The sequence below is a fragment of the Geobacillus thermopakistaniensis genome (assembly GCF_000498995.1).
In the GTDB taxonomy this organism is placed as follows: domain Bacteria; phylum Bacillota; class Bacilli; order Bacillales; family Anoxybacillaceae; genus Geobacillus; species Geobacillus thermoleovorans.
Window position 1 is genome coordinate 18,090 of record NZ_AYSF01000052.1, and the last position, 56,201, is coordinate 74,290.

A 56,201-nucleotide genomic window follows, 5' to 3' on the forward strand; every position below is an offset into this window, starting at 1 on the left:
GCTTGACAAGCGAAAAGCGCGCCGAAAACTTCGGCCCTTCCTCGCGGATGCTTTGTCCGAATTTCAACCGCCGCAAAAACGGGATGAACAGCGGCGACAAAACGACAGTGATGAGAAAGGAAACCGCCATGGCAATCACGATCGCTTGTTCTGGCATGCATCGTCACATCCTTTAAACGGCCGAGCGTCCAGCCATCGCTTCTCCAATTCCGCCAGTCGGCGGCGCACAGCCTCGCCAGCAAGGGGGCTGTCTTCAGGAAGAGCGAAGAAAAACTGCACACCCTCTGCACGGTCTTGCTCCAAGTATCGCTCGAACAATGCCGCTGCCGCCTCGAGCGGCGACGGAACGAAAAAGATCGGAAATTGATTTGGAATGTAGCGCGGCAACGGCTCTCCCAGACGCCAAAATGAAGCGATCGCTCCGTGTTCAATCGCCGTTTTCAATGTTTCCGCCCCGTTTTCGAGCGGAACGAACAACCCTTTTTTCACTTGTTTGGCTGGGTTGACGAACACGGCGTGAAAGCGGATCGTTTCATCAACAATGCCGCGCGCCTCCACCGCCATCGATTGCACCGTCCTGTATGCGATCATGGTCATCCTCTCTCCTTCACTGCCGCTCGGGCAACAGCGCGATCGTCAAACTCAATCACATCGTTGCCAATGATTTGATACGTTTCATGCCCTTTGCCGGCAATCAACACAACATCGCCTTCCTGCGCCTGGCCAATGGCGTAGCGGATCGCCTCTTCACGGTCAGGAATCGTCACATGCTTTCCGATCTCAGCGCTTACTCCCGCTTCCATGTCGCGCAAAATTTGCTTCGGGTCTTCCGAACGCGGATTGTCGGAGGTAAAAATAGCGACATCCGCATACCGCACCGCCACCTGCGCCATGAGCGGCCGTTTCGACGGGTCGCGGTCGCCGCCGCAGCCGATGACGACATACACGTTTCGCTTCGCCAATTGGCGCACCGTTTTTAAGGCATTTTCTAAACTGTCCGGCGTGTGGGCGTAATCGACGATGATCGTAAAGTTTTGCCCTTCATCAACCGTTTCAAACCGCCCCGGCACCGGCTCGACATCCGCAAGCGCCGCGGCGATCGTTTCAAGCGAAAAGCCAGAGGCAAGGCAGGCAGCGGCAGCGGCGAGAATGTTATAGACATTGAACGAGCCGACAAGTTTCGTTTCGACCGCCGCCGATCCGTGCGGCGTGCAAAGCCGAAACGCCATGCCGCCTGCGGTCATGCGGATCTGTTCCGCCATCACATCGCTTTTTTCCCTCATCCCGTATGTGACGATCGGCGCGGCCGTCATATGTTTATAATACTGCGAAACCGGATCGTCATGATTGAGAACGGCAAATTTCGGCCGCCGTTCGTCGTAGCGGTTGCCGAGCTGGGCAAACAAAAGCCCTTTGGCGTTCCGATATTCTTCCATTGTCCCGTGATAATCCAAATGGTCTTGCGTTAAGTTCGTAAAGACGGCCACATCGTAATCGCAGCCATGCACCCGCCCTTGGTGCAGCGCGTGCGACGACACTTCCATGGCGACAAACTCCACTCCTTCATCGACCATCTGTTTAAACATGCGCTGCAAAATGAGCGACTCCGGCGTCGTATTGGCCGCCGGATAGGAGCGGTCGCCGACCTTGATGTGAACCGTGCCAATGAGCCCTGTTTTCTTGCCGGTTTTTCTCGCGATTTGTTCGATGATCGACGTTGTCGTCGTCTTGCCGTTTGTGCCTGTCACTCCGATTAAATGAAGGCGGTGGGTCGGCCGCCCGTAAAACGCGTCCGCTAAAATCGCCATCGCCCGCCGGCTGTCCGACACAAGAACGACGGGAACATCAACGGAAAGCGGCCGCTCGGCCACGATCGCCGCCGCTCCGCGCGCCACCGCTTCCTCGGCAAAGTCGTGTCCGTCTACTGTAAACCCTTTAAGGCAAAAAAAGAGAGAACCGGAGGCAACGCGGCGCGAGTCCATTTCGAGCGCCACGATATCGGGATTGCCTCCATGGTGCACCCAAAAACCGGGCAAGTGTGACAGCAGCGTCAGCAGTTTCATATTTCGTTCATCCCTTTCGCTTCGAAATCGTCCGCTCCGTTAGGCAGACAGCGGAAAAAGGGGCACAACCAACCCGATGTGTCATCGCATCGGTCGCCCCTTGCGCGTTCGTCTTACCGTTCTTCTACCGCTTCGCGTTTCGCCAAATAAATGCGGACCGTTGAACCTTCTTTCACTTTCGCCCCTGGCTTCGGGGATTGTTCAACAACGACATCTCCCTCGCCACTAACATCTAATTTTAAGTCAAAAAGCTGCTCTTGCAAATCATTTTTTGTCATTCCGATCAAGTTTGGCACTTCAATGACTTTCGGCTCGTTCCAGTCGCGCTCCTTCTCGAGCTGGTCTTTGCGGGGCTTCACGCCCAACGTGCGCAAACTATCTTCCATAATTTTTCCTACAATCGGGGCAGCGACCGTGCCGCCGAACTGAACCGTTCCTTTCGGGTTGTCGACGGCGACGTACACGACAAGCTTCGGGTCATCCGCCGGAGCGAAGCCGATGAACGAAACGATATGGTTGTTTTGCAAATAGCGGCCGCCTTGCGCCTTTTGCGCCGTTCCCGTTTTGCCGCCGACGCGGTACCCTTCGACATACGCCTTTTTCCCTGTTCCTTGAGCGACGACGCTCTCAAGTGCGTAACGGACTTGTTTCGATGTTTCCTCGGAAATGACGCGCCGTTTCGCTTTTGGCGTGTTGCGGCGGACGATCTCTCCTGTTTCCGGGTCGACCCACTGCTTGGCAATGTACGGAGTGTACAAAATACCGCCATTGATTGCCGCCGACACGGCAGCGACTTGCTGGATCGGCGTCACCGACACCCCTTGGCCAAACGCCGTCGTTGCCAGTTCCACCGGCCCGACCCGTTTCAAATCAAACAAAATGCCTGTTCCTTCGCCTTGCAAGTCGATGCCCGTTTTCTCACCAAAACCGAATTGCTTAATGTAACGAAACAACGTCTCCTTTCCAAGCCGCTCGCCAAGCTCGACAAACCCCGGGTTGCACGAGTTTTGCACGACTTCCAAAAACGTCTGATCTCCGTGGCCGCCTTTTTTCCAGCAGCGAAGCGTAGCGCCGGCTACTTTGGCGTAGCCCGGGTCAAAGAAATGGTCTTTCAGCAAATTCACCTTATGTTCCTCAAGCGCTGCGGCCAGCGTAATGATTTTAAACGTCGATCCCGGTTCGTACGTGCTCCAAATCGGCAAGTTGCGGTTGTAAATTTCCGGAGGAACGCTCCGGTAATCCGCTGGATTGAACGTCGGCCGGCTCGCCATCGCCAAAATTTCACCGGTGTTCGGGTCCATGGCGATCGCGATGATGCCGTCCGGATTGTATTTCGCCTCCGCGATGTCAAGTTCGCGCTCAATGATCGTCTGAATGCGCGAATCGATCGTCAACACCAAATTCAAGCCGTCAGTCGGCGGCGTATAGTCATCAGCGATATCGGGCATGCGCCGCCCTTTCGCATCGGAATAAAACTGCACGGAGCCGCGCTCGCCCCTCAGTTCCTTGTCATAATACAGCTCCAACCCGGTGAGCCCTTGGTTGTCAATGCCGGTGAAGCCGAGCACGTGCGACAAATAGCTGCCAAACGGATAGTAGCGCTTCGTATCTTCCGCGATATACACCCCATCCAAGTCGAGGGAGCGCACATTCGCCGCTTTTTCATCGGAAATTTTCCGCCCTTCTTTCAGGCGGACGATCGACGTTTTTTGCGTGATTTGTTTATAGATGGATTCGATCGAACCGCCCAGCACCCCGGCCAGCTTTTTCGCCGCCTCTGCCGGGTTTTTGACTTGCCGCGGAATGACATACACCGTCGGCGCGCTCATGTTCGTCGCCAGCGGGACGCCGTTGCGGTCCAAAATTTCGCCTCGCTTCGGCTCAAACGGAATGTTCCGGCCCCATAGCCCTTTCGCCCGTTCCGCTAATAGATCGCCGAGCCAAAATTGGACGTAGCCGAGACGGAGATCGATAATGGCAAAGATCAAAATCCCGATCAAAAACACGATCGTCAACCGCTTGCGCACGGTAACGTACGATACGCGCATATGGCGGAACCTCCTTCATGGTGGGCTCGTTCCACTATATGCTTGTACGCCCCGTTATAGAACGGCAAAAATCATTCATGCGGCTCGGCTTCTTTCCGTAAAGCCGCCTCTTTCTCCTTCTCCGCCGCCTCTTTCTCCCATTGGCGCGGCGGAGCCAATTCAACAATTAAATAATCGCCTTTGCGCACCTCCGCTCCCGGACGAATGTTTTGGCTGACGACATAGCCGGTCCCTTTCGTGCTCGGCCGCAAGCCGAGTATATGAGCCACTTTCATAGCGTCGCGCAGCGAGAAGCCGCGCAAATCCGGCATCGTTGCCGCCCCGTCCGTTTTCAACACGACCCGTTCGCCCAAAAGAACGTGATCGCCGCCTTGCGGAAGCTGCTGCTCAACATATTTGCCGCGGCCGATCACGACCGGCACATATCCCTTTTCCTTCAGCTGCTCTGCTGCCGAAGCCGCCGGCTGGCCGATCCATGAATCAAGCGCCTGCGGTTGGGCAGTCTTTGCTTTCATTCGTTTTTCCCCGTTCGGTTCAATATGCAAATATTGCAAACTGCTTTTCATCACCGTCGTAAAAATTTGCGACACCGGCGCCGCTCCGGTTTCAGTCACATCGAGGTGCGGCTGTTGGACCGCGACATACATGAGAAGCTTCGGATCATCCGTCGGCGCCATGCCTAAAAACGAAAAAATGTAGTTTTCCCGTCCGGTCAAATAGCCCCCGGAAGCCGACGGAATTTGCGCCGTCCCCGTTTTGCCGGCGACGCGGTAGCCGTTGATTTGGTACGGACGGCCGGTGCCGTGCTCGGACGTGACGACCGTCTCTAAAATGGCGCGCACTTTGCGCGCGGTTTCCGCCGTAATCGGCTCGCCGACCACGGTCGGCCCATGATCGAGCACGACTTTGCCGCTGTCTGGGTCGACGACTTTCTCGATGACATACGGCTTCATCATTTTCCCATCGTTGGCGATCGCCGTCGCCGCTTGGATTTGCTGGATTGGCGTCACCGATGTCCCTTGGCCGAATCCGGTCGTAATTCGTTCAATCGGGTAGCGATAGCGGATTTGTCCGACCGCTTCGTTCGGCAAATCGATGCCCGTTTTCCGGTCAAAATGGAAACGGTGCAAATATTGCAAAAACCGATCTTCACCAAGCTTTTCTTTCACTAAAATCGAAAAGGCGACGTTTGAAGAGCGCTGCACCCCTTCATTAAACGTGATCGTCCCCCAGCCGACATCGTTATGGTCGCGGATCGTGTTCGGCCCCACTTTGTAGGAACCGGAGCGATACGTTTCGTTGCCGTTATACACTCCTTCGTTGATGGCCGCCGCGAGCGTGAACACTTTCATCGTCGATCCCGGCTCATACGGATAGGAAATGGCGTCATTTAAAAAGTTCGTAATATCACGCTTGTTTGGGTCAAAGCTCGGACGCGTCGCCATCGCCAAAATTTTCCCTGTTTTTGGATCAGCGACGATGGCGATCATTTTTTTCGGCTTGTATTGCTTCTCGACGCTGTTCATCGCATCTTCCAAAAACGATTGAATCTTTCCGTCAATCGTCAAATAGACGTTTGCCCCATTGTCCGGCTTGACAATGCGCTCTTTCCCCCCGGGGAGGCGGAAGCCGTTTATGTCGCCGGCAAACGACACATAGCCGTCTTCTTCACGCAAATACCGGTCAAGCTCTTTTTCCACTCCCATTTTGCCGACCGTTTCGTTGGCTGCATTTTTTTGCGCATAGCCGATGACGTGCGACGCAAACATGCCGTTCGGATAAAACCGGCTCGTGTCGCGGATGAAAGCGATGCCTGGCAAATGGAGCGCTTCGATTTTTCGCTTCAGCTCAAAACTGATGTTGCGGCCGTAGGCCCCAAACTCGACTTGCTTCGCTTTTTTGGTCAAAATGCGTTCCATCGCCTCGACGTCCATGCCAAGCAACGGGGCGAGTTGTTCCGCTGTTTTTTTCGGATCGACCACATGGTGCGGATGATCTGGATCGGTTGTCATCTTCGGATCCAAAACGGCCACAACCGTATACGACGGTACATCTTCAGCCAAAATGGCGCCGTTGCGGTCGAAAATCGTTCCGCGCTTCGCCTTGATCGTCCGCGTTTGTTGATGCTGCCGCTCCGCGATCACAGCCAGCGTTTGGCCGTCCGCTTTGCCGGTCCATTCAAGCTGCACAAAGCGGGCGAACAACAGAGAAAAGAGAAAGCCGAACAGGCAAAACAGGATGAACGCTCCCTGATGGGTGTTGCGATGCTTTCTTGCCTCCATCACCGATCATTCCTGCACAACTTTCACATGGTTTTCGTTGAGCGACAAACCGAGCTCTTTTGCCTTTTGCAAAATGCGTTCGTACGCGCTCAGCCGTTGCACCTCGACATATAGGTCATTGTTCTCCTTTTTCTGCTCGTCAATCGACGCCTCGAGCTTTTGCACCCCTTTGTTCAATTCGTAAATGCGCACTTGGTTCGAGACGATATGAACCGCCGCATAGAAGACAAACAAGAAAAACAACACAAATAGCATCTTTTCAGCCAGCGACAGGCGAAAGCGCTGCTTCCGCCGCGTCTTCGGGCTTGGCGGTGCCGCCGGATGTCGTTGTTCACGCGCGACTTTGACTGCTGCATCGTTCACATTTTTCCCCTCCTGTTTCTCCATGCATTCGTTTTTCGCCGCAATGGGCGGCGCCCACATTGAAATTGGTTGTGTTTCCCCGCTATTTTCGTCATCTACAGCTTTTCGGCAATGCGGAGTTTGGCCGAACGGGCGCGGTGGTTTCGTTCGAGCTCTTCCTCGGAAGGAACGATCGGTTTTTTTGTAATGATTTTCAGCACGGGGCGGTAGTCGTCGGGGAGAACCGGAAGCCCCGGAGGCAATGGCGGACTTTCGCTCGCCTTTTTAAACGTTTCTTTGCAAATGCGATCTTCAAGCGAATGAAACGTAATGACGCTCACCCGTCCACCGGGTGCAAGCAGTTCGATCGCCTGCTCGAGCGCCTCGCGAAACGCCTCAAGTTCGTCGTTGACCGCGATGCGGAGCGCCTGAAAAATGCGTTTGGCCGGGTGTCCGCCGCTGCGGCGAGCCGGGGCGGGAATCGCCGCCTTGATCACATCAACGAGCTCCCCCGTCGTTTTAATCGGCCTCGTGCGGCGCACTTCCTCGATTTTGCGCGCCACTTGCTTCGAAAACCTCTCTTCGCCGTAACGGAAAAAGATGCGGACGAGCTCCTCGTATGGCCAGCAGTTGACAATCTCCGCCGCCGTCAGCCGCTGCTTGCGGTTCATCCGCATATCAAGCGGCGCATCGTGCTGATAACTGAAGCCGCGCTCGGGTTCGTCAAGCTGCGGTGAAGAAACACCCAAATCAAACAAGACGCCGTCGACGGACTTGACGCCAAGCGCCGAAAGCTCCTCTTGCAAAAACCGGAAGTTCCGGTGCACAAACTGCACTTGCCGGCCGTAGCGGGCGAGCCGTTCGCGCGCATGCATGATGGCGGCTTCGTCTTGGTCAAAGGCAAACAGCTTCCCATGTTCCGACAAACGGGAGAGCAAATATTCGCTATGGCCGCCGCTGCCCAGCGTACAATCGACGTAAATGCCGTCAGGGCGGATGTTCAGCCCATCGACTGCCTCTTTCAGCAACACTGTTGTATGTTGAAACACATGTCCACCACCTTCGTTGCGTAAAGCCACACTCACATCGGCCAGTGGCCGCCTCCTTATTATATCGCAAAGATGGACAAAATTTTAGCTTTTTTTGTAAAAAAACGTCCTTTTTTGTTTCTTTTTGTCGGACGGGCCAATCACAGCCATCCTGGCGGCTTCACCCCTTTACTTTTATTTCCATTTAATGAATGTTGTTTTTTTACAATTCATTTCACAAAAAAGAAAATCCTGCTCAAAGCAGGATGTTTCTTTTCGACTTTTTCTTTGAAAAAGCCTCACATATATACAATTTTATGCATTCCATTGCCAGGACTGCGAATGGCCAAAAGTTTTTCTACAAAATCAAATCCGTAGCGGTTGATGTAATAAAACACGTTCCAAACCCGCTCCTGGAGCGCGCCGTTCGGCCGAAGCGACGTCTCGATGCGCCAAAATTTCCGCCACTCCGTCTCATGTTTGCGCAACAGCGCCCGCTCGAGCGCGTGCTGAAGAAACTCGATTTGCGCCTGAAGGATGGCGGCATTTTTCGCCACCAATCCCTCCAATCCGCGGTCAATCGCCACCCCAAGCTCACGAAGCGGCCGGTGCGCCGCGTCAATGTCCGCCTTCGCTTTGGCAAACGCCGAAGCAAGCGGCGCTTGAGCGGTCGCCTCCCGCCACTCCCGCTTTGCTTCATCGAGCCGCCCAGTCAATACATCAGCCACCTCAAGACCGATATCGGACAGGTCGGTTTGCAGCGAACGGCTGACAATCGTCGCCTGCAGACGCGGCACGACTGGAGGCATTTCTAGGTCGAAAAGCGGGAACGCCTCTTTCAATTCCGCCCAATAAGCGATCTCCCCCGGTCCGGCAACGAAAGCGAGCGTCGGCAGCAAATGCTCTTGCATGAGCGGACGGGTGACGACATTGTTGCTTAAACGGGCCGGATTCGTTTCGGCAAGCTCAAGCAGCTCTTCTCTTGTCCAAACGAGAGTTCCCGCTTTATTGTGAAACAGGCCGCGTTCCTCATCATACTGCAAAAGCGAACGTTCACGGCCGTCGTAATAAAACAAGTTGGCCGCGTCACGACCGATTTCAATCAGCGGCGCATATCCGAGCGTGCGCAACGCCTCTTGCTGAGCGAGCACCGCGGCCGTCACATCGCGATGGCGTTCAATGAGCGCAGCGAAAAAGCGGCGCTCAAGCGGCCGCACCGCCGCATCGCCAGCGTTCAAAACAACTAAACCGTGATCAGCGAACAACCGGAGCACAATGGCGGCAAAAAAGTCGACAAACGTGCGCGCCTCATCAAGACACGATGACAAAAAGAAGAGCAGCTCATTCGTCACGTCCGTTTCCCCATATGTTTTGACGACGCGCTCGATCCACTCTTTCGCAGCCATCCGGTCCAGCAGCACATCGGCGGCCATCCGTTTTTCGTTCGTTTTGTGTGGGTACGCTGCTTTTTTTACTTCTCCTTCCTCAACGACATAGACATGATCGATTTCCGCGATGTCATGATCTTCGCCGGCGATCCAAAACAGCGGCACGACCGGCACGCCCAATTTTCGTTCCTGCTCTTTGGCAAGCTGGATGATGGTGATGATCTTATAAATCGTATACAGCGGCCCAGTCAACAGCCCGGCTTGCTGCCCGCCGACAATGACGACGCTTCGCTCATTGCGCAGTTTCTCAATGTTTGCCATCGTAGCCACACTCGCCGAGAAGCGCCGGTGATAAGCACGCAAATAGTCGGCAAGCCCTTCTCGGTCATAGGTTCTTCCTTGCAAATAGGCCAACCGCCGACAAAACGCTTCATCGTCCGCCTGGGCATAAGCGAAGCCGCTCTCTGCTGGAAACGCGCCGGTTATGTAATCAGCCGCCAATTTCGTCGCTGCTGGCAACGGAATTTCGCGAACTTCCATGGCTAAAAACTCCCTTTCTTATGTATTCTTTCATGAGTATAGCACGTTTATTGCCAAGAGAAAAAAGGCTTGCTCGGCCACACTAAAGGCTCATCGCAACGCGAATGGCCATTCCGTATACAAGCAGCCCGGCGTAAAGGGAGGCAAAAATGAGAAAACTCGCCCGCCAAAAGACGCGGAACACCGTCCGCAACCGAAAGTCCGCCTTTTTCCGCCAATAGCCAAGCGCGATCGCCGCGTGCAGACCAAACAAAAAGAGAAGAAGAGGAACGAAGTACGATTTCCCAAACAGCACTGTCAGCAAAAAATAGACAGCGGCGATGAAAAAAACAGTCGCAGCGTTGACCGCGGCGTAAAACGCTGCCCGCCTCCGCCTGCCGACCAAGCGTGCTCCGAAGTAGACGAGCAAAAACAGCAGAAGCGGCGCGGTCACAAACGTCGCCAGCGTTGAAGCGAGCCAATCACCCATCCGTCTCTCTCCCTTCCTTCCCTTTCACCGCGCAAAAGACAAAGCGGACGACCGGCAGCATAGCGCCGCGCGCCTCCCCTTGTTTCAACACATAGCCCAAAATGGCGTCAATCTCCGTCCGGCGCCCGTTCGCCAAGTCCATATACATCGACGAATAGTTGTCCGCTGTTTTTTGGCATATGCGGACGACGCGCTCCCACGCCCGATTGGCGTCTTCAAGCGGCAGCACGTTCCGCACCTCATCAAACAGCTGCCTCATCATATCGCGGTACGGAGCCGTTTCTAGCAGCGCCCCGTTTTTCACTTGCAATAGAGCGGTGAGCGGATTGATGACGGCGTTGACGACAAGCTTGTCCACAAGAATGCGCTCCCAATCATCGGCCCATTCGATCGGAAAGCCGCGCTCCCCTTCCCGAAGCTCCCGGGCGTCGCCAAGTGAACCGTAGCGGGAAGCAAGTGTCAGCTTTCCGGCGCCCGTATGCGCCACCGTCCGGTCATCTAGCTTCATTGCGCCATGCTCCACGACGCCGACGAGGACATTTTTGTCGGCAAACATCGTCAACTGCTCGAGATGTCCCATGCCGTTTTGCAAAAAAACGAGCGTGCGAACGCGGCGAAACGCGTCGATTTGCGCACAGACGGAAGCGAGATCGTACTGTTTGACGGTCACAAACACGAGCGGCTCGTCCAGCTCCGCTCCAGCAAACGGCTGCGCGCGCACCGCCACGACCGATGTCTCGCCATCTTTTTTTAGCGCCACACCATGCTCGGCAAGCTGCCTTGCTTGGGACGGACGCCTCGTATAGACCGTCACCCCATGGCGCCGCCCAAGATAAGCGGCGAGCAGCAATCCGACTGCTCCGCCGCCGACAATCCCAATGTTCAATCCTTCTCCCCCGCTTTCTTGCAACATGGNGGAGTCAGACTAAAAGTGAGCCGAAAAACCCCATGGCGCCGCCCAAGATAAGCGGCGAGCAGCAATCCGACTGCTCCGCCGCCGACAATCCCAATGTTCAATCCTTCTCCCCCGCTTTCTTGCAACATGGCGTTAGCCTTATTTTAGCAGAGATCTTCTTCTTCCGTTAAGAAAAAAAGCCGGCGAAAAGCCAGCCTTTACCCTTCGTCGACGCCTTCAGCCACTGCATTCGGCGCCGGTTTCCCGCTGTCTGTCACCATTTTGCGCGCCCGCTCCATAATGGAAAGCAGCGTTTTATACTCCTCCTGGATCGCAGCTAGTTGTTTTTGCAGCGATTCTTTTTCCATTTGCAACTTCGTTACCATTTGCTGCAGCTGCTCCATATCGTTTTTGAGCGCCCGGTTTTCATCGGCCGTCCGTCGAGCGTCGCGCGCCTTTTGCTCCTCAGCTTGCAAAAAGGCCAGCACTTCCGCCCATGACAAATGGCTTTTGACTGCCGCTTCCACCTTCTCCTGCCCCTCGCTTTCCTTTGTTGATGGGGTTTCTTTTTTTCGCATCTTCCGTTCTTGCTTGGCTTGCTCGATCTCCTCCTTGTACTGCTTGCGAACGCACGAATTCCAGCGAAATCCGCACGCTGCCGCCGTCCGCGACAAGCGCCGCCCGACTTCGGCAAACGCCTCCAGCTGGGTGCCGCCTTCGCGAATATACTGAAGCACAACATTCGCCAACAACTCATCCTCTTCTTTCGTCCATGCATCTTGACGTACTCCCGTCATCCCCTTCCCCCCTTATCGCCGCTTTGTCATTATATGTATGCGGCTAGTAGAAACGGTAGAAGGAAAAAATTACTTCTTACACAAAAAAGGACGCAATGCCTGTTCATGTTCAGCCGACCCCCACAGCTCGGCGCAACGGGCGATCTCGGCGAAAAACCGCTCTCGAAACCAAGCTGTTCGCCATTTTTCGCCGGCTGCGGCCTTATATGCCTGCAAGACGGAAAGCGACCGCTCCGCATAAGGCGCCAGCCGTTCACGCCATTGTTCGCGCCAATGTTCGGCTGGCAGGATGGCGTCAACCCAACCGCACGCTTCCATCGCCTCCGCCGTCATCGGCTCGGCGCGCAGCAATAAGTCAAGCGCCCGCCCGTACGGAAGTTTGGCAAACAGCATCGACGCTCCTCCCCAGCCGGTTGTAATGCCAAGCCGGCCTTGCACAAATCCGATCCGGCTTCCTTCTTTGGCAAAGCGAAAATCGCAAGCGGTCGCCAGCTCGCAGCCGCCCCCCATCGCTGTTCCGTTGACAAGGGCGGCCGTCGGCTTCGGAAACGTCAGCAGCCTGTACAGCAGCTCTCCCATGCGCATGAGCATCTGTCTTGCCTCCGTGCCGCGCAAATGCCCAAACTCGCTCAAATCGCCGCCGGAGCAAAACGCCTCGCTGCCGGCGCCGGTAATGGCGAACACTTTCACCTGTGGATCAGCCGCCGCCTGTTCCATCGCCTCCTCAAGCGCCCCCATCACGGCAAAATTGATCGCATTCCGTTTCTCTGGACGGCAAATCGTAAACAGTGCAATGCCGTCATGATGCTCCAACATTGCTTCCATCAGCACGTCTCTCCTTTCTTCATCACATCAATGAATTGGGCGCGTTCTCTTCAATTTCCTGCCTCACGACGAAAAAAACTGCCGCCTAGACGAACAGCGTTGATTTTTTGCAGACAATCAAAAAGGCTGTCCTCTTTTCGGACAGCCTGTCGTTCGATGTCGGCCATTATTTGTTGACGACATCTCTTCCTTTGTATGTTCCGCATGCTTTGCAGACGCGGTGCGCCAATTTCCATTCGCCGCAGTTCGGGCATTGCACCATGCCTGGCACTTGCAGTTTAAAGTGTGTGCGGCGCAGCCGTTTTCTCGTTTTCGATGTTCTTCTAAAAGGTACTGCCATCATTCCCACCTCCTTGTCGGGCGCATTTTGGCATATCCATGCCGGCGAATCAGTCAACCTCGAGGCCGCCATCCGCCGGCACACAAGGCGGCTGCCGGACGGTGCGCAATATTCGGCGCCATCGGCCGGCAACGCCGACTCACGATCATTCCTCTCGTTTTTCCTCGAAAAACTTGGCCAGCCCTGCAAGGCGAGGATCTACTTTCTTTTCCCGCTCTTGCATCGCTTTCTCCCATTCTTCTTCCGACAGAACGTCCCATCCTTCCCCATGTTGCGGCGCTCCGCCGGCAACCGGTCCTTCGGCGATAAGCTGCAACGGGATTTCAAGCAAAATCAACTCGCGGATGATGGGATTCAAATCAATCGTGTCCCCCGCCACCATATGGGTGTCCTCATCGGTCTTCACGATGCCGCTGCCATCCGCAAAAAACGTCTCCGTCGTCTGAATGGAAAACGGATACGTCACATCGACAAGCGTCCGCGAACAAGGCAACACCATCGTTCCGGACAACGTCAAATGAAACGTGAATTTTGTCGACCCGACATCCGCTTTTCCTCGGACGTGCACCGGCGAAATATCGCGGATCAACGTGTCAATTTGTTTTAAATCGGACACATCGACCGTCTCATCAATCGCCATTTCCTTATGTTGAAAACGGCGAAGCTGTTGGACCGTCCATTTCATATCATCACCTCAAGGCAACGAATAAAATTATACGTTTCGTTTCTAGTTTTGTCAATGTTTTTTCTTTACAACCACTCATTCCTTGGGAAAAGAACGGCATACTCCCATCATTTCCAAATGCCATTTTGAACATGCACGGTCGGCGCGCGGACATCGGAAAACGGTCGACCGCTTCGTTTCTTTTGCTGTCCTCACCGCATGTTGCCGTTGATCTTCGCCGCTTTCTATTCCATACTAAGTTCAGATAGAATAGACAGCCATTTCGTTGCGGCCAAGCCGCGCGAATCGCCATGAAAGGAGCGAAAAAAGGTGAAAGCCGTCGGCGTGATCGTGGAATACAACCCGTTTCACAACGGTCATTTCCACCATTTGAACGAAACGAGACAAAAGACAGATGCGGACTGTTTGATCGCCGTCATGAGCGGAAACTTCTTGCAGCGCGGTGAGCCGGCCATCGTCTCCAAATGGGCGCGGGCAAAAATGGCGCTCGCCGCCGGCGTAGATGTGGTCATCGAGCTGCCGTACGCCTTCGCTGTGCAAGCGGCTGAACAGTTCGCACATGGGGCGGTGCAGCTGCTTGCGGCGATCGGCTGCCAAGAGCTTTGCTTTGGCAGCGAATCGGGGGAAATTTCCGCTTTTTTATCCGCGGCCAAAACATGGCTTGAACAGAAGGAAACGTTCGATTCCCTCATCCGCACCGGGCTGGCGCGCGGACAAAGCTTTCCGAAAGCCGCCGCTGAAGCGTGGCAAAAGTTCGGCGCCGCTCCGCTTGATTTGTCCAAGCCAAACAACGTGCTTGGTTTTGCGTATGTGAAAGCCATTTGGCAAAACAAGCTGGCGATGATGCCACGCACGATTCCGCGGCTGGCCGCCGGCTATCATGACGAATCATTTTCCCACCCGTCGATTGCGAGCGCCACCAGCCTGCGGAAAACATTGCGACAAACCGGTCGTCTCGAGTCGATCGCGGCGTACGTTCCGCCCGCTACGCTCGAACAACTCCGCCAATACCGGGAGACATACGGGCGCTTTCACGATTGGGAAGTGTATTTTCCGCTCCTAAAATATCGGCTGTTGACCGCCACAGAGGCCGACTTGCGCCGCATCGCCGGCGTGGAGGAAGGGATCGAACACCGGCTGAAGCAACACATCGCCCACGCCGAAACGTTTGCCGCCTTCATTGCCGCCGTCAAAACGAAGCGATACACCTGGACAAGGCTGCAACGCCTATGTGCGCATGTGTTGACGAATTTCACAAAGGAGGAGCAAGCCAAAGCGGCCAACCCGACCTATATCCGGCTGCTCGGCATGAGTGAAGCCGGCCGCCGCTACTTAAAGCAGGTGAAAAAAAGCGCTGCGCTCCCGCTCGTCGCCAGAGCATCCAAACTCAACGGCGACTCTCTTTATGAGCAAGAAAAAAGAGCGGCAGCTGTGTACGCCGCCGCTTTTCCGGAGCCGCTCTACAGCGCCGCGCTGAAAGAAGAATACGCCACGGCGCCGATTTACGTTTCCGGCATCGAACGCAAATAACGAACTGCCTCGTCGAACGTATCGACCGGGACGATTTTCATATGCGTCCCGATTTTTTTCGCCGTCCGCACCGCCTCGCGATAGTTCGACGTCGGCGCACCATGTTCGTTCGGAGCGAAAAACACCTCGGCTCCTTCGCGGTCAGCGGCCACGACTTTTTGCGAAACACCGCCGATCGGCCCGACGTTTCCGTCAAGATCAATCGTTCCGGTGCCAGCGATTTTATGACCTTTTGTAATATCTTCATCGACAAGTTGGTTGTAAATTTCAAGTGAAAACATGAGCCCAGCCGACGGTCCGCCGATTTGTTCCGACTCCACGTCAACCGGCGGGTCGGTGCGGACGTCATAATCGGTCATGAGTGTCACCCCAAGGCCGACTTGGTTCGGGTGCTGTCGAAACGGCTTCAGCTCGAGCTCTGTTTCCTGCCGCTTCCGGCCGCGAATGAATGCGACGCGGACGCGATCACCCGCTTGTTTTCCGCGAATGTAGTTGACCATCTGCTCCGATGTGCCGAGCGGCTTTCCGTCGATCGCGACGATGCGATCGCCGGTCTCTAGACGGCCGGCGGCCGGCATATCAGGGAGGACGCTCATGACATAAACGCCATGAGGTTCATACGACACCGGCTTTCCGGCGTGGCGATAAGCGACGATGATCGCCGCTTCCTTCGACTGTTCCATGAGCTCAAGCTGGCGCATCGTATATTCCTTGTCGCTCTCCCCTTCCTGCTTGATTTCCTCGACCGGATGAAGCTCATAAAAAGGGCGGATATGGGCAAACAAATACGCTATCACATTCGCCCGCCCCATCCGCACCGTCGTAAGCATAAACGTTCCCTTATCGCGGTCGCCGTTTTCCACGTGAACGAGCGGCTTTAAACTTTGCGCGCTTCCCGGCATCGTCACATAATACGGCAGCTTCATAAAAATAAGCAGAAAGGTGAGGGCGGCGCCAAAGAAAAACAGGGCAATATACGTCCGTTTTTTCATTCGTGTGATGGCTCCTTCCACTGTTCGATCGCTTGACGGATCGCTCCCACTTGCTTCCGCGCCTCCTCTTCCCCGCGAGCGATGATTTCCTCAATATCCTTGAACGCCCGCGAGCTATACTGTTCGACTCGCGGCCGGATCATAACGTCTGAGGCGAGCTGACGGTGAGCTACCAGTTCCGCTTGCAAAATATCGAGACTCTGCCAAATGACATCGGCGATCGACGCAATTTCCGCCTTTGTGTTGAGCGGAGAGACATCGACGGCGATGACAATATCCGCTCCCATCGCTCGGACGACCGACACTGGCACCCGGTCAACGACGCCGCCGTCGACAAGCAGTCTGCCATTCACCTCCGCCGGCACAAAAATGCCAGGAATCGAGATGCTCGCCCGCACCGCCTGGGCTGCTTCCCCTTGCCGAAACACGACTTTCTCCCCTGTCTGCAAATCAGCGGCGACAACAGCCACAGGCGGGGACATCTCCTCGATTCGTTTCCCTTTCGTCAACAAGCGAATAAACTGCGTGATGCGCTCGCCAGCGATCAGTCCCATTTTCGGCACCGTCCAGTCAAGAAAATCGTTGCGTCGAAACGATTGAGCCAACCGATAGAGACGATGGAGGCCATGGCCGCTTGCGTAAAGGACGGCGACGAGCGCGCCGATGCTGCTGCCGGCCAAATAGGAAATCGGAATATGCTCCTCCTCGAGCACTTTCAATACCCCAAGATGGGCGAACCCGCGCGCTCCTCCCGACCCGAGCGCCAATCCGACTTTTGGCGGCACGCCTCCTCCCCCCTTTGTCGCAGCGCTATCCGCTTTCATCTTATGGTCTAAAACGCCCCCCTATGCTCGTATATTAGGTTATATGAGGTTGTACTACAAGAAACCGCACGGCAAAAAAAGGGGGGGGAAAAGTGAAACAAAATTGGGGGGCGAAATGGAAAACCGTATTGCTCGCTTCCGCCGCCACCTTGTTTGCGTTTTCGCTCATTTGCTATCCAAAACAGTCGCTTGAAGCGTCCATTCGCGGTTTAAATATGTGGTGGGAGGTCGTCTTTCCATCGCTTTTGCCGTTTTTTATCGTCTCGGAGCTGCTCATCAGCTTCGGCGTCGTCAGCTTCCTTGGCGTCTTGCTCGAGCCGCTCATGCGCCCGTTGTTTCGCGTCCCGGGCGTCGGCGGATTCGCCTGGGCCATGGGAATGGCGTCCGGCTACCCGTCTGGAGCCAAGCTGACCGCCCGCCTGTACCAGGAAAAACAGCTGACGACGATTGAAGCCGAACGGCTCTCGTCGTTCACCAATTCATCCAACCCACTTTTTATTTTTGGAGCTGTATCAGCGGGATTTTTCAACAACCCGCAACTCGGCCTTGTGCTGGCCGTTTCCCACTATTTAGGAAACATTAGCGTTGGGCTGATCATGCGCTTTCACGGCATCCGAAAAGAACGGAGGCAATCGAAGCGGCAGCCACGCTCATTTTCGCTCCCGTATGCGCTGCGCACACTGCACCGCACGCGACTGAAAAACGAACAGCCGCTTGGCAAACTTCTTGGCGACGCCGTGCGCTCTTCTGTCCAAACACTGTTAATGATCGGCGGTTTTATTATTCTCTTTTCGGTTATGAATAAACTTCTGTATATGATGCATTTGACCGAACAGCTTGCCCCATTGCTGCGCCATCTGCTCCGCCTTGCCCAGCTGCCGGAGCAGCTTGACATCCCAGTGTTTTCCGGCTTGTTTGAAATTACACTCGGCAGCCAAATGATCAGTCAGACCGATGAGGCGATGCTGATGGAAAAAGCAGTGGCAACAAGCTTCGTCCTCGCTTTTGGCGGTTTTTCCGTCCAAGCGCAAGTCGCCAGCATTCTCGCCGAAGCGAACATCCGCTTTCAGCCGTTTTTCATCGCGCGCTTGCTGCACGGAGTGTTTGCCGCTTCCTTTACATACTTGCTTTGGAAACCGTTGTACATCAAAACAGCCGGCGGGATGCCGACCCACATCCCAGCGTTTCTTCACGCCGCAAAAGACAGCGCTTGGAATGAAGGCTGGCGGTTGCTGCAGCAATACGGGCCGCTCCTGACACTGTTGTTCCTTTGCCTTTATATATGGCTCGTCATCAAGGCGGTCAGTAAATCGCGCGGGCGCTCATAAGACGCTTGAGCGCCCAGCTTTTTGGCAGCAAAAAGCCATCGGGGCGGTTCGCGTCGTCTCAGCCGTGAGCCGCCCTTGACGGCAAAACCGGGCCGGCGCCGACTGCAATGTTCGCTTAAGCGGCTTTCATAAGGAAGCGTCAATCAGCGGCCGTGGACGCAAATTTCCGCTTCAGCGCCTGCTCAACAACCGGGGGCACGAGCTCGGAAATATCGCCGTTGTATTTCGCCACTTCTTTGACGATGCTCGAGCTTAAAAACGCATACTGGCTGTTCGTCATCATAAAAAACGTTTCAATGTTTTCATCAAGAACGCGGTTCATCGACGTAATTTGCATTTCGTATTCGAAATCGGACACAGCGCGCAAGCCGCGCAAAATGGCATTCGCTTTTTTGCTGCGGGCGTAATCAACAAGCAGGCCGTGAAACGCTTCGACATGGACGTTCGGAAGCGTCCGCGTCACCTCACGAAGCAGCTCGATCCGCTCCTCGACAGTAAACAGCGGCTTTTTCGACGAGTTGTTCAACACCGCCACATACACTTGATCAAACACTTTCGCCCCTCGTTTAATAATATCCAAATGCCCGTACGTCACAGGGTCAAAGCTCCCGGGGCAAACCGCAATGCTCGCCATCGCTTCCATCCCCTTCCCATCTATAAATCGTCACACCGGTGATACCGTATGTTTCCCGCTTCCATCGTGTCAGGCCGCCGACCTCCTCCGGCAGCTCCGCCTCCGCCGAGTGTTCAGCGACGACGACGCCGTGCGGTTCCAGCAACTGACGCCCGGCGATCGACGACAGCAACGTCGGCCACTGTTTCTCTTTGTACGGCGGATCAAGGAAAATAACCGCAAAGCGGAGGCCGCGCTTCGCTACCGCCTTCAGCGCCCGCTCGGCGTCGTTGCAGTAAATTTCCGCCCGCTTCTCAAGCCCGCAGGCCGCCACGTTTTTTCGGACCGTCTGCACCGCTTTCCTGTCTTGATCGACGAAAATGACGCGCTCGATTCCTCGGCTGAGCGCCTCGATGCCCAAGCCGCCGCTGCCAGCAAACAAATCAAGACCGTTGCCGCCTGAGAAATATGGCCCGATCATATTAAATATCGCTTCTTTGACTTTATCGGTCGTCGGCCGCGTCGACATCCCTGGAACCGCTTGCAGACGCCGTCCTTTGCATGTCCCGGAAATGACTCTCATCGCCTTCACCCAATTCACCGTTTCAAGGTGGCCTTGTCATCCATTTGATTCGTTGTTTTCATGGTAATCTTACCATAAAGTTGATGATCGTCAAACTACGGAATTTTTTCGCCATTCATGTATAGAAATCGGCAAACGGTCCATAATGAGTAATGGCAACACGCTTGACGCGTTGTTGCCAGTGACGGAGAAGACTTACGTTTCCTCATAAGTTCTTCCTCCGGTTTCTCCTCTCCCTTTTCTTTATTCTTTCCGATCCTTGTTCCGCCCTGCGCGGAGGCAAGGAACTGGAAAGGGCCTTGCGGGTTCATTTCCGCAAGGTTTTTTTTGATTGCAATTCGCGAGGATGGCCGGTAAAGTTAAGGGTGGACGATGCTTGCAAGGGGGAACGATTCATGATCCAACGATTTATCGAACTTGGCGAAGGATATTCCGATATATATGAGCTGATTGCATTGGCGAAGGCCAACCGCCATCGTTTGTCCGGATTCTTTGTCTTTCATACGGTGAAAAAAGGCCAGGCGGTCGTCTCCTTGGCCGTTGTCCTTCATCCGACGGATCCCGGCGATTTCCAACCACTTTACATTTGCCGTGAAGGCATTCCCGATCCGTCCGTCAAGCCAAACAAACGGTACGAACTATTTATGGAAACCGCAAAGGAGCTGGGCATGGACGTCATTCACCTTGATGTTAAGCCATCGACGATGTTCGCTGAACCCGATTTATATTACCAACATTTGATCGGCATTATGCGGATGAATCGCTTCATCCCGCCGCTGCAGTAAACAAAGAAACAGCGGGTCGAAAAGCCGGTGCCGGCTTTTTTTCGACCCGCTGTTTTCCTTCATCCAAGCGGATACGGGGAGTCTTTTTCCTTCTCCCCTTTCGATTCAAATTCCAGTTTTAAAAATGGGCGGTACGACGGCTCGACCCGCTTGACGAACGGAAGCGAGGCGAGCTTTTTCATTACATGGTCGACTTGCTCCATATCACAATACAGAACAGCATACTTCAGCCGTTTGGAAATGTAATGAATGTTGCCGAACTTGCGCAACTGTTTCCCATATTTCAGCGAATGAAGCCAAACGATAATCCCTTGCCGTTTTGGAAACATAGTCCCTTCCCCTTTTTTATGTGCGGCAGCCGCAGCTTCCGCCCGCCCCGCAGCCACCGGAACAGCCCGCCGACAAAAAGTACGGATTTCCGGTCGGCACTTTCACATGTTCGGACACCGCTTTGCCGATCAGCACGCTGATCTCATCAAGCAACTCTTGCATCGCCTTCTCCGCCTCCTTAAAGGCGGCGACCGTCTCATGCAAATCGAGCTCCCGCTTCGCTTCGCGCACTTCTTTCATCACGTCGCGGTAATCAGGATGGTATTTTCCGAAGCGCTGCACTTCTTCGTAGCGCTCCTTCAGCTTGACAAAGCGAGCGATCAGCTGCTGGGCGCGGCGGTCTTGCTTCAGCCGCCAAAAGGCGCGGCGGTATTCGTCCGCCACGTCCGACTCGACAATCATTTTGGCCAACGCTTCTGCTTTATCTAAAATCTCGATGCGCTCGAGAGTCGCAATCTTCACCAAATGGCACCTCCATTATCCATCATACCATGAACGAAAAGAAAATGAAAAGGAAAGAGATAGCAAAGAAGCAAACAAAAAAGGCGATCCAGACTGTGCCGAATCGCCTCTGTTCGCCTTTTAAACGATCGTCGTCATCTCTATCGGATGGCGACGTCAAATTCGTGCGTCATGCCGGTTGCTTTCCCATCATTGTAGACGAGCTCAAGACGGATGGTATGTTTCCCGCTCGGCAAACCGCGCACGATAAAGGCGGCCGTGTATACTTCCGTCATTTTTTGCCCGTTGACATAGACATTAATGTGTCCGCCGCCGCTCCCTTTGCGGAACGGAAAGTGGACGGCAACACATTCAATGAATACGTCGCTTCCTTTCACTTCATGCTTCACCTGAAGCGGACCGCCCACTGCTTCGGCGTGAGCGGAGGACGACGGCGCCGGCTCAAAGAAGGCATACGCCGCAAGCAATATGACAGCCGCAAACCATGCAAACCACTTTGGCAAAGACATCACTCCCTTTCGAAACTAGTCTTTGCCATTGGCCGCCCGATTAGTCGCGCATGGCTTTAAACATTTGCCACATAAGCGACGCCATTTGCAACGATTGGGAGATTCTTTCCACTTTGTCAGGGATCGTCAGCTCATAGTGGCGCAAGGCGGCCAATTGGAACGTCGACAGTTCATGCGGACGGCGGGCAAGGAGCCGGTACCAGCGCGGCTGTTCGCGCAAAAACGCGCGCAACATCGGTGTTCCTTGTACATATTGCCATACATCTTTCCTCATCGCCACCACCCTTTAATCTTTGCGGAACGAAAACGGATGCGCTTCTTTGTTTCTTTGTTCTTGACCGGCCCCTTGAAATTCGGAAAGAATGCTTTGGATCGCCGCGATCGCCTGCTGGACGTTCGCCAAATGTTTTTGCACATCGGCTGCATCGATCTGTCCAAACATAGACGCGAGCTTATCGAGCCATTTGTTCGTTCCTTTTTCCTCCTCTTTTGCCGCACCGTTTGTTTCCCGATACGGCTCCCATATGTCATCGTCTTCCCCGAACAAATACCAATCCTCATACACTTGTTTCCACGTCTTTTTGCCACTGCGCACCTCTTGGATGATTTTTGGATGTTTTTTCACAAACTGTTTAAACTGTTCAACGGAAGGATGCAGAGGCTTGACCATGGCGGTTCTCATCCCTTTCGTCCACTCATGCCTATCTGCCATATCATATCGCATCCAACAAAGAGAGGTGCGCCCAATTTTTAGAGCGGCGTAAAGAAGTTTTGCGTATAGTAATCGGCGTAGACGCCAACGCCCAAGCGGGTGAACTCTTCGTTCAACATAATTTTCCGATGGTTTTGGCTGTTCAGCCATCCGATGGTCGCCTCAACGCCATCGACTTGATGGGCGGCGATATTTTCCCCGGCAAGCTGGAACGGAATGTGAAGCGCGCCAAGCCGCCTCGATAAATCGCCATACTGCGGCGACTCGTGGGAGAAAAACTGGTGATCATGCATATCTCGGCTATGTTTTTCCGCAGCGGCAGCGGCCTTGTCATCCCACATGAGAGAGGAAAGCCCATGGCGACGGCGGATCAAATTCGTCCAGTCAAAAATTTGCTTCGCGTTGGCCGCATCAACAGCCTGTCGCTTTTCTTCCGACAGCGGCGCGGCCGCCGGCAGGCTGCCGCGGTAAACGAGCTCGTACGGCCGCAACTTGACGAACGTTTCTGCATCCATCAGGCGGATCGCCGCCACCTCGCCGGTAAAGCGGTCAACATACAGCTGAGCGTAGACGCTGCCAACTTTGACAACCGGCCTTGATGAGTAATCTTGTTCAGACAGCTCAAACCGGTATGTCCCGTTGCCTAGCTTAATCTCAATGTTCGATAGCACCGGCATCGTTTGAAAAATCGTCTGCAACCGCTGGCCGACCGCAAACGGTTCAACGTTCACCTTCTCTCCGCCGACAAGGGCGGTGACGACGCGACCGCGCAAGATGCCAATCTGCACGTACGACTCGGGTCGACGGCTGTACACCCACCAGTCATATCCGTAAGCTGACGGGTCGATTCGGTCTGGGGCGCCAAACAGTTTTTTCGCCTCTTGCGCCGATTGCCCGATCAACGCAACGATGCCGGCCGTCGCCTTCGGCTCTTTCAACATGTATCGATTCGTCTCTGGCTGCTCCGGGGGGCTCGGGGGCGGCGGACTCGGCACAAAATAATACAATCCAATCAAGAAAAACAAAAAAAGGAAAAACCATNCCGGCGCTTCCGAAAACTTTGCCGAAAAATCAACGCAACGATGCCGGCCGTCGCCTTCGGCTCTTTCAACATGTATCGATTCGTCTCTGGCTGCTCCGGGGGGCTCGGGGGCGGCGGACTCGGCACAAAATAATACAATCCAATCAAGAAAAACAAAAAAAGGAAAAACCATTTCACACGGCAACTCCCGCTTTCTGCGCAATCTCCTTATTGCCATTATAGCCGTTTTTTAGAGGCAAAAAAAAGAGGACACCCAAAAAGAGCGCTCCTCCTCGAAAGAAGCCGTGTCCGTTGCATTTGTCAATGGATGGCGTCTTGTTCGGAAATCTCGCTTAACGCACGACCCGCGCGTTCATCAGAATAGCGGTTCGTCGCCAAATCGCCGAGCGAGATGATGCCGACCAAACGCCCGTTTTCTACGACCGGGAGGCGGCGAATTTGGTGACGTGCCATCATATCTGCTGCCTTTTGCACCGAATCGTCCGGAGAAAGCGTGACGAGATCGCGGCTCATCACTTCCGTCACCGCAGTCGAACCAGGACGTTTTTCAGCCATGCCGCGCACGACAATATCGCGGTCGGTAATCATTCCGACAAGGCGGCCGTCATCGACAATCGGAATCGCCCCGACGTTGAAATCGCGCATTTTTACCGCCGCTTCGTAGAGATTGTCAAGGGGGGTGCAATATTGCACATCCGTTGACATGACGTCCCGTACCGTTTGCATTCTTCGTCTCTCCTTTCTACCCGTATTGTGCGCCGGATCACACAAAAAAATGCGAGCGAAACGGAAACAACGGCAAACAATTCGTTGAAAAGCAAACCGTTTTCGTACTATTATAAATGAGGGGATGATTTCCTGTTTGGCGCTTTTACATACTGTGTTGTTAGGAGGAAGAAGGATGAAGTTTGAAAATACCGGACTGGAAAATCAGACGGTCGAACTATCCCGCCTTGATGACATTATGGAGCGCCTCGGCTTTGTACGCGCGGCGCAATGGGATTATGAACGGGTCACATACGACCGGAAATACGTCGTGAAAGAAGGCACCTACTATTTGCGCGTTCAAGGATACGCCATTGAGGGAAACGTCGATTCGCGCTATGCACTCATTAAGCTGCTCACGCCGATTTTAGGGAAACATTACTATCCACACGGCGTCGAATACGGCGATGATGAGCATTTTCCGTCCTCTCTTGTCAGCCAATGCCAAAACGTGTTGGCGCAGGTCAAAAGCGAGCTTGAAAAAATCAAAGAATAATCAAAAAACGCATGAGAGCGCGGTTCTCATGCGTTTTTTTCCGGCATGACAAGCCGTTTGACAACAATGTCGACCGCCTCGGCGACATATGGCGTCATCGCGGCGATCTCCTCGGCAATATGCTGTTGCAGCTGGCGGCAAACTTCCATCACCGGCGCCCCATATCGAATGGACATCTTTACCGTGACGCGGCACCGCCCGCCTTGAGCAACGGTGATGAACACCTCACAATCGTCAAGGGCGACCTCCGTCTGGCCGCGCACACACATCATGACAATTGTCAATAGCGTCGCCTCTACGGCGCTCCGTTTCCGATAGCGAAACGTGTTCACCGCCTTCCCCCCCCGCTGCACAAAATCACGTCTATATAGGCGTGTTGTATTCTATGCTATGCAACCGCCGCTGCCCTTGCTCCTTGCCCGCCGGTTAAAAACCGAGCACCGCCTTGATGAGCGACGTCGTTTGGCCCCCTGGATAGAGGACATAAAGCAGCCAATAGACGACGACCCCGGTTGAGGCGCTGCCAAACCAAATGATGCTGGTGATCGGCCCAAGCCGACGATGGCGGGCCCTCTTGTCTTTCAATCCCGTCCAAATCGTGACAAGGCCAAATACGGCGCCAACTGTCGCCAGCACAATATGGAAAATAAGAAACAGCGTATAGTACACTTTGACGTTCTCCGGCCCGCCAAAGCTCGTATTGCCGATAAACAACGTCCGCGACATGTAAATGGTGAAAAACAGCAAAGCAAACACCGCTGCCGTCAGCATCACCTTTTTATGCGCTTCGATCCGCCTGCGGCTGATCAAATACCACCCATAAGCAACAAGCAAAGCGCTGATCACGATGCAGCTCGTGCTGATTGTCGGTAAAACGGCCATCGCTTCTCTCCCTTTCTTCTTTGTTCATCGTTGGCGGCCAACCGCGCTTTACAGTTTGGTCGGCCGCGGCTCCATATCCATGCTTGGCTCTTTCTCCCGCTCCTTCCGATACCATTCGGTGAAGATGAAGAACAGCATCGTCCCGTACACGATTTCCTGGATGATTTTCATCAACACTCCGCCGAGCTGCTGATCATGGAGCGGCGACATCGATAAAAACATTTGCGGCCCGGTCAAATCAAGCGAAGCCAGCGTCCCTTGAGGAACGCATAGAGCCAGCGCGGCCATCCATGCTTTCGGGTCAGTATACGTCGCATAAAGCGGCGTATCGGTAAAAATGATGAGCGCGCAAGCCGGGGTCAACAGCATGCCGTCAGCGAAAATGTAACCCATTTTTTTTAGGCCGGACAACGTTTGCCAATCGGGCAGCTTGTTGACAAGCGGCCACCACATGCAAAACGCGGCAACGAAAATGACCGAGGTAACAAACGCATGCAGCCACATATTCATTTTCACAGCGTCAAAAATGAATGGAACGTGATAAAGCGAAAACAAGCCGTTAAACAGCAGCAACGCCACAATTGGCTTTGTCAACAGCCGAAACACGCGGCGCACTGCTGTGATGCGGAATGCGCGCTCATAAAGCGGCGCCGGAATGCCTAAAATAAAACATTGCGGCACGATCAAATACAGCACTGCCATTTGCACCATATGGGCGGTGAACGTCAAATGGCCCATCAAATCCAACGGAGACCCTTTGCATATATAAAGAAGCGCAATCCCGGTCAAAAAATACGCTTTCTGCTTCTCCGAAACGGCATCACCGAGGCCGAAACGCTGCCGCCATGGCCCGGTGATCCCAATGTACANTTTGCATATATAAAGAAGCGCAATCCCGGTCAAAAAATACGCTTTCTGCTTCTCCGAAACGGCATCACCGAGGCCGAAACGCTGCCGCCATGGCCCGGTGATCCCAATGTACAGCAACGCAACCGCCGCTAACATAAGCAAAAAAAACGGACTCCAAAGGGCAACGGGGCCAAACATTTGCAGCGATTGAAACATACGAATCCCCTCCTGATTTGTCCTTTCCCATTATACTATACGACGCCGCGCCAAGGCTATTGAAAAAGGGGAAACCGGTGCAAAAACCGATTCCCCCTTTTCTTACCACCAAACGACTGTTGTAAACGCCCAAACAAGTAGAAGCATAACCGCCACACCGCCGTAAATAAACATCGCCGGGAATTCGTGGCCTTTATGGCTCATGTGCATGAAATAATACAGCTGAAATGCGACCTGCACGGCGGCTAAAAGCAAAATAAACGGAACGACAAACCAATGGGAAAACTCTTCGTAACCAACGGCGGCGAAGGCAATGAGCGTCAACAAAATCATCAAAACGAATGCAATCATTTGATGGCGCATTTCTTCCGCATTTTTCCGGCGGCGATACGCTAAGTCGATGCGCTCATTTCCTGAATTCGTTTGGTTCGCCATACGTTCACCCCACCATTCCCATCAAGTATACAACGGTAAAAATGAACACCCAGACAACATCGATGAAGTGCCAATAAAGGCTCGCGACGTAAAACTTCGGGGCGTTGTATAAATTCAACCCACGCTTAGCGTTGCGAATCATGAGCGTCAAAATCCAAAGCAACCCGAACGCGACGTGGCTTCCGTGCGTGCCAACGAGCGTGTAGAACGCTGAAGCGAAAGCGCTGGTCGTAAACTTATGGCCTTCATGCACATATTCATTGAACTCGTAAATTTCCAAGCCCAAAAAGCCGGCGCCAAGCAAAACGGTAATGCCAAACCAGAGCTGCATCTTTTTAAAGTCAAAGTTTTTCATATGATAAATGGCATACACGCTCGTCAAGCTGCTGGTTAGCAGCAGCATCGTCGCCATGAACACGACCGGCATTTGGAACAGTTCTTCCGCCGAAGGGCCGCCGTTCGTTTTATCTTTGAGCGCCAAATAGGTGGCGAAGAGAGAGGCGAACAGCACCGTCTCTCCGCCTAAAAAGAGCCAGAAGCCAAGAAACTTATTTTTCCCCTCAAGGGTGGCGCGTTCCGGCGCGGCCGGAAACGTCTCGGCCGTCAATTTTTCCTCTGCATGCATCAGGCGTTCGCCCCCTTCTTCTCAAGTTCAAGCACTTCTTCTTTATGGATGTGGAAGCCGTGATCATCGATCACCGAGCGCAAGAACATCGAACCGAGCGTAATGAGCAGGCCAAGAATGCCGACCGGCAAGCCCCATCCAGCATCGTTATGATACGTAAAGCCGAAGGCGGCGACAAACAGACCGAACGCAATGACAAACGGCAGGAACGACGAATTCGGCATATGGATGTCGCCAAGCGGTTCGGCTGGCGTCAATTCGTTTTTGCCTTCCATTTTTTCGAGCCAGAAAGCGTCCAGCCCGCGGACGAGCGGCAGTTGGGCAAAATTGTACACCGGCGGCGGCGAAGCGATCGCCCATTCGAGCGTGCGGCCGTCGCCCCACGCATCGCCCGCCACTTTTTCTCCTTTTGCGGTTGTAATCACGATGTTAATGAGCAAAATGACCGTGGCGGCCGCCATAAAGAACGCGCCGATCGTACTGATCAAGTTGCCAGTCTCCCATCCTTGATGCGGCAAATACGTAAACACGCGCCGCGGCATCCCTGTCAAACCAAGGAAGTGCTGAATAAAGAACGTTAAATGGAACCCGATAAAGAACAGCCAGAACGTAATTTTGCCGAGCGTTTCATTCAGCATGCGGCCAAACATTTTCGGCCACCAATAATGCGTGCCCGCGAGCAAAGCGAACACAACCCCGCCGACGATGACGTAATGGAAGTGCGCAACGACGAAATAGCTGTCATGGTATTGATAGTCCGCCGCCGCCGACGCCAACATGACCCCGGTCACCCCGCCCATGACGAACGACGGGATGAAGGCGACGGCATAATGCATCGGCGTTGTGAATTTGATGCTTCCGCCCCACATCGTAAACAGCCAGTTGAAAATTTTGACTCCTGTCGGAACGGCGATCGTCATCGTCGCGACGGCAAAGATGGCGTTCGCAATCGGCCCCATCCCGACCGTGAACATATGGTGCGCCCATACCATGAACCCTAAGAAAGCAATAAGCACCGTCGCAAACACCATTGACGAATAACCGAATAGGCGTTTGCGCGAGAACGTCGCGAAAATTTCCGAGAAAATGCCGAACGCCGGCAAGACAAGGATGTATACTTCCGGATGGCCGAACACCCAGAACAAGTGCTCCCAGATGATCGTATTGCCGCCGGCAGCGGGGTTAAAGAAGTTGCCGCCAAACAATCGATCCATCATCATGAAAATCAAGCCGACCGTAAGCGGCGGAAACGCAAACAAGATGAGCGCCGACGTCACAAACGTCGCCCATGTGAACATCGGCATGCGCATAAACGTCATGCCCGGAGCGCGCATGTTGATGATCGTCACAAGAAAGTTAATGGCACCCATGATCGTTCCGAAGCCGGAAATTTGCAGCCCGAGCGTATAAAAGTCGATGCCATGATGCGCTTTTGAGTCAAGCGACAGCGACGCATACGACGTCCAACCAGCGTCCGGTGCGCCGCCTAAAAACCATGAACAGTTCAAAAACAAACCACCGAAGAAAAACATCCAGAATCCAAGAGCGTTCAAAAACGGGAACGCGACGTCGCGCGCGCCGATCTGCAGCGGCACGACTGCGTTCATAAAGGCGAAAACAAGCGGCATCGCAGCCAAGAAAATCATCGTCGTCCCATGCATCGTCAACACTTCGTTATACAACCCGCCGACAAGGAAATCGTTGTTCGGCTTGGCGAGCTGAATGCGGATGAACAACGCCTCGAGACCGCCGAGCAGGAAGAAAAACCCGCCGGCAATCAAGTACAGATGGGCGATTTTTTTATGGTCGACCGTTGTCAAATAATCCCACAAAACGGCGCCAACACCCTTTTTGCGCGCGATTGTACTCACGGTGAAACCTCCTTCTCATGCTTTATTCCACTTTTAAGCTCATCAAATATTTCGTCAATGCATCAATTTGCTCTTCCGTCAAGTGGCCATATGTACCCGCCATTTTATTTCCAGGCTTCACGCTGTTCGGGTCTCTCAGCCATTTTTTCAGATTTTCTTCATTATGCTCCAAAATACCGGCGATTCGTTCGCGATCGCCAAAGTTCGCCAAGTTCGGCGCCGTGCGCGCTTGCACCGGACGCTTGTCCACAGGCGTCACCGCATGGCAGCCAATACAGCTTTTATTGAAAATCGCTTCCCCTTCTTTGGCGACCGGNCATCAATTTGCTCTTCCGTCAAGTGGCCATATGTACCCGCCATTTTATTTCCAGGCTTCACGCTGTTCGGGTCTCTCAGCCATTTTTTCAGATTTTCTTCATTATGCTCCAAAATACCGGCGATTCGTTCGCGATCGCCAAAGTTCGCCAAGTTCGGCGCCGTGCGCGCTTGCACCGGACGCTTGTCCACAGGCGTCACCGCATGGCAGCCAATACAGCTTTTATTGAAAATCGCTTCCCCTTCTTTGGCGACCGGATCGGTGACAACCGGTTTTTTCGCATTTTGCATCTTTTTCACCCAGGCGTCAAATTGGTCGCGCGGCAACGGCCGAACTTTAAAATCCATCAGCGCATGGGACGGACCGCAAAGCTCCGCACATTTGCCGTAAAAGACGCCGCCGGCTTTATCGGTCGCCTTTTGGTCAAAAACAAGCCAAAATTGGTTTTTGTTGTCGGTGTTCGTATCCATTTTGCCGCCGACCGCCGGAATCCAGAACGAATGTTTGACATCCGACGCAATCAAGTTGAAATACACTTTTTCATTCGTCGGCACGACCAAATCTTGGCTCGTGATAATGCCGTAATCCGGATATTCAAACTCCCACCAGTATTGGTTGGCGCGAACATTGACGACAACTGTATCCTTATCTCGTTTTTTGTCGTTCATCGCCTTGACATCGGCCAGTTTAAACGTGGTTGATACCGTCGGCACGGCCAAAATGAGCAAGAGGATGATCGGAATGACAGTCCAGATAATTTCCAGTTTATGGTTCCCTTCCACTTGCTTCGGGATTTTATTTTCTTCCCCCTTGCGCCGCCGGAAGCGGATGACAACGTAAACGAAGATGATCGCCACGACGACAATGACGAGCACCATGATCGATGTGCTCAACAGCATGAGCGAATACTGCATGTCCGCTACTTCACCGGCGGGCTGGAGCGTCGATAAAAACGGTTTGCCGCAACCGGCGAGCAACAGCGCCATCATCCCGAACAGGGAAAATAAGCGCCAGTTACAGAGCCCCTTGTTCATAGCCTAATCAAACCCCTCTTTCTTTGATGGATAAATGTATATAAATTCTTTCACTAAAGAAAGAATTTTATCTTAATTCACCAAAGCGTCGCGATGACCATCGCCACGAACAAAATCGTCAAGTAATTGAGCGAATAGACGAACATCCACTTCGCCCATTTGATGTCATCTTTCATTTTCAAACCTGCCAATCCCAGCAGCAGCCAGCCGACATTGAGCAGCGTGGCCACGATTAAAAATGGAACGCCAAGCGAGAACAAGTAAAACGGCAACGGCAGCAAACATGCCACCCAAACGATGATTTGCCGCTTCGTCATGGCGAATCCATGGACGACCGGCAACATCGGGATGCCGGCTGCACGATATTCTTCGCATCGCTTCATCGCCAACGCCAAAAAGTGCGGCGGCTGCCATAAAAACATGATCAAAAACAAGATGAGCGGAACAATATGAAACTCCGGATCGACCGCCGTCCAGCCGATAACCGGCGGCACCGCGCCGGAAATGCTGCCGACAACGGTGTTGATCGTGTAATGGCGCTTCGTCCAAAGGGTGTATAAAAAGACGTACGTCGCCATACCGATCAACCCGACGACGGCAGCCGTAACCGTTGTCATAAGCAGGCCCATCTCGCCGATTGCGACAAGACCAATCCCAAGCCAAAGCACCCGCCGCGGATCCATCGTCCCGGTGACGGTCGGGCGTGCTTTCGTCCGCTCCATATATTGATCAATGTCGCGGTCAATGTAGTTGTTGATGGCGCATGAACCCGCGATGACAAGCGCTGCTCCAAACAGTGTGAAAAAGACAAGATGCAGGTTCTCCAAAAAGTGTTCCCCAGTAAAATAAAACGCCAGCCACATTCCGGCGAACGTCGTAATCAAATTGGAATTGACGATTCCGATTTTCACAACAGACGATAACTCTCTCCAAACTGCCTTGACGCTCACATGCGAGCGATGACCGGCATCGGCCGCATCCTGGTGCACCGCTTTCAATTCGGCCATGTCTCCTGTTCCTCCTCGCTGCGCCGCTCCTTGCCCGGCCGGCGCCGTGATGTTGCCTGAAATTCTTTCCAACGCCAAATAGCAAAAACGGGCTGTTTCCTCTTTATATTAAATCACATTTTTTCCTCATCATGTGAACTTTTTTTGAATAATTTGTGTCAAATTTTTGAATGCGCGCACCCAAAACGGCTCATTCGCTTGTCCCATTAATATTTCTAGCAAACTTAATCGACTTATTCAATATGCAAACGTCATTTTGTGTTTCCGGCCGCCATCGTGTAAAATAGATTTGGCTTGGCGACACGGTTGGCTGCAATAAAATCCATCACTTTACTAATATGGACAAAATCACAGTTTCTCAATACAAGAAGGTGAAGATTTTGCAACGTTCACTGAAATGGTTTGCCTCGGCAACCACGTTGGCAATGTTGTTTGTTTTAATTGGCGGAGCGCTTGTGACCAAAACCGGATCCGGCATGGGGTGCGGCCGATCATGGCCGCTGTGCAACGGCCAATGGGTGCCGGATCACATTACGCCTGAGCTCATCATCGAGCTGAGCCATCGACTCGTTTCCGGCCTTGCCGGCATCATGGTGCTCATCCTTTCCATCTGGGCGTGGAGAGCCATTGGCCATGTGCAGGAGACAAAGTTTTTAGCGGTCATATCGTTTGTCTTTCTCGTCTTGCAAGGGCTGATCGGCGCCGCCGCGGTCGTGTGGGGGCAGTCCGATTTCGTCCTCGCCTTGCATTTCGGCATTTCGCTCATTTCGTTTGCCGCTGTGCTGCTATTGACGCTATTGATTTTTGAAATCGACAAAACGTTTTCCGCCGCTTCCCTTTCGCTTGACGGCAAAATGCGGTTTCATATTTACGGCATCACCATATACTCATACATCGTCGTCTACACCGGGGCGCTCGTGCGCCATACGAACGCCAGCCTCGCTTGTCCGAGCTGGCCGCTTTGCGCGAAAACGCGCCTCCTCCCGGTTCAGTTTCATGAATGGGTGCAGATGGGCCATCGATTGGCCGCTGCTGTCATCATCATTTGGATCGCCGCCGCCGCAATACATGCCGTCCGCCATTACCGCAGGCAGCCGGTCATCTACTACGGATGGCTCATCGCCCTTTTGCTCGTGCTCGCGCAAATGACGACTGGAGCGCTTGTCGTTTTTACGCAGCTGAATTTATACATTGCCTTGGCGCATGCCTTTTTCATTTCCTGCCTGTTCGGTGTGCTCAGCTATTTATTGCTTTTGGCGCTCCGCACCCGCCGCGCGCCGGTAAAAGCCGCCGACCATTCAGCTGGGGAAGCGGCGCCGGCGACGTTGAAATGACGTTCGTCGGTCAGCAAACCAAAAGGGGCTGACCCAAAAGGTTGTCTGTCTTCAAGATAGGCACAACCTATCGTGCAGCAGAAGCAGTCAGCACGTATATAGAGCAACGAAAGAGGGTATCCCGATCCTTTTGGGACACCCTCTTTTTGCGCGCGATGGACAGTTTCATTTGGACAGCTCAATTAGCAAATCCCCCGCTTGAATGGCATCGCCGCTTTTGACGTAAATATCTTTGACAATGCCGGCAAACGGCGCCTGCACCGTCGTTTCCATCTTCATCGCTTCCGTAACCATCAAATGGTCGCCTTTGTCAACTTTTTCCCCTTTCTCCACGAGCACTTTCACAACCGTGCCCGGCATCGTGGCGGCAATGTGGTTCGGATTCGTCCGATCGGCCTTGATGCGCTCAGCGACAGCGGCTTTGATGCTTTCATCGCGGATGATGACTTCGCGCGGCTGGCCGTTCAGCTCGAAGTAAACGACGCGTGTGCCGTCCGCCTGCGGCTGGCCGATGGAGACGAGTTTGACGATGAGCGTTTTCCCGCGCTCAATCTCCACTTCGATCTCTTCGCCGAGGCGCATGCCGTACAGGAACGTCGGTGTATCGAGCACTGAAATATCGCCGTATTTTTCGACCGTTTCGGCATATTCCAAAAACACTTTCGGATAAAGCGCATAGGCAATGGCGTCAAAGTCGGTCACTTCGCGGCCGAGCTTGTCATACAGCTCCCGCTTGATTTGCTCGAAATCAACCGGCTCAAGCAGCTCGCCCGGACGAACGGTGATCGGTTCGCGCCCTTTCAAAATAATGCGCTGCAACTCTTTCGGGAACCCGCCATGCGGCTGGCCTAAATAGCCTTCGAAAAACTCCACGACCGAGTCTGGGAAATTGAGCGTTTCGCCGCGTTCAAAAATGTCTTGCTCCGTCAAATTGTTTTGCACCATGTAAAGCGCCATGTCGCCGACAACTTTCGATGATGGCGTCACTTTGACGATGTCGCCGAACAAGTCGTTGACGCGGCGATACATTTCTTTCACTTCATCCCACCGATCGCCGAGGCCGACCGCTTTCGCCTGCTGCTGCAAGTTGCTGTACTGGCCGCCTGGCATCTCATGCATATATACTTCCGTTTTTCGGCGACGTTTTAATGGCAGCTTTNTTTTCGGCTAAATTTTGCGCACGTCTTCCCAATAGCGGGCCAACTGCTCAAGGCCGTAAATATCGACCTCCGGCGCCCGCTCCGTTCCTTCAAAGGCATAGTAGAGCGTATTGGCGCTCGGCTGCGACGTCAAGCCGGCCATCGAGCTGACGGCGACATCGACGATATCGACGCCGGCTTCGATCGCTTTGGCGTACGTATAAATGCCGTTGCCGCTCGTGTCATGCGTATGCAAATGGATCGGAATGTCGACCGTTTCCTTGAGCGCGGAAATGAGCACGTACGCCGCCTGCGGCTTCAACAGGCCGGCCATATCCTTAATGCCTAAAATGTGCGCACCGGCTTGCTCGAGCTCTTTCGCCAAGGCTTTGTAATAATCCAAATTATACTTCGGCCGGTTCGGGTCCAAAATATCGCCTGTATAGCAAATAGCCGCCTCGGCGATTTTGCCGCTTTGCCGGACGGCATCGATCGCCACCGTCATCCCTTTCACCCAGTTTAGGCTATCGAAAATGCGGAACACATCAATGCCGGCTTGCGCCGATTTTTCAACGAACTCGCGGATGACGTTGTCGGGATAGTTTTTATACCCCACGGCGTTGGCCGAGCGAAGAAGCATCTGGAACAGCACGTTCGGGATGCGCTCGCGCAGCTTGAGCAGCCGGTCCCACGGATCTTCTTTCAAAAAGCGGTACGCCACATCAAACGTCGCCCCGCCCCACATCTCAAGCGAGAATAAGTTGGGCAGCAAACGCGCCGTCGGCTCAGCGATCCGCAACAAGTCGATCGTGCGGACGCGGGTCGCCAACAACGACTGATGAGCGTCACGGAACGTCGTATCGGTCAAGAGCACGCGCGGCTGCTCTTGGATCCAGCGAACAAGCCCTTCAGGTCCGCGTTCATCCAAAATTTGCTTCGTTCCCGCTGGGATCGGTTCCGTTTGGCTCACCTTCGGCACGCGCGGTTTGTCAAACACCGGCTTTTTCTTTTTGCCGATGCCAGGGAAGCCGTTGACCGTCACGGTGCCGATGTACGTAAGCATTTTCGTCCCGCGGTCTTTTCGGCGCGGGAATACAAACAATTCCGGCGTCGTATCGATAAATGACGTATCGTATTCCCCCGACAAAAATTTCGGATGCTGAACGACGTTTTCCAAAAACGGGATGTTCGTTTTAATGCCGCGGATGCGGAATTCGCGCAAGTTGCGCAACATTTTTCTTGCCGCCTGCTCAAACGTCAACGCCCATGTCGACACTTTCACGAGCAGCGAATCGTAATACGGCGTAATGACCGCCCCTTGGAAGCCATTGCCGGCGTCCAAGCGCACGCCAAAACCGCCGCCGGAACGGTACGCCATAATTTTTCCCGTATCCGGCATAAAGTTGTTGAGCGGGTCTTCCGTCGTCACCCGCGACTGAATGGCGTAGCCGTTGATGCGGATGTCCTCCTGCTTGGGAATGCCGACTTCCGGGCTGTGGAGCGAAAATCCGTCGGCGATTAAAATTTGCGACTGGACGATGTCAATCCCGGTGATCATTTCGGTGATCGTATGCTCAACTTGAATGCGCGGATTGACTTCGATGAAATAAAACTCATCCCCGGAGACGAGAAACTCAACCGTGCCAGCGTTGACGTAGCCGACGCTTCTCATGAGCCGGACCGCCGCCTCGCAAATGCGCTCGCGCAGCTCGTCCGACAACGAGACGCTCGGCGCGACTTCCACGACTTTTTGATGGCGGCGCTGCACCGAGCAGTCGCGTTCATAAAGGTGAACGATGTTTCCTTCGTGGTCGCCCAAAATTTGCACTTCAATATGCTTCGGCTTTTCAATCAGCTTTTCGACATAAACGTCATCGCTGCCAAACGCCGCTTTCGCTTCCGACTTAGCCCGCTCAAACGCTTCCTTCACTTCCGACTTTGAGCGGACGATGCGCATGCCCCGGCCGCCGCCGCCAAGCGCCGCTTTAATGATGATCGGGTATCCGTGCGTCTCGGCAAAGCGGACGACATCCTCAAGGCCGCCGACCGGTCCGTCGCTGCCCGGGATGACCGGAATGCCCGCCTTCATGGCCGCATGCCGCGCTTTCACTTTATCGCCGAACATATCCAAATGTTCTTCATTCGGGCCGATGAAAATAATCCCCTCTTCGCGGCACCGTTTGGCAAATTGAATGTTTTCCGACAAAAACCCATATCCCGGGTGGATGGCATCAACATCGTGGGCTTTGGCGATCTCAATGATGCCTTCGATGTCCAAGTACGCTTCGATCGGTTTTTTCCCTTCCCCGACTAAATACGCCTCATCCGCTTTGTAGCGGTGGTACGATCCGGCGTCTTCCTTCGAATAAATCGCCACGGTGCGGATATCAAGCTCCGTGCAGGCGCGGAAAACGCGAATGGCGATCTCTCCGCGGTTGGCTACCAGCACTTTGCGAATTCGTCTTGTCCTCATTCTGTCCCTCCTCCTTTATTTAATAAAAGTATAAAAGTTTTGCCGATTTGTAAATACACTTTCTAAAAAGTCAGACCTCTTTTCTGTTTGCTGACCATCGTTTTTTCCGCTTTTTTATACCGTTGTTCGTACTTTGCAAACATAGAAATGTTCACAAGCAGACCGAGCGAAGCCATGGTCAGGACAAGCGACGTTCCCCCATAGCTGACGAGCGGCAGCGGCACCCCTGTAATCGGAATAAGGCCAACGACCCCACCAACGTTAATGAACGTTTGAAAGCCGATCATGACGGAGATGCCGATCGCAAGCAGACTCCCAAACGCATCGTGGGAGCGGCGGGCAATCCAAAGCCCGCGCAGCACGATAAACGCCAATAACCCAAGCGTGAACGCTACACCAAATAAGCCGAGCTCTTCGGCGATGACCGCCATAATAAAATCGGTGTGCGACTCTGGCAGGTAGCCGTATTTTTGAATGCCTTTGCCAAGCCCCACTCCTTTCAGCCCGCCAAGCCCGATCGCCAAATACGAATTAACGAGCTGGTAGCCATCGCCGTTTGCGTATTGAAATGGATCCAAAAAGCTGTAAAGACGCGATACCCGTTCAGGAGAAAAAATTTTTTTGCCAGCAACCGGGAGCCAAAACGGTGACAGCACCGTCCCGATCAATGTAAAAAAAAGCAGCTGCTTTAGAAGCAACACGAGGCGCAAACCGGACGAAACAATGATGCACATCGCGATGGCAAACACGATCGCCGCCGTTCCGAAGTCAGGCTGTATGGCAATCAGGAAACAAATCACCAATGTATAATAAATGGGGAACAAATTGCTTTTCGCCGGCTCGGCCAGCCGCTTCCGCTTGTTGGCAAACGCTGCGGCCAAGTATAAAATCAGACCGAGCTTCGCGAGCTCCGCCGGTTGGATCGAAAGCGCCCCGACGCGAAACCAGCTTGTTGCGTTGTTGGCCGTATGGCCGAGAAAAGCGACGGCGATCAGCATCAATGGAGAAGCAAAAAAGACGAGTTTCACCCATCGCTCCGCCCGCCACACTTTATACGGAATCGCCATCGTGATGGCGAACGCGATGAATCCGGCAATCAGCCACAGTTTTTGCCGCTCGTAAAAATAGTCGCTTGGCACTTCAAAGCGGATGACAGCGGTGACCATGCTTGAGCTGTACACCATAATCAATCCGAACAACGACAGCATGATGACCGCGGTGATCAGCGGATAATCATAGCACTTCAATACTTTTTTCCATAATTGTCGTTCCATCGTTCCTCTTCCCTGTGAACATGTATGTACTTAAAATCATTCGCAGCGGCGCGCTGTTTTCCTGCCGAAAAACAGAAAAACTCAAACGACGGGAAACCAATCGTTTGAGTTGTTTTATATATCCTTTATCGCACGCGCTTTTTGGCCACGGCCTCGTGCAACGTGGAAAGTTCGCGCTCAAGCCGGTCAAGGAGCGCCTTTCCGTCTTTCGCCTCCACAAGCCCGAGGCGCACCGCAAAATCAATTTCCCGTGACAACCCGAACATTTGCGTGTCAAGCACTTCTTCATACACCGGACATTGCGGCATCGTCAAATGGTCCATTTGCACGCGGATGAGTTGGATGATTTTCTCTGCATCCGCTTGTAAAAGCGCGTACGCCTTCTCCCGATAGCTCATCGATTCGTCCGTCACATCGATCCCTCCGTTCTCTCCCCTATCCTTCTTTACATCTTAACGTGAAACAAGCCATTTTGCAAGTTGAAACCGTTGACAGCAACCGGGCCTGGAACATGACAAGCTCTTTCATTATTATTATACTAAAAACGGTGGGAACATGCAGAGGAGAGGTGTTTCATGAACGATATTATTGTGCTGACAGGAAAGGTGAAGTTTACGATCACGCTTGACCCCGGCGTCTGGATTTTCGACGACCGGAAAGTGGACATGGATGCGTATTTTTCGGAGCCGGCTCCACAGCCGACGGAAGCGGAGCAAGAGGACGAGGAAATCAAAAAGCTGTCGGCATTTTGGGACCGGGAAATTCAAGAGGGCGCGGTTTTTCCGCCGACGTTGAAAACGGAGCGGCGCTTTTTGAAGGAGAAAATCATCACCGGCTCGTTCGGCATGCCGTTCGCCCCATTTTTGCGAAACGCTGAGCCGCATGAAGACGCGTCTGAACTTGTCATTGAGACGGAACATGGAGAAACCGTGATCCCTCTGGAAAAGGCGTACGACCTGATTTTCGCTTTTTCCCAAAACGGAAAACCGTTGCGCGACGACGGTCCGGTGCACATTTATTTTGGCGACGGCTCCAACCGCGAGGCGCCGATTACTCATGTGCGTCGGCTCGTCGTCCGATGACCGGGCGCCCCATGAAGGGGCGGCCCGGTGTTTGAGCTTTTGACGCCTTCAACCGCCTTAAGCGCTTTGACCCCAGATGTTTTCCACAGCGCCCCAGGCGGCGGGCGCCTTTCGAAACGTTCGCGGCGTCGGGCCGCGCGCCTGGCACCCGTTCTTTAACGGCGGATGCTCTGAGGAACGCCTAGCTACAGCAAATCAGCGGCAAGCTGTGCGAGCGCCGAACGCTCCCCTTTGACGAGCCGGATATGGCCGGCGATTTTTTGGTCTTTAAACTTTTCGACGACGTACGTCAACCCGTTGTTATATTCATCCAAATACGGATGGTCGATCTGTTCCGGATCGCCCATTAAAATGATTTTACTTTTCTCCCCAACGCGTGTCAAAATCGTCTTCACTTCATGCTTCGTTAAATTTTGCGCCTCATCAATGATGATAAACTGCTCCGGCAGGCTCCGGCCGCGGATGTACGTGAGCGCCTCCACTTCAATCGAGCTCATGCCGGCTAAAATCGCATCGAGCTCCCCCGGTTTTTTCGTGTTGAACAAGTATTCCAAGTTGTCAAAAATCGGCTGCATCCACGGGCGCAGCTTTTCTTCCTTTTCTCCCGGCAGAAAGCCGAGATCTTTCCCCATCGGCACAATCGGCCGAGCGACGAGCAATTTTTTGTATGTGCGCAAATCTTCCGTTTGCATCAACCCCGCGGCAAGGGCAAGCAACGTCTTGCCCGTTCCGGCTTTGCCGATTAGCGTCACAAGCGGAATGTCGTCGCGCATGAGAAGCTCAAACGCCATCGTCTGCTGCACGTTGCGCGGGCGAATGCCCCATATATGTTCGTGATGGAAGATGAGCTTTTTCACTTTTTTGCCGTTTTGGTCGACAATGCCAATCGCTGACGCCGAGCTGCCAAACGCGTCTTTCATAATGATGAACTGGTTCGGATAAAACGGGTGGTCGGCGATATCAGCGAGCACGAGCTCCCCTTTGTCGTAAAACCGCTGCAGGTGGTCCTTTCCTATGTACAGCTCCAAAAATCCGCTGTAAATATGGTCGACATCAACGACGCGGTCGCTTAAAAAGTCTTCTGCCTGCAGCCCGATGGCATCCGCTTTGACGCGCACGAGCGCATCCTTGCTCACCAAAATGACAGAGCGTCCATCTTCCTTCGCCTGCTCTTCAAGCGATAAATTTTTCGCCACCGCCAGAATGCGGTTGTCATTTGTTTTTTCGACAAAAATTTCTTGCAGTTGATGAAACGAACGATGGTTCAACTCAATGCGAAGCGCCCCTCCGTTTTCAAGCGGAATTTTTTCATGCAGCTTGCCGTTTTCGCGCAGACGGTCGATGAGCTTTGACACTTGGCGGGCATTTCTACCAATTTCATCCATATACCGCTTTTTCGAATCCACTTCCTCAAGCACGACCGCTGGAATGACGACCTCATTATCCTCAAACGCGAAAATCGAATACGGATCTTGCAACAGCACGTTCGTATCGAGCACGTAAATTTTTTTTCCCAAATTCCGCTTCCCCCCATGTGAGTTTTTCACGTTTTTCCGTTGGATGGGAATGGCTGTAATACAACATATGAAAACATGTATAAAGATAGAAGGACATTTGCAAACTAAAGAAAAAAAGTCGAGGTGGCCCATTATGAAGAGAAACTGCTGGCTCGCCGTTTTCTTCCTTCCCCTTTTGATTTTCAGCGGCTGCACGTTTGGAAACGATCATGAAGCGAACGAGCCCAATCGTTCACTCGTGCGTGTCAAAAATACGGTCGATGAACGCGTCGAGAACAAATCCGGGCAAGAGATCGCCCGCCGGCTTGCAGAAATCGCCGACCGTGTTCCAAACGTTCACAATGCCGCCGCGATCGTCGTCGGCAAATATGCCATCGTCGGCATTGACGTCGGCGCCAATATGGATGCCTCACGCGTCGGCACCATCAAATATTCCGTCGCCGAAGCATTGCAAAAAGATCCGTACGGCGCGAACGCTATTATTGTCGCTGACCCAGATCTTTACACCCGCGTGCGCAACATCGGCCGGCAAATCGATGAGGGGAGGCCGGTGCAAGCGTTCATGAACGAAATCGCCGACATCGTCGGACGAGTGATGCCGGAAGTGCCGAGCGACTTGTTTGAAACGACGCCGAAGCCCACCGAAGAAAATGACGGACAGCTGAACGAACGGGAGGAGCGGCAACTGAACGAACAGCAAAACAAGCAATCGAATGAACATTTAAATCGATAAACGGTTTCTGTGTGGGTTATAATGGAACAGAAAGCGCGGCTCATTTCCGAGGAAAGCGGGAGTGAAATGCATTTGAATCAACAAACGATCGCGGGAAATGTGGTATAATGGGAACGAAAGAACACTCTACCATTTCGCGTTTGGATGTATTGAGGTGAACAATGAGAGTCAAATGCGTGCTTTGCGACCAAATCGATACGATCGACGATGAATCGCCGCTCGCCAAGCGGCTGCGCAACCGCCCGATCCACACGTACATGTGCCGCGAATGCCACGACCGCATCGCCGAAAAAACGAAACAGCGGCTGGCAACAGGAAAGTTCCGCTTCTATCGCGGCCGCCGCGCAGACGATGATTGGTGATCCTGCAAAAAAAAAACGGTGCGGAAGAGCGATCGCTTTTCCGCGCCTTTTTGGTTGTCATCATCCATACTTTTCCGGTTCGGCTTCGATCTGCCGCCACATCGCCTCAGCCAGCTCAAGCGGGAAACACGCCGCCTTTGTTTCCCCGCCGCGCACATATTCGACGATGTATTGCCCATTCGTTTCATCTTTGACGGCGTCTACGGCCGTCACACCAAAGTCGTTTTCCAAGATGGCGCGGAAAAACGAGGCCGTATCGCGCGCCGCCGCATCGTGCGGACGGGCTTTGGCGACGATGTGGATCGTCAGCCAGTTATAAAGGGCATCCTGCACGGATTTCATGACTTTTCTCCCTCTTTCGCCTGCTTCAGGCGCACTTTATAAATGATTAATACGAGGGCGGCGACGGCCAATCCTTCTGCCACCGGCAAAAAGACGGCAAAAAAGGTCAAAACCGTGCAGCCAAGCGCCAGCAAGACGTAAATGATGACGTTTTTCAACAGCGGCAGGCGGCGGGCAAAACCGAGTCGATACACAAGCGCGGCAAGCAACAACACTGTCACATACAATAGCCACATACCTCGCTCGGGATTATCGTGCACCTTATAAAGCGAGGCGAAAAACGTGAGCCGTTCGAGCACATTCACATCATTCCCCTCCCGTTCATCCTAATAGCGCCCTTCTCCAAGGCGTTTTCGATTGTTCGCAAACTAAAGACGCGCGCATGGCGCTTCCGGCTATTTCGCCTGCTCAACCGCTTTCTTTTTCTTCTCCGCCTTTTCACGCTCGCTTTTATTCAAGATTTTTTTGCGCAACCGGATCGAGGCTGGCGTCACTTCACAATATTCATCATCATTCAAATACTCGAGCGCTTCTTCAAGCGTCAACAGACGCGGCTTTTTCATCGTCGCCGTCTGTTCTTTCGTCGATGAACGCATGTTGGTGACATGTTTTTCGCGGCAAATGTTGACGACCAGGTCGTTTTCGCGGTTATGCTCGCCGACGATCATCCCTTCGTACACTTCAGTGCCCGGCTCAACAAAAATGGCGCCGCGATCCTCAAGTTGCATGATGCTGTAAGCCGTCGCCTTTCCGGTTTCCATCGAGACGAGCACCCCTTGGCGGCGGCCGCCGATGGCGCCAGGCTGCACGGGGGCATAATGGTCAAACGAATGGTTTAAAATTCCATATCCGCGCGTCAACGACATAAATTCACTCCGATAGCCGATCAAGCCACGCGACGGCACAAGGAAGACGAGACGCACCTGCCCGTTGTCGCCGTGCACCATATCGACGAGCTCGCCCTTGCGGCTGCCGAGCGACTCCATGATCGCTCCCGTATATTCCTCCGGGATGTCAATGACGACCCGCTCGATCGGCTCGCACGTGACACCGTCAATCTCTTTTAGAATGACTTCCGGCTTCGATACTTGCAGTTCGTATCCTTCGCGGCGCATGCTTTCAATCAAAATCGCCAAATGAAGCTCCCCGCGGCCGGAGACAATCCACGCATCCGGCGACTCGGTCGGCTCAACGCGCAGACTGACATCCGTCTCCAGCTGGGTGCGAAGCCGCTCCTCCAGCTTTCTCGCCGTCACGTATTTGCCTTCGCGCCCCGCAAACGGGCTGTTGTTGACGAGAAACGTCATTTTCAACGTCGGCTCATCGATGCGAAGCGGCGGCAGCGGCTCTTGATGATCGGGCGGGCAAACCGTTTCACCGACATTGATGTCCTCCATCCCGGCGACCGCGACGATGTCGCCAGCGTGCGCTTCTTCAATCTCAATCCGCTTCAACCCAATAAAACCAAACAGCTTCGTGACACGAAACATCTTGACGGCACCGTCGCGCTTTAAGAGAGCGACTTGCTGGCCTGTTTTCATCGTGCCGCGGAAAATGCGGCCGATGCCGATGCGTCCGACATATTCATTATAGTCGAGCAGCGCCACTTGAAACTGCAACGGTTCGCTGCGGTTGTCCGCCGGCGCCGGAATATGCTCGATGATCGTCTCAAACAAGGCGGTCATGTCACCGTCCTGGCGATCCGGATCGAGGCTTGCCGTCCCGCGCAGCGCTGATGTGTACACGACTGGAAACTCGAGCTGCTCCTCAGAAGCACCAAGTTCGATAAACAGGTCGAGCACCTCATCAACGACTTCCGCCGGCCGAGCAAATTCGCGGTCGATTTTGTTGACGACGACGATCGGCACAAGCTGCTGCTCAAGCGCCTTTTTCAGCACAAACCGCGTCTGCGGCATGCAGCCTTCATACGCATCGACGACAAGCAAGACGCCGTCGACAAGGCGCATGATCCGCTCCACTTCCCCTCCGAAATCAGCGTGTCCCGGCGTATCCAAAATGTTGATGCGCGTTCCTTTATACAAGACAGCAGTGTTTTTTGCCAAAATCGTAATGCCGCGCTCCCGCTCCAAATCGTTGCGGTCAAGCGCCCGCTCCGCGACTTGTTCGTTTTCGCGGAACGTCCCTGACTGCCGAAGCAGCTGGTCAACGAGCGTCGTTTTCCCATGGTCGACGTGAGCGATGATCGCGATATTGCGAAGATCGATTCGTTTGTTCGTCAATGTCGGTCACTCCTGTTCGGCAAACTGCTTGTCTATTATATCACAACCGATAGAAAATCGGCATGTTTTCCGGTACACTAGAAAAAGACGCCCACTTTGCCAGAAAGGAGTCAACCCAATGAAACGGATCGAGCCTGTACCTCTGTTGCTCGCCATTCTTGCCGTCGCCGCCATCATGGCGATCGGCGTCTTCATCGCCGAGCAAAGTTTGATCGGCATCGCCGCTTCCACGCTCATCTTTATCGCCGCCATGGGCGCCGGGTTCGCCCATAAAAAACGGACGCGTTGAAAAACGGGACAAGCTGGATGCTTGTCCCGTTTTCGCGATTTCGCGCCCCATCAATCGTGAAGATAGCGCCGCAAAATTTCTTCGTGCACCCCAGGTTTCGCAGCAAGCACCGAATTGCGGCCAAGCAGATCCAGCGGCTTCCCGTCAAGGGTCGTCACCATTCCGCCCGCTTCTTCAATCAAAATCATCCCGCCGGCGAAATCCCACGGCGACAGGCGCGGCGAAATGTAGGCGTCCAAACGGCCGGCGGCAACATACGCGAGCTCAAGCGCCGCTGAACCATACGAGCGCGTGCCGCGCGCCTCTTTCGCCAGCCTCATGAGCGGGCGATGGTCGAGGCGCTTGTTTTCCATGAGCCATGTCCCGTTGATGGCAATGATCGACTCCGTCACTGGCGCGGGCTGCAGGAGGCCAAGCGGCTCCCCGTTCAAAAACACCCCTCGCCCTTTTTGCGCCGCATACAGTTCGTCAAACACGACGTCATACACGTAGCCGAGCTGTCCGATGCCATCTTCAAAAATGCCGATCGATACAGCAAAATGGCGCCGCTGATGAACGAAATTCATCGTGCCGTCGATCGGGTCAATCACCCAAACAACGCCGTCCAAGGCATCGATCCGGTCGCCAAATCCTTCTTCCCCCAACAGGCGGTGGCTAGGGAACTGGCGGCGGATGTGCTCGGCGAAAAATTGCTCAATGGCGCGGTCAACGTTCGTCACTAAGTCGTTCGGGTTCTCTTTCGCTTCCACCGTCAGCTGTTTTGCAAACGAGGCGCGGATGCGCTTTCCTGCTTCGTCGATCCATTGCCGGGCGTATCGGTCGATTTCTTCCCATTTTTCTGCCATATTGATTCCTCCTGCCTTCGGTTATGTATAGATCGCAACCGGAACGGGGGCGGACACCGCTCAAGAAAAAAACGAACCGGAAAGATGGTTCGCCTTGAATCAGAATCATACTTGAAGGCGCATCAGTTCTTGGCGCAGCTTTTCAAGCCGCCGTTTGCACTCTTTTTTCTTTTCTTCATCGTTTTCCATCATGGCCTCGTACAGCGTCGCTAATTCGTAATCGAGTTCGAGCCGCAACACCGCCATGCGTTTGTCTCCATCTGGTCGCTTCAGCGAATTGGCGGTTTTTTTCATATTCGTCCGCACCCCTTTCCCTATCATCCGCTAAACTTCCGGCGCCCGTCACGAATGTGCTGCTTCATTTTGTTTTATATTATATTATGTGGAAAAAGGGGTGTATGCAACTAATTTGTGCGTTTACCTACCGCGCTTCCGTTGTGGCTCGAATTATACCACAGCGATAATCCAAGGGGAACTATGACCATCAATGATTTCTTGTGTTGACCAGTCGTAGGAAAATGGATAGGAATAACCCATTGTTCCACCTCCACCGTTAGTTTGCCCAACGGCGCCGAATTTGTTCCGCCTCTTCAATCATGCGGGCAAACAACTCAGCGACGGACGGAACGTCGTGAATGAGCCCGATCGCCTGCCCGGCCCAAGCGAATCCTTCGTCCACCTTTCCTTCGTAAATGAAGCGCCGGTTCGCTTCTCCGCTAATATATTCTTTTAAATCATCATACGTACCGCCTTGGCGCTCGATTTCCAATATTTTTTCCGCCCAGGCGTTGGCCAGCACCCGCCCTGGCGCCCCGAGCGACCGTTTAATGATGACCGTATCGTTTTCGGTGGCGTTGAGAATCATTTCTTTATATGCGGGATGAGCATGAACGCATTCTTTCGTGGCGATAAACCGCGTTCCCATCTCAATCCCTTCCGCTCCAAGCGCCAATGCCGCCATCAACCCGCGTCCATCGGCGATGCCGCCCGAGGCGATGACCGGAATCGATACGGAGTCAACGACTTTCGGAATAAGGACGAACGTGCCAGTATCGTATTTGCCGAGATGCCCGCCCCCTTCCTGACCGACGACCATCACCGCATCAGCACCGAGCTCCTCTGCTTTCACTGCCTGGCGGACGGCGGCAACGAGCACGAGCTTTTTCACGTTCGTTCCTTTCAATTGTTCAAAAAACGGCGCTGGATTGCCGCCGGTGACCGAAACGACCGGCACCCCCTCATCAAGCGCTGCTTCAAGCATATGAGCAAACGGGCGGCCGTGCTGGCCAATGGCGAAATTGACGCCGAACGGCCGATCGGTTTTTTCCTTCACCTTGCGGATTTCCTCGCGCAGTTGCTCCGGTCCATCGAGCGACATCGCCGTAATTTGTCCGAGCCCACCGGCGTTCGAGACCGCTGCGGCCAAATCAGCGTACGCCAAGTAAGCGAGTCCCCCTTGAATGATCGGATATGTAATGCCGAGCAGCTCTGTCACCCTCGTTCTCCATTTCATTTCGATAACGCCCCCTTTTTGTTTTGTCTTTCTTTTATTTCTCTCTTGAACCGCTGTTTTCCTTTTTCAGCGTCCATTCATTTCTTCTTTGCAAACGGAAAAATCCATGCTATAATGCACTTGTTTTATCCTCGAGATAAAGAGGTGTGAAAAACCATTGTCGCAACTCGAGACACCATTGTTTACCGGTTTGTTGGAGCATATGAAAAAAAATCCGGTTCAATTTCACATTCCCGGCCATAAAAAAGGGGCCGGCATGGATCCGGAGTTTCGCGCTTTCATCGGAGACAACGCCTTGGCGATTGATTTAATCAACATCAGCCCGCTCGATGACTTGCACCATCCAAAAGGGATGATCAAACGGGCGCAGGAGCTCGCTGCCGAAGCGTTCGGCGCCGATTATACGTTTTTTTCCGTGCAAGGAACGAGCGGCGCCATCATGACGATGGTCATGTCGGTCGCCGGGCCGGGCGATAAAATCATCGTGCCGCGCAACGTCCATAAATCGGTCATGTCGGCCATTGTCTTTTCTGGAGCGACGCCCATTTTCATTCATCCCGAAATCGACAAAGAGCTTGGCATTTCCCATGGCATTACGCCGCAAGCAGTGGAAAAAGCGCTCCGCCAGCACCCGGACGCCAAAGGGGTGCTCGTCATCAACCCGACGTACTTTGGCATTGCCGGCGATTTGAAAAAAATCGTCGATATCGCCCACTCGTACAACGTTCCGGTGCTTGTCGACGAAGCGCACGGCGTGCACATTCATTTTCATGAGGACTTGCCGCTCTCAGCGATGCAAGCGGGCGCCGATATGGCGGCGACAAGCGTCCATAAGCTCGGCGGATCGCTGACGCAAAGCTCGATTTTGAATGTGCGCGAAGGACTCGTCTCCGCGAAACACGTGCAGGCGATTTTAAGCATGCTGACGACGACTTCAACGTCGTACTTGTTGCTCGCTTCGCTTGATGTCGCCCGCAAACAGTTGGCGACGAAAGGGCGTGAACTCATCGACAAAGCCATTCGACTCGCCGACTGGACGCGCCGGCAAATCAACGAGATTCCATATTTGTACTGCGTCGGCGAAGAGATTTTAGGCACGGAAGCAACGTACGACTACGATCCGACAAAGCTCATCATTTCGGTTAAAGAGCTCGGGCTGACCGGCCATGACGTCGAACGGTGGCTGCGCGAAACGTACAACATTGAAGTCGAGCTTTCCGATTTATACAACATTTTGTGCATCATCACCCCGGGCGATACCGAACGGGAGGCGAGCCTGCTCGTTGAAGCGCTCCGCCGCTTGTCGAAGCAGTTCAGCCATCAGGCAGAGAAAGGGATCAAGCCGAAAGTGCTCCTTCCGGACATCCCGGCGCTCGCCTTGACGCCGCGCGATGCGTTTTACGCCGAAACGGAAGTCGTGCCGTTTCACGAATCGGCCGGCCGAATCATCGCCGAATTTGTGATGGTGTATCCGCCTGGCATTCCAATTTTTATTCCAGGCGAAATCATCACGGAAGAAAACTTGAAGTATATTGAGACGAACTTGGCTGCCGGCCTCCCTGTCCAAGGGCCGGAAGACGACACGCTGCAGACGTTGCGTGTCATTAAGGAATATAAACCGATCCGCTGACCGCACAAGCCGGTTTGCCTGGCTTGTGCTTGTTTGCCAAAAATAAACGGCGCGCATGTGACTTGTCGACATGCGCGCCTCTATCCGTTCCTTTCCCCCATCGGTTTGACCGTTTTATTCTTTTTCTCCGCCCTCATTGTCATGCTCGCAGCAATCACATTTCCCATAAAGCGTCGTCACTTTTTCATCTTCGAAATACGCAATCGTCGCATCACACGTTTGACATACGATCGTGCCCATCCCCAAAACCCCTTTGTGATGATAAATTCGCTTGTTGATTTCATAATAATATATCACATTTCAATTGTCAATCCTAATTTGTATATCACATTTAATAAAAAAGAACTTTTTTGAAAACGCCCTTTTTCCATTTATTGTCCGCCAACATATGGTACAATAAGGATAAAGACGCAATGGAAATGGTGGGAGGGGAAGGAATGATGAACACCGATCTAAAGCTGCCTGCGGGGAAAACGATGACCATCGAGGACGTCAAACAGCTGCTCGAGCGCTACCAGATGGCGCTCAAAAAGACAGGGGAACAGCTTGGTTGGGCGTACGAACAGGCCGCTTTCCCGTATACGGTCCGCATACACGAATCCGTTCTCTACTTGCAAGGCGACGGCCGCTTGTACAAAGGGATGGCGATTTCCGTGCGAACAGCTGGAGAAGAGACATTCATTGACATCGCACTGCCGCCGGGGGCGACGCATGGGGATAAAGGGAAGGCCAATGAATTCAGCAAATGGCTGGCGAAAACGCTCGGCGGTGAACTGCACTTGTTCAGCGGCCGGACAATGGTGTTTGGCAGCGCGTAAACAGCGGGCATTCGACCGCTGTTTTTTATTGAACGGCCTGCCAAATGACATGCTGACCGGCAAAGTACACCGCCGCCGTCCCAATCGTCGTCAGCGCCGCCTTGCGCGTCGCCAAGCCGAGCTGGCGGGCCAGCAAAAACGCGATGTACATAAAGATGCACAGCATCAGCCCGCGGAAAAACAGGCGGTCTCTTCCTGACAGCCACTCGATCAATGAGAAACTGCTCCAAATCATCATCTGCATCAAAAATGCAACGTAAGCTTTCATTTCAACTCCATCTCCCGCTTGTTCTTTACCATAACGATATGAAGCGAGAGCGGAAAATAGTATGGGAAATTGGACAAGAAATGGACCAGGCCGCTCCTTTGGACAAAAGACTGTCGACCGGGCGCAGCAACAGGCGAACATACAGCTGTCGCCGCAGATTCATTTCTTTTCTGCCAATCATCTTGCTTCTGGATGATGTTCCCTGCTTATTGCACCGCAGGAAAAAGGTGCCCCGCTGTGTTTGGGGCACCTTCGTTTTCCGTTACTTCGCAATGATATGAATCGGCGTGCCAAGCGCCACTTCCGCCGCTTCCATGGCGATTTCGCCAAGCGTCGGGTGGGCATGAATCGTCAACGCGATATCTTCCGCCGTCATGCCGGCTTCAATGGCCAGCCCAAGCTCGGCGATCATATCCGAGGCGTTCGGGCCGATGATTTGCGCTCCAATCACAACGCCGTCTTCTTTGCGGACGACAAGCTTCAGGAAACCGTCCGTATCGTTGAGTGACAGAGCGCGGCCGTTGGCGGCAAACGGGAATTTCGCCGTAATGACGTCGATGCCTTCCTCTTTCGCCTGTTGTTCAAAGTAGCCGACCGAGGCGCATTCCGGATCGGAGAAGACCACAGCCGGAATGGCGATGTAATCCACTACCGACGGATGGCCGGCGATGGCTTCCGCCGCCACTTTCCCTTCATACGACGCTTTATGAGCAAGCGCCGGGCCTGGAACGATGTCGCCGATGGCGAAAATGTTCGGCACGCTTGTCCGGCATTGTTGGTCCACTTCAATCAAGCCGCGGTTCGTCATTTTGATGCCGATTTGTTCAAGACCAAGTTCATCTGTATTCGGTCGGCGGCCGACCGTCACCAACACATAGTCGGCGTCGATCGTTTTCGTTTCGCCGTTCGCCTCATACGTGACCGTCACGCCGTCTGCACGCTCTTCGGCTCCTTTTGCGAGCGCATTCGTCACAACTTCGACCCCTTTGTTCTTCAGACGGCGCTTAATGATGGACACCATTTGCTTTTCAAAGCCGGATAAAATCTCACCGGCCCCTTCAAGAATCGTCACTTTCGCACCAAAATTGGCGTAAGCCGTACCGAGTTCGATGCCGATGTAGCCGCCGCCGATGACAACGAGCGATTTCGGGATTTCCCCGAGGTTGAGCGCACCGGTCGAGTCGAGAATGCGGCCGGAAAACTTGAAGTTCGGCAGCTCGATCGGACGCGAACCGGTGGCCAGAATCGCGTTTTTAAACGTATACGTCTGCGCGCTATCGCCGTTGACCACGCGCACCGTATTGGCGTCGACGAAGTACGCTTCCCCCTTGACGATGTCGACTTTGTTGCCTTTGAGAAGTCCTTCGACGCCGCCCGTCAATTTTTTGACGATGCTCGCTTTCCATTCTTGCACTTTCGAGAAATCAACCGTGACGTTTTCCGCCTTGATGCCCATCTCTTCGGAATGCTTCGCCTGCTCGTAGCGATGGCTTGCCGAGATAAGCGCCTTGGACGGGATGCAACCGACGTTTAAGCAGACGCCGCCCAAATTTCCTTTTTCCACAATCGTCACTTTTTGGCCGAGCTGTGCGGCGCGGATGGCGGCGACATAGCCGCCAGGGCCGGCGCCAACGACGAGCGTTTCTGTTTCAATTGCAAAATCGCCAACTACCATCGTTTTACGCCTCCATTAATAATAATTCTGGATCGCTTAACAGCTGCTTGATATGGTTGAGCGCTTTTTGCGCCGTCGCTCCGTCGATCATCCGATGGTCAAAGCTCAACGAGAGCGCCAAGACCGGAGCAGCGACAATTTCACCGTCGCGGACGATCGGTTTTTCGGCAATGCGGCCGATGCCAAGAATCGCCACTTCCGGATGGTTGATGACCGGCGTAAACCATTGCCCGCCGGCTGAGCCGATGTTCGTGATCGTGCACGATGCGCCTTTCATTTCGTTTGGCATCAGTTTGCCTTCGCGCGCTTTTTCAGCGAGTTCGTTGATTTCCTTCGCCAGCGCGAAAATCGGCTTCCGGTCGGCATGTTTAATGACCGGCACGAGCAACCCTCGATCCGTATCAGCGGCGATGCCGATGTTGTAGTAATGCTTATGAATAATTTCCTCCGTCGCATCGTCGATCGACGTATTCAGCACCGGATATTCACGCAGCGCGGAAACAAGCGCTTTGACGACATACGGCAAGAACGTCAGCTTGATGCCTTTTTCCGCGGCAATGGCCTTGAATTTTTTTCGGTGAGCAACAAGCTTCGTCACATCGGCTTCGTCCATCAGCGTCACGTGCGGGGCCGTATGTTTCGAATGCACCATGGCCTTGGCGATCGCCCGACGGATGCCGCTCATTTTCTCGCGCGTTTCCGGGAATTCGCCTTCCGGCACAACCGGTTTCGCCGCTGGCGCTTGCGGCGCTGCCTTCTCTTCCGCCGCTTGCGGCGTCGGCTCAGCCGCGGCTTTCGCGCCGCCGGCGAGGAAGGCATCAATATCTTCTTTCAAAATGCGGCCGTTTTTCCCCGTGCCTTGGACGAGGCGGATATCGACGCCTTTTTCACGCGCATATTTGCGCACAGACGGCATCGCGATGACGCGGCGGTTCGGGTCGGCTTCCGCTTCGGCCGCCGGTGCGCTCGGAGCAGCGGTCTCAACCATTTCCTTTTTCGACACCGTTTCCGCTTTTTCCTCTTTTTTCACTTCTTCGTGTTCTTGTCCTTTAAACGTCATGTTTTCATAGCCCGGCGCATCGAGCGTAATGAGCGTTTGCCCGACCGTCGCCACCGTTCCTTCCGGGACGAGAATCTCAAGCACTTTCCCCTTGACAGGAGATGGGATCTCGACGACCGCTTTGTCGTTTTGCACTTCGCACAACACGTCGTCTTCGTTCACTTCATCGCCCGGCTTGACGAACCATTTGACGATCTCGCCTTCGTGAATGCCTTCGCCAATGTCCGGCAGCTTAAATTCAAATGCCACTGTAGGTCGACCTCCTATCGTTTGCCGAAAATGAGCGGGGGAAGGCGCTTCGCTCCCCCGGACTTGTCCACATTAGAAGTTGATCACTTTTTTCGCCGTCTCGATCACGTCTTTAAAGTTCGGCAGCCACACCGATTCTGCTTGAGCGAACGGATAGACGGTATCCGGCGCGGCGACGCGCAATACAGGCGCCTCAAGGCTTAAAATCGCGCGCTCGTTAATTTCAGCAACGACGTTGGCGGCGATGCCGGCTTGCCGTTGCGCTTCTTGAACGACGATGGCGCGGCCCGTTTTTTCGACCGAACCAATGATCGTCTCAATATCGAGCGGCTGCACGGTGCGCAAGTCGACGACTTCGGCAGAAATGCCTTCTTTCTCTAATTCTGCCGCCGCCTTTAACGATTCATGCACCATGGCCCCGTACGCGATAATCGTAATGTCTTTCCCTTCACGCTTAATGTCTGCTTTGCCGATCGGAATTGTGTACTCTCCTTCGGGCACCTCTTGTCGGAACGAACGGTACAGTTTCAAATGCTCAAGGAAAATAACCGGGTCGTTGTCGCGGATCGCCGAGATGAGCAATCCTTTCGCATCATACGGCGTCGACGGGATGACGACTTTCAAGCCCGGCTGTTGGGCGACGAGTCCTTCTAAGCTGTCTGAGTGCAATTCTGGCGTATGGACGCCGCCGCCAAACGGCGAACGAATCGTAATCGGAACATGGTAGCGGCCGCCAGTGCGGTAGCGGATGCGCGCCATTTGTCCGCAAATCGCATCCATCGCCTCATAGACGAACCCGAAAAACTGAATTTCCGGCACTGGGCGAAACCCTTGCAAGGCCAAGCCGATCGCCAAACCGCCGATCCCCGATTCGGCCAGCGGCGTATCAAACGGCCTAGATCGGAAGAGCACACGTCTGAACTCCAGTCACCGTACGTAATCNTCTAAGCTGTCTGAGTGCAATTCTGGCGTATGGACGCCGCCGCCAAACGGCGAACGAATCGTAATCGGAACATGGTAGCGGCCGCCAGTGCGGTAGCGGATGCGCGCCATTTGTCCGCAAATCGCATCCATCGCCTCATAGACGAACCCGAAAAACTGAATTTCCGGCACTGGGCGAAACCCTTGCAAGGCCAAGCCGATCGCCAAACCGCCGATCCCCGATTCGGCCAGCGGCGTATCAAACACACGTTCTTCGCCAAACTCAGCTTGCAGCCCTTCGGTCACCCGGAATACGCCGCCGTTGACCCCAACGTCTTCGCCAAACACCAGCACGTTCGGATCGTTTCTCATCTCGATGCGCAGCGCATCGGTGATCGCTTGAACCATTGTCATTTGCGCCATGGCTTACTTCGACTCCTTCTCTTTATAAATTTCATACTGCTCTTTTAAGTTCGCCGGCAGCTCTTCGAACATGATGCTGATTAAGTCGGTCACTTTTTGTTTCGGCGTTTCGTCCGCTTTTTTGATCGCTTCCTTGATGTCCTCTTTCGCCTGCTCGATGACGCGGTTTTCTTCCTCTTCGCTCCATAAACCTTTCGCTTCTAAAAACTTGCGGAAGCGGACAAGCGGGTCTTTTTTCGCCCATTCGTTTTCGAGTTCTTTCGAACGATAGCGCGTCGGATCGTCGCCGGACATCGTGTGCGGACCGTAGCGGAAGCAAAGCGTTTCGATGAGCGTCGGCCCTTCGCCGTTAATGGCGCGTTCGCGGGCTGCTTTCACCGCGGCGTAGACCGCAAGCGGATCCATGCCGTCGACTTGAATGCCCGGAATGCCGGCAGCGACCGCTTTTTGCGCCAATGTTTTGGCGATCGTTTGCTTCTCCACTGGCGTCGAGATGGCAAAGCGGTTGTTTTGCACAACAAAGATGGCCGGTGCCTTAAACGCCCCCGCGAAGTTGATCCCTTCATAAAAGTCGCCTTGCGATGTGCCCCCATCGCCGGTATATGTAATGGCCACCGCCTTTTTGCCCCGCATTTTCAAGCCGAGCGCCACGCCGGCCGCTTGAATGTATTGGGCGCCGATGATGATTTGCGGCGGCAAGACGTTGACGCCTTCAGGAATTTGGTTGCCATGAAAGTGGCCGCGCGAGAACAAAAACGCTTGATAAAGCGGAAGCCCGTGCCAAATGATTTGCGGAACGTCGCGATATCCCGGCAAAATGAAATCTTCTTTCTCAAGCGCAAAATGGCTGGCGATTTGGCTCGCTTCTTGCCCGGCGGTCGGCGCGTAAAACCCGAGTCGGCCTTGGCGGTTCAACGAAATGGAGCGCTGGTCGAGTATGCGCGTATACACCATGCGGCGCATCAGCTCTTTCAGCTGCTCATCGCTTAACTCCGGCATCGCCTCTTCGTTGACGATTTCGCCTTCTTCATTCAAAATTTGAAACGTCGGGAACTGCTCGGCTACTTTCTCGAGCTGCTCCGCAAATCGAAACTGGGAGGTTTTCACACCCATGTTATTCACCTCTGCCTTTCATTAGAAATTTTAGAAATGAGAATACATTCGCCCATATACTATTAATGTACCCAAAATGAAAGAGAAATAAAAAACGGCCGCCATCCGGCGCCAACACAAGCAACAAAGGCGCCGAAATCTGTTTCACTATTTTTCAAGACTGAATTAGTACAATATGCATTTGCAAGTTTTAGTTTACACGTTCTTGGATCAACCGTCAACGACTTTGATTTCTCATGTTTTTTTGCTTTATTTTTTGGGTGAAATTGGAATTGGCAATATTCCGCCCACAAACTGTTATATTACATTCCTCACCATCTGTATGAGTTCTGTATTATATTTTCACAAAATATAAAACACACAGTGGCTTGACAAGATAATGAAAACGTTTTCTCGAATTTGTCTTATTGTTTTCCTTATACTCGAATAATATATTCGTGCGGTTGCGTTTTTATTTACGATCGATGCTCATTTTGTTAGACTAAACGATAGACAGCGATGCCAAACGTAGGGAGTGAACGAAGCGAATGATCACGATGAAGGACATCATCAAAGAGGGGCACCCGACATTGCGGAAAATCGCCGAACCCGTTCCGTTGCCGCCTTCAGAGGAAGATAAGCGCATTTTGCAAAGCTTGCTTGACTACGTGAAAATGAGCCAAGACCCGGAGCTGGCAGCTAAATACGGCCTGCGGCCCGGCATTGGCCTTGCCGCCCCGCAAATCAACGTCTCAAAGCGGATGATCGCCGTCCATGTCACCGATGAAAACGGGACGCTGTACAGCTACGCCTTGTTCAATCCGAAAATCGTCAGCCATTCCGTCCAGCAATGTTACTTGACGACCGGGGAAGGCTGCCTGTCGGTCGACCGCGACGTGCCAGGGTATGTGCCGCGCTATGCCCGCATCACGGTCACTGGGACGACGATCGACGGCGAAGAAGTCACACTGCGCTTGAAAGGGCTGCCGGCCATCGTCTTCCAACATGAAATCG

The 56,201-nt window shown here is 53.6% G+C and carries 59 protein-coding genes and 4 pseudogenes (1 of these 63 only partly in view); 12 read left to right on the top strand and 51 right to left on the bottom strand.

Features of this window, described 5'->3' with window-relative positions:
• Positions 1-24 precede the first annotated feature (24 nt).
• The 14 genes and pseudogenes from T260_RS1000000140785 to T260_RS128705 all read right to left on the bottom strand — a co-directional run.
• Positions 25-157: pseudogene (locus T260_RS1000000140785) on the bottom strand (phospho-N-acetylmuramoyl-pentapeptide-transferase); the annotation flags it as partial.
• Positions 136-597 (bottom strand): hypothetical protein, encoded by a 462-nt coding sequence (locus T260_RS128760; RefSeq protein WP_011230616.1) that lies wholly within the window; start codon positions 595-597, stop codon positions 136-138. The pseudogene T260_RS1000000140785 and the gene T260_RS128760, both read right to left, overlap by 22 nt.
• Complete coding sequence (locus T260_RS128755; protein WP_023634048.1) at positions 594-2,063, bottom strand: UDP-N-acetylmuramoyl-L-alanyl-D-glutamate--2,6-diaminopimelate ligase; 1,470 nt, start codon at positions 2,061-2,063, stop codon at positions 594-596. Before T260_RS128755 ends, T260_RS128760 begins: the two co-directional genes overlap by 4 nt.
• Positions 2,064-2,176: 113 nt before the next feature.
• Positions 2,177-4,111 carry a stage V sporulation protein D gene (locus tag T260_RS128750; RefSeq protein ID WP_011230614.1) on the bottom strand — a complete coding sequence of 645 codons (1,935 nt, stop codon included), beginning with the start codon at positions 4,109-4,111 and terminating at the stop codon, positions 2,177-2,179.
• A gap of 71 nt (positions 4,112-4,182) precedes the next feature.
• A complete protein-coding gene (locus tag T260_RS128745; protein WP_023634049.1) occupies positions 4,183-6,393 on the bottom strand; it encodes a penicillin-binding protein in 2,211 nt (736 codons plus the stop codon).
• Positions 6,394-6,399: 6 nt separating this feature from the next.
• Positions 6,400-6,756: a cell division protein FtsL gene (gene ftsL / locus T260_RS128740; RefSeq protein ID WP_011230612.1), complete on the bottom strand. Its 357-nt coding sequence runs from the start codon at positions 6,754-6,756 to the stop codon at positions 6,400-6,402.
• A gap of 95 nt (positions 6,757-6,851) precedes the next feature.
• Positions 6,852-7,784 (bottom strand): 16S rRNA (cytosine(1402)-N(4))-methyltransferase RsmH, encoded by a 933-nt coding sequence (gene rsmH, locus T260_RS128735; RefSeq protein ID WP_011230611.1) that lies wholly within the window; start codon positions 7,782-7,784, stop codon positions 6,852-6,854.
• Between the two features lie 278 nt (positions 7,785-8,062).
• On the bottom strand, positions 8,063-9,691 hold the full coding sequence (gene bshC, locus T260_RS128730) for a bacillithiol biosynthesis cysteine-adding enzyme BshC (RefSeq protein ID WP_011230610.1): 1,629 nt from the start codon (positions 9,689-9,691) through the stop codon (positions 8,063-8,065).
• 82 nt (positions 9,692-9,773) lie between these two features.
• Complete coding sequence (locus tag T260_RS128725) at positions 9,774-10,160, bottom strand: DUF3397 domain-containing protein (RefSeq protein WP_011230609.1); 387 nt, start codon at positions 10,158-10,160, stop codon at positions 9,774-9,776.
• A complete protein-coding gene (locus tag T260_RS128720) occupies positions 10,153-11,073 on the bottom strand; it encodes a 2-dehydropantoate 2-reductase (protein ID WP_014195370.1) in 921 nt (306 codons plus the stop codon). Before T260_RS128720 ends, T260_RS128725 begins: the two co-directional genes overlap by 8 nt.
• A 200-nt stretch (positions 11,074-11,273) precedes the next feature.
• Positions 11,274-11,852: an RsfA family transcriptional regulator gene (locus T260_RS128715; protein WP_011230607.1), complete on the bottom strand. Its 579-nt coding sequence runs from the start codon at positions 11,850-11,852 to the stop codon at positions 11,274-11,276.
• Between the two features lie 69 nt (positions 11,853-11,921).
• Positions 11,922-12,677: an enoyl-CoA hydratase/isomerase family protein gene (locus T260_RS128710; RefSeq protein ID WP_011230606.1), complete on the bottom strand. Its 756-nt coding sequence runs from the start codon at positions 12,675-12,677 to the stop codon at positions 11,922-11,924.
• Between the two features lie 166 nt (positions 12,678-12,843).
• Complete coding sequence (rpmF, locus tag T260_RS0120345; protein ID WP_011230605.1) at positions 12,844-13,017, bottom strand: 50S ribosomal protein L32; 174 nt, start codon at positions 13,015-13,017, stop codon at positions 12,844-12,846.
• A gap of 145 nt (positions 13,018-13,162) precedes the next feature.
• Positions 13,163-13,702, bottom strand: a complete 540-nt coding sequence (locus tag T260_RS128705; protein ID WP_011230604.1) for a YceD family protein — start codon at positions 13,700-13,702, stop codon at positions 13,163-13,165.
• A 309-nt stretch (positions 13,703-14,011) separates the two neighbouring features.
• Here T260_RS128705 and T260_RS128700 point away from each other — a divergent pair, with 309 nt between their 5' ends.
• Complete coding sequence (locus tag T260_RS128700; protein WP_011230603.1) at positions 14,012-15,232, top strand: nucleotidyltransferase; 1,221 nt, start codon at positions 14,012-14,014, stop codon at positions 15,230-15,232.
• Here T260_RS128700 and T260_RS128695 read toward each other — a convergent pair.
• Both T260_RS128695 and T260_RS128690 read right to left on the bottom strand, forming a co-directional pair.
• Positions 15,205-16,224 (bottom strand): SepM family pheromone-processing serine protease, encoded by a 1,020-nt coding sequence (locus tag T260_RS128695; RefSeq protein WP_023634051.1) that lies wholly within the window; start codon positions 16,222-16,224, stop codon positions 15,205-15,207. The two genes, T260_RS128700 and T260_RS128695, sit on opposite strands and share 28 nt — an antisense overlap.
• Entirely contained in the window at positions 16,221-17,009 is a 789-nt protein-coding gene (locus T260_RS128690; protein ID WP_011230601.1) for a patatin-like phospholipase family protein, read from the bottom strand. The genes T260_RS128695 and T260_RS128690 overlap by 4 nt, the downstream gene beginning before the upstream one ends.
• A 131-nt stretch (positions 17,010-17,140) precedes the next feature.
• Between T260_RS128690 and spoVV the strand changes: the two genes are divergently transcribed.
• On the top strand, positions 17,141-18,376 hold the full coding sequence (gene spoVV, locus T260_RS128685; protein WP_011230600.1) for a dipicolinic acid transporter SpoVV: 1,236 nt from the start codon (positions 17,141-17,143) through the stop codon (positions 18,374-18,376).
• Between the two features lie 139 nt (positions 18,377-18,515).
• Here the strand turns inward: spoVV and coaD are convergent, their stop codons facing one another.
• Together coaD and rsmD are read right to left on the bottom strand one after the other, a co-directional pair.
• Positions 18,516-19,010, bottom strand: coding sequence for a pantetheine-phosphate adenylyltransferase (gene coaD, locus T260_RS128680; RefSeq protein ID WP_011230599.1), 495 nt, complete (start codon positions 19,008-19,010; stop codon positions 18,516-18,518).
• The gene (rsmD, locus tag T260_RS128675; RefSeq protein ID WP_011230598.1) at positions 18,976-19,572 is read right to left on the bottom strand and encodes a 16S rRNA (guanine(966)-N(2))-methyltransferase RsmD; all 597 of its coding nucleotides are present in this window, start codon (positions 19,570-19,572) and stop codon (positions 18,976-18,978) included. Before rsmD ends, coaD begins: the two co-directional genes overlap by 35 nt.
• 395 nt (positions 19,573-19,967) lie before the next feature.
• On the opposite strand from rsmD, the gene T260_RS128670 reads away from it, so the two are divergent.
• On the top strand, positions 19,968-20,357 hold the full coding sequence (locus T260_RS128670; RefSeq protein ID WP_011230597.1) for a DUF7147 family protein: 390 nt from the start codon (positions 19,968-19,970) through the stop codon (positions 20,355-20,357).
• Between the two features lie 59 nt (positions 20,358-20,416).
• Here the strand turns inward: T260_RS128670 and T260_RS128665 are convergent, their stop codons facing one another.
• The 7 genes from T260_RS128665 to T260_RS128635 form a co-directional block, all read right to left on the bottom strand.
• Positions 20,417-20,686, bottom strand: a complete 270-nt coding sequence (locus T260_RS128665) for a YlbG family protein (protein WP_011230596.1) — start codon at positions 20,684-20,686, stop codon at positions 20,417-20,419.
• A 16-nt stretch (positions 20,687-20,702) separates the two neighbouring features.
• On the bottom strand, positions 20,703-21,149 hold the full coding sequence (locus T260_RS128660) for a YlbF/YmcA family competence regulator (RefSeq protein WP_011230595.1): 447 nt from the start codon (positions 21,147-21,149) through the stop codon (positions 20,703-20,705).
• A gap of 140 nt (positions 21,150-21,289) precedes the next feature.
• Positions 21,290-21,658, bottom strand: a complete 369-nt coding sequence (locus T260_RS128655) for a hypothetical protein (protein ID WP_015374350.1) — start codon at positions 21,656-21,658, stop codon at positions 21,290-21,292.
• Positions 21,659-21,698: 40 nt separating this feature from the next.
• A complete protein-coding gene (locus tag T260_RS128650; RefSeq protein ID WP_011230593.1) occupies positions 21,699-21,932 on the bottom strand; it encodes a YlbE-like family protein in 234 nt (77 codons plus the stop codon).
• A gap of 12 nt (positions 21,933-21,944) precedes the next feature.
• Positions 21,945-22,328, bottom strand: coding sequence for a YlbD family protein (locus T260_RS128645; RefSeq protein ID WP_031212787.1), 384 nt, complete (start codon positions 22,326-22,328; stop codon positions 21,945-21,947).
• Between the two features lie 80 nt (positions 22,329-22,408).
• Positions 22,409-23,311, bottom strand: coding sequence for a CAP domain-containing protein (locus T260_RS128640; protein ID WP_236620438.1), 903 nt, complete (start codon positions 23,309-23,311; stop codon positions 22,409-22,411).
• A gap of 401 nt (positions 23,312-23,712) precedes the next feature.
• Positions 23,713-24,138 (bottom strand): CBS domain-containing protein, encoded by a 426-nt coding sequence (locus tag T260_RS128635; protein ID WP_023634054.1) that lies wholly within the window; start codon positions 24,136-24,138, stop codon positions 23,713-23,715.
• A gap of 175 nt (positions 24,139-24,313) precedes the next feature.
• Here T260_RS128635 and T260_RS128630 point away from each other — a divergent pair, with 175 nt between their 5' ends.
• Positions 24,314-24,673, top strand: a complete 360-nt coding sequence (locus T260_RS128630) for a YugN family protein (RefSeq protein ID WP_011230589.1) — start codon at positions 24,314-24,316, stop codon at positions 24,671-24,673.
• 26 nt (positions 24,674-24,699) lie between these two features.
• Here T260_RS128630 and T260_RS128625 read toward each other — a convergent pair whose 3' ends face one another.
• The 9 genes and pseudogenes from T260_RS128625 to cyoE form a co-directional block, all read right to left on the bottom strand.
• Entirely contained in the window at positions 24,700-25,005 is a 306-nt protein-coding gene (locus T260_RS128625; RefSeq protein WP_011230588.1) for an Asp23/Gls24 family envelope stress response protein, read from the bottom strand.
• Between the two features lie 94 nt (positions 25,006-25,099).
• Entirely contained in the window at positions 25,100-25,555 is a 456-nt protein-coding gene (locus T260_RS128620) for a DUF420 domain-containing protein (protein ID WP_011230587.1), read from the bottom strand.
• A gap of 48 nt (positions 25,556-25,603) precedes the next feature.
• Positions 25,604-26,620: a cytochrome c oxidase assembly factor CtaG gene (gene ctaG / locus T260_RS128615; protein WP_023634055.1), complete on the bottom strand. Its 1,017-nt coding sequence runs from the start codon at positions 26,618-26,620 to the stop codon at positions 25,604-25,606.
• 102 nt (positions 26,621-26,722) lie between these two features.
• Positions 26,723-27,055 carry a cytochrome c oxidase subunit IVB gene (gene ctaF / locus T260_RS128610; RefSeq protein ID WP_011230585.1) on the bottom strand — a complete coding sequence of 111 codons (333 nt, stop codon included), beginning with the start codon at positions 27,053-27,055 and terminating at the stop codon, positions 26,723-26,725.
• Positions 27,056-27,059: 4 nt separating this feature from the next.
• Positions 27,060-27,680: a cytochrome c oxidase subunit III gene (gene ctaE, locus T260_RS128605; RefSeq protein ID WP_011230584.1), complete on the bottom strand. Its 621-nt coding sequence runs from the start codon at positions 27,678-27,680 to the stop codon at positions 27,060-27,062.
• Positions 27,680-29,551, bottom strand: a complete 1,872-nt coding sequence (gene ctaD, locus T260_RS128600; protein ID WP_014195356.1) for a cytochrome c oxidase subunit I — start codon at positions 29,549-29,551, stop codon at positions 27,680-27,682. The genes ctaE and ctaD overlap by 1 nt, the downstream gene beginning before the upstream one ends.
• Positions 29,552-29,573: 22 nt before the next feature.
• Positions 29,574-29,867, bottom strand: a pseudogene (locus tag T260_RS128595) (c-type cytochrome); the annotation flags it as partial.
• The gene (gene coxB, locus T260_RS128590; protein WP_050582931.1) at positions 29,807-30,901 is read right to left on the bottom strand and encodes a cytochrome c oxidase subunit II; all 1,095 of its coding nucleotides are present in this window, start codon (positions 30,899-30,901) and stop codon (positions 29,807-29,809) included. The pseudogene T260_RS128595 and the gene coxB, both read right to left, overlap by 61 nt.
• Positions 30,902-30,978: 77 nt before the next feature.
• Positions 30,979-31,908 (bottom strand): heme o synthase, encoded by a 930-nt coding sequence (gene cyoE, locus T260_RS128585; protein WP_031205760.1) that lies wholly within the window; start codon positions 31,906-31,908, stop codon positions 30,979-30,981.
• Positions 31,909-32,288: 380 nt separating this feature from the next.
• Between cyoE and T260_RS128580 the strand changes: the two genes are divergently transcribed.
• Positions 32,289-33,242, top strand: a complete 954-nt coding sequence (locus T260_RS128580; RefSeq protein WP_011230580.1) for a COX15/CtaA family protein — start codon at positions 32,289-32,291, stop codon at positions 33,240-33,242.
• Positions 33,243-33,407: 165 nt separating this feature from the next.
• Here T260_RS128580 and pyc read toward each other — a convergent pair.
• From pyc to T260_RS128570, 3 genes and pseudogenes are all read right to left on the bottom strand, one after another.
• Positions 33,408-36,854, bottom strand: a pseudogene (gene pyc / locus T260_RS01000000138000) (pyruvate carboxylase).
• 62 nt (positions 36,855-36,916) lie between these two features.
• The gene (ftsW, locus tag T260_RS128575) at positions 36,917-38,128 is read right to left on the bottom strand and encodes a putative lipid II flippase FtsW (RefSeq protein WP_023634058.1); all 1,212 of its coding nucleotides are present in this window, start codon (positions 38,126-38,128) and stop codon (positions 36,917-36,919) included.
• Positions 38,129-38,253: 125 nt separating this feature from the next.
• Complete coding sequence (locus T260_RS128570) at positions 38,254-38,541, bottom strand: Fpa/YlaN family protein (RefSeq protein ID WP_011230577.1); 288 nt, start codon at positions 38,539-38,541, stop codon at positions 38,254-38,256.
• A 162-nt stretch (positions 38,542-38,703) separates the two neighbouring features.
• On the opposite strand from T260_RS128570, the gene T260_RS128565 reads away from it, so the two are divergent.
• On the top strand, positions 38,704-39,210 hold the full coding sequence (locus tag T260_RS128565; RefSeq protein ID WP_011230576.1) for a molybdopterin-binding protein: 507 nt from the start codon (positions 38,704-38,706) through the stop codon (positions 39,208-39,210).
• A 185-nt stretch (positions 39,211-39,395) separates the two neighbouring features.
• Here T260_RS128565 and T260_RS128560 read toward each other — a convergent pair whose 3' ends face one another.
• A complete protein-coding gene (locus tag T260_RS128560; RefSeq protein ID WP_011230575.1) occupies positions 39,396-40,727 on the bottom strand; it encodes a PhoH family protein in 1,332 nt (443 codons plus the stop codon).
• A 133-nt stretch (positions 40,728-40,860) separates the two neighbouring features.
• On the opposite strand from T260_RS128560, the gene T260_RS128555 reads away from it, so the two are divergent.
• Both T260_RS128555 and T260_RS128550 read left to right on the top strand, forming a co-directional pair.
• The gene (locus tag T260_RS128555; RefSeq protein WP_013145886.1) at positions 40,861-41,460 is read left to right on the top strand and encodes a YhcN/YlaJ family sporulation lipoprotein; all 600 of its coding nucleotides are present in this window, start codon (positions 40,861-40,863) and stop codon (positions 41,458-41,460) included.
• 161 nt (positions 41,461-41,621) lie between these two features.
• Complete coding sequence (locus T260_RS128550; protein ID WP_011230573.1) at positions 41,622-41,822, top strand: YlaI family protein; 201 nt, start codon at positions 41,622-41,624, stop codon at positions 41,820-41,822.
• A gap of 60 nt (positions 41,823-41,882) precedes the next feature.
• Here T260_RS128550 and T260_RS128545 read toward each other — a convergent pair whose 3' ends face one another.
• From T260_RS128545 to typA, 3 genes are all read right to left on the bottom strand, one after another.
• On the bottom strand, positions 41,883-42,164 hold the full coding sequence (locus T260_RS128545) for a hypothetical protein (RefSeq protein ID WP_011230572.1): 282 nt from the start codon (positions 42,162-42,164) through the stop codon (positions 41,883-41,885).
• Entirely contained in the window at positions 42,161-42,469 is a 309-nt protein-coding gene (locus T260_RS128540) for a YlaH-like family protein (protein ID WP_014195349.1), read from the bottom strand. The genes T260_RS128545 and T260_RS128540 overlap by 4 nt, the downstream gene beginning before the upstream one ends.
• A gap of 90 nt (positions 42,470-42,559) precedes the next feature.
• Positions 42,560-44,404, bottom strand: coding sequence for a translational GTPase TypA (gene typA, locus T260_RS128535; RefSeq protein WP_011230570.1), 1,845 nt, complete (start codon positions 44,402-44,404; stop codon positions 42,560-42,562).
• Between the two features lie 118 nt (positions 44,405-44,522).
• Between typA and T260_RS1000000139820 the strand changes: the two genes are divergently transcribed.
• Positions 44,523-44,693, top strand: coding sequence for a DUF5325 family protein (locus T260_RS1000000139820; protein WP_011230569.1), 171 nt, complete (start codon positions 44,523-44,525; stop codon positions 44,691-44,693).
• 50 nt (positions 44,694-44,743) lie between these two features.
• Here the strand turns inward: T260_RS1000000139820 and T260_RS128530 are convergent, their stop codons facing one another.
• The 3 genes from T260_RS128530 to T260_RS128520 form a co-directional block, all read right to left on the bottom strand.
• Positions 44,744-45,538, bottom strand: a complete 795-nt coding sequence (locus T260_RS128530) for an inositol monophosphatase family protein (protein ID WP_011230568.1) — start codon at positions 45,536-45,538, stop codon at positions 44,744-44,746.
• Between the two features lie 105 nt (positions 45,539-45,643).
• A complete protein-coding gene (locus T260_RS128525) occupies positions 45,644-45,832 on the bottom strand; it encodes a YkzI domain-containing protein (protein ID WP_011230567.1) in 189 nt (62 codons plus the stop codon).
• A gap of 259 nt (positions 45,833-46,091) precedes the next feature.
• Complete coding sequence (locus T260_RS128520) at positions 46,092-47,051, bottom strand: NAD(P)H-dependent flavin oxidoreductase (protein ID WP_011230566.1); 960 nt, start codon at positions 47,049-47,051, stop codon at positions 46,092-46,094.
• A 157-nt stretch (positions 47,052-47,208) separates the two neighbouring features.
• On the opposite strand from T260_RS128520, the gene T260_RS128515 reads away from it, so the two are divergent.
• Positions 47,209-48,681 carry an aminotransferase class I/II-fold pyridoxal phosphate-dependent enzyme gene (locus T260_RS128515; RefSeq protein ID WP_011230565.1) on the top strand — a complete coding sequence of 491 codons (1,473 nt, stop codon included), beginning with the start codon at positions 47,209-47,211 and terminating at the stop codon, positions 48,679-48,681.
• A gap of 114 nt (positions 48,682-48,795) precedes the next feature.
• Here T260_RS128515 and T260_RS128510 read toward each other — a convergent pair whose 3' ends face one another.
• On the bottom strand, positions 48,796-48,921 hold the full coding sequence (locus T260_RS128510; RefSeq protein WP_011230564.1) for a GapA-binding peptide SR1P: 126 nt from the start codon (positions 48,919-48,921) through the stop codon (positions 48,796-48,798).
• 197 nt (positions 48,922-49,118) lie between these two features.
• Between T260_RS128510 and T260_RS128505 the strand changes: the two genes are divergently transcribed.
• Positions 49,119-49,499 (top strand): DUF1885 family protein, encoded by a 381-nt coding sequence (locus T260_RS128505; RefSeq protein WP_013145895.1) that lies wholly within the window; start codon positions 49,119-49,121, stop codon positions 49,497-49,499.
• Positions 49,500-49,524: 25 nt separating this feature from the next.
• Here the strand turns inward: T260_RS128505 and T260_RS128500 are convergent, their stop codons facing one another.
• From T260_RS128500 to pdhA, 6 genes and pseudogenes are all read right to left on the bottom strand, one after another.
• The gene (locus T260_RS128500) at positions 49,525-49,767 is read right to left on the bottom strand and encodes a hypothetical protein (RefSeq protein ID WP_011230562.1); all 243 of its coding nucleotides are present in this window, start codon (positions 49,765-49,767) and stop codon (positions 49,525-49,527) included.
• A 262-nt stretch (positions 49,768-50,029) separates the two neighbouring features.
• Positions 50,030-51,442, bottom strand: coding sequence for a dihydrolipoyl dehydrogenase (gene lpdA, locus T260_RS128495; RefSeq protein ID WP_011230561.1), 1,413 nt, complete (start codon positions 51,440-51,442; stop codon positions 50,030-50,032).
• Between the two features lie 4 nt (positions 51,443-51,446).
• Entirely contained in the window at positions 51,447-52,751 is a 1,305-nt protein-coding gene (locus T260_RS128490; RefSeq protein WP_013145897.1) for a dihydrolipoamide acetyltransferase family protein, read from the bottom strand.
• Between the two features lie 72 nt (positions 52,752-52,823).
• Positions 52,824-53,648: pseudogene (gene pdhB / locus T260_RS0120365) on the bottom strand (pyruvate dehydrogenase complex E1 component subunit beta); the annotation flags it as partial.
• Positions 53,649-53,678: 30 nt separating this feature from the next.
• Entirely contained in the window at positions 53,679-54,095 is a 417-nt protein-coding gene (locus T260_RS1000000141140; RefSeq protein ID WP_081712610.1) for an alpha-ketoacid dehydrogenase subunit beta, read from the bottom strand.
• Positions 54,096-54,098: 3 nt separating this feature from the next.
• Positions 54,099-55,208 carry a pyruvate dehydrogenase (acetyl-transferring) E1 component subunit alpha gene (gene pdhA / locus T260_RS128485; RefSeq protein WP_014195342.1) on the bottom strand — a complete coding sequence of 370 codons (1,110 nt, stop codon included), beginning with the start codon at positions 55,206-55,208 and terminating at the stop codon, positions 54,099-54,101.
• A gap of 527 nt (positions 55,209-55,735) precedes the next feature.
• On the opposite strand from pdhA, the gene def reads away from it, so the two are divergent.
• Positions 55,736-56,201 carry the 5' portion of a peptide deformylase gene (gene def / locus T260_RS128480; RefSeq protein ID WP_011230557.1) on the top strand. Its footprint extends 89 nt past the window's final position, so the window shows 466 of its 555 coding nt (coding positions 1-466); it begins with the start codon at positions 55,736-55,738; its stop codon lies off the right edge, out of view.

What these genes read in the sequence shown, in the direction of transcription:
- T260_RS128760 (WP_011230616.1), bottom strand. Translation starts at nt 597, where the DNA reads ATGACCATGATCGCATACAGGACGGTGCAATCGATGGCGGTGGAGGCG.
- T260_RS128755 (WP_023634048.1), bottom strand. Translation starts at nt 2,063, where the DNA reads ATGAAACTGCTGACGCTGCTGTCACACTTGCCCGGTTTTTGGGTGCAC.
- T260_RS128750 (WP_011230614.1), bottom strand. Translation starts at nt 4,111, where the DNA reads ATGCGCGTATCGTACGTTACCGTGCGCAAGCGGTTGACGATCGTGTTT.
- T260_RS128745 (WP_023634049.1), bottom strand. Translation starts at nt 6,393, where the DNA reads ATGGAGGCAAGAAAGCATCGCAACACCCATCAGGGAGCGTTCATCCTG.
- bshC (WP_011230610.1), bottom strand. Translation starts at nt 9,691, where the DNA reads ATGGAAGTTCGCGAAATTCCGTTGCCAGCAGCGACGAAATTGGCGGCT.
- T260_RS128725 (WP_011230609.1), bottom strand. Translation starts at nt 10,160, where the DNA reads ATGGGTGATTGGCTCGCTTCAACGCTGGCGACGTTTGTGACCGCGCCG.
- T260_RS128720 (WP_014195370.1), bottom strand. Translation starts at nt 11,073, where the DNA reads ATGTTGCAAGAAAGCGGGGGAGAAGGATTGAACATTGGGATTGTCGGC.
- T260_RS128715 (WP_011230607.1), bottom strand. Translation starts at nt 11,852, where the DNA reads ATGACGGGAGTACGTCAAGATGCATGGACGAAAGAAGAGGATGAGTTG.
- T260_RS128710 (WP_011230606.1), bottom strand. Translation starts at nt 12,677, where the DNA reads ATGGAAGCAATGTTGGAGCATCATGACGGCATTGCACTGTTTACGATT.
- rpmF (WP_011230605.1), bottom strand. Translation starts at nt 13,017, where the DNA reads ATGGCAGTACCTTTTAGAAGAACATCGAAAACGAGAAAACGGCTGCGC.
- T260_RS128705 (WP_011230604.1), bottom strand. Translation starts at nt 13,702, where the DNA reads ATGAAATGGACGGTCCAACAGCTTCGCCGTTTTCAACATAAGGAAATG.
- T260_RS128695 (WP_023634051.1), bottom strand. Translation starts at nt 16,224, where the DNA reads ATGAAAAAACGGACGTATATTGCCCTGTTTTTCTTTGGCGCCGCCCTC.
- coaD (WP_011230599.1), bottom strand. Translation starts at nt 19,010, where the DNA reads ATGGCGAGCATTGCGGTTTGCCCCGGGAGCTTTGACCCTGTGACGTAC.
- rsmD (WP_011230598.1), bottom strand. Translation starts at nt 19,572, where the DNA reads ATGAGAGTCATTTCCGGGACATGCAAAGGACGGCGTCTGCAAGCGGTT.
- T260_RS128670 (WP_011230597.1), top strand. Translation starts at nt 19,968, where the DNA reads ATGATCCAACGATTTATCGAACTTGGCGAAGGATATTCCGATATATAT.
- T260_RS128665 (WP_011230596.1), bottom strand. Translation starts at nt 20,686, where the DNA reads ATGTTTCCAAAACGGCAAGGGATTATCGTTTGGCTTCATTCGCTGAAA.
- T260_RS128655 (WP_015374350.1), bottom strand. Translation starts at nt 21,658, where the DNA reads ATGTCTTTGCCAAAGTGGTTTGCATGGTTTGCGGCTGTCATATTGCTT.
- T260_RS128650 (WP_011230593.1), bottom strand. Translation starts at nt 21,932, where the DNA reads ATGAGGAAAGATGTATGGCAATATGTACAAGGAACACCGATGTTGCGC.
- T260_RS128645 (WP_031212787.1), bottom strand. Translation starts at nt 22,328, where the DNA reads ATGGTCAAGCCTCTGCATCCTTCCGTTGAACAGTTTAAACAGTTTGTG.
- T260_RS128640 (WP_236620438.1), bottom strand. Translation starts at nt 23,311, where the DNA reads ATGTTGAAAGAGCCGAAGGCGACGGCCGGCATCGTTGCGTTGATCGGG.
- T260_RS128635 (WP_023634054.1), bottom strand. Translation starts at nt 24,138, where the DNA reads ATGCAAACGGTACGGGACGTCATGTCAACGGATGTGCAATATTGCACC.
- T260_RS128630 (WP_011230589.1), top strand. Translation starts at nt 24,314, where the DNA reads ATGAAGTTTGAAAATACCGGACTGGAAAATCAGACGGTCGAACTATCC.
- T260_RS128620 (WP_011230587.1), bottom strand. Translation starts at nt 25,555, where the DNA reads ATGGCCGTTTTACCGACAATCAGCACGAGCTGCATCGTGATCAGCGCT.
- ctaF (WP_011230585.1), bottom strand. Translation starts at nt 27,055, where the DNA reads ATGGCGAACCAAACGAATTCAGGAAATGAGCGCATCGACTTAGCGTAT.
- ctaE (WP_011230584.1), bottom strand. Translation starts at nt 27,680, where the DNA reads ATGCATGCAGAGGAAAAATTGACGGCCGAGACGTTTCCGGCCGCGCCG.
- cyoE (WP_031205760.1), bottom strand. Translation starts at nt 31,908, where the DNA reads ATGGCCGAATTGAAAGCGGTGCACCAGGATGCGGCCGATGCCGGTCAT.
- ftsW (WP_023634058.1), bottom strand. Translation starts at nt 38,128, where the DNA reads ATGGAACGACAATTATGGAAAAAAGTATTGAAGTGCTATGATTATCCG.
- T260_RS128565 (WP_011230576.1), top strand. Translation starts at nt 38,704, where the DNA reads ATGAACGATATTATTGTGCTGACAGGAAAGGTGAAGTTTACGATCACG.
- T260_RS128555 (WP_013145886.1), top strand. Translation starts at nt 40,861, where the DNA reads ATGAAGAGAAACTGCTGGCTCGCCGTTTTCTTCCTTCCCCTTTTGATT.
- T260_RS128550 (WP_011230573.1), top strand. Translation starts at nt 41,622, where the DNA reads ATGAGAGTCAAATGCGTGCTTTGCGACCAAATCGATACGATCGACGAT.
- T260_RS128545 (WP_011230572.1), bottom strand. Translation starts at nt 42,164, where the DNA reads ATGAAATCCGTGCAGGATGCCCTTTATAACTGGCTGACGATCCACATC.
- T260_RS1000000139820 (WP_011230569.1), top strand. Translation starts at nt 44,523, where the DNA reads ATGAAACGGATCGAGCCTGTACCTCTGTTGCTCGCCATTCTTGCCGTC.
- T260_RS128530 (WP_011230568.1), bottom strand. Translation starts at nt 45,538, where the DNA reads ATGGCAGAAAAATGGGAAGAAATCGACCGATACGCCCGGCAATGGATC.
- T260_RS128525 (WP_011230567.1), bottom strand. Translation starts at nt 45,832, where the DNA reads ATGAAAAAAACCGCCAATTCGCTGAAGCGACCAGATGGAGACAAACGC.
- T260_RS128520 (WP_011230566.1), bottom strand. Translation starts at nt 47,051, where the DNA reads ATGAAATGGAGAACGAGGGTGACAGAGCTGCTCGGCATTACATATCCG.
- T260_RS128510 (WP_011230564.1), bottom strand. Translation starts at nt 48,921, where the DNA reads ATGGGCACGATCGTATGTCAAACGTGTGATGCGACGATTGCGTATTTC.
- T260_RS128505 (WP_013145895.1), top strand. Translation starts at nt 49,119, where the DNA reads ATGATGAACACCGATCTAAAGCTGCCTGCGGGGAAAACGATGACCATC.
- T260_RS128500 (WP_011230562.1), bottom strand. Translation starts at nt 49,767, where the DNA reads ATGAAAGCTTACGTTGCATTTTTGATGCAGATGATGATTTGGAGCAGT.
- lpdA (WP_011230561.1), bottom strand. Translation starts at nt 51,442, where the DNA reads ATGGTAGTTGGCGATTTTGCAATTGAAACAGAAACGCTCGTCGTTGGC.
- pdhA (WP_014195342.1), bottom strand. Translation starts at nt 55,208, where the DNA reads ATGGGTGTGAAAACCTCCCAGTTTCGATTTGCGGAGCAGCTCGAGAAA.